This window comes from Acinetobacter sp. YH1901141 (assembly GCF_013416935.1).
In the GTDB taxonomy this organism is placed as follows: domain Bacteria; phylum Pseudomonadota; class Gammaproteobacteria; order Pseudomonadales; family Moraxellaceae; genus Acinetobacter; species Acinetobacter towneri.
Window position 1 is genome coordinate 1 of sequence record NZ_VPEY01000022.1, and the last position, 44,515, is coordinate 44,515.

Sequence of the window (44,515 nt, forward strand, 5' to 3'; positions counted from 1 at the left end):
AAAGTTGGGTGTATTTCTTCATTGTGTGCTTTCCAATTGCGAGTTGAAAAAGTCTAATGATTCTATGAATACACCTAACTTTTTCAACTAACTACAAATGTGTTGCACTTGGGATTTGAATCTGCGAAATAAAAACTGACAAGATATAATTATTAGAAAATCTTTTTATAACAAATAAGTAAATTGAAATCACAAACAATGCACTAGTAAAAAATAACCAGAAGTAATTATCTGTGATATTCAACAAAGAATATTCGATAAATTGATAACCCAACTCTATCTCTGGATTAAATTCATAGTAATGAGCAGATAATGAATTTCTAAATTTATCAGTATAGACAACTGTATCTGTCCCAACAGAAAAATTACGTATACTAAAAAAAGTAACCAACACAAATAAAGGGAAGAAAACGGCTTTTCGAGAAAAAGACACTTGTTCTATCCAAATCCAAAAAATAACCATAAATAATATAAAAAAATAAGGTAGCATACGATTATCTCAAAATCCCTTTTATTCTTTCTAAGTCTTTCAATCAGGTTCGTTTAAACGTTCTAATTTTTTAATAAAATCTTCAAGTAAAATTGATTTTGAAATATATTTTTCTGAACTATCCCGAATAACTTCTTTAGGATATGACATCATTTCATTCGCATACTGAATCATATCATTTATACATAACTCTCCAAATTTATAAAATTTAAAGTTATCCGGGAAGGTATCAATATGTCCAGAATAAACTGGTAGTCCAAGTGCTAAATATTCTCGAACTTTTAAAGTCGAACCCTCTGTTAAATTCTTACGATACAATGCAAAAGAGCCAAGAGCGATAACACAAGATTGACTAATTTTAGCGATTGAATCTGAATTTAAATGACCGTAACAAACAAATCTTGGATCATTCTGTATTGTCACTTGATCTTTTTCAGAAATCTTACCGACTAAATGTACCAGAATATTTTGGTTATGACTTTGTTTTATTGACTGTATTAACAGATCTAAACCATGCCAATCGTAGAAATAACTCGCAACAAATAGTATTTCCAATATATCTGGTTTTCGATGATCTATTATTTCGTTTTTTTCAAAAAAAATACCGTTTGAATATAGTATCGATTTCTTATCTGGATCATTAATACGCTGTTTTTCATATTCAATTAGCTCATTAGTTACCCCAACTACACCTGCACAACATTGAATTGACCGATTTCCAACTATTGTTTCAATAATACTTAGTATTTTACCTTTTAATCCAGAAGTTCTAAGCTCTTCGATTTCTTTAGTATGATGCACTAAATAGACAGGTTTCTTCACTCTTTTAAGAAAACTAAGCTGCAATGGGTCATAAAGACTATGTCTTAAAACGAAACAGTCCACTTCATCTTGTTGCGACTCTAACCAGTTAAAATAGGCTCTACGAAATTCAACCCATCGCGAGATTTTATTTTTCTTCTTTGGTCGATAAACTTCTAAAATTTTAGAATATTTTGATGCAATTGAGGTATCTTCGGTAAAGATCTTTACGTTATAATCCATACCACTATCATGCGCTGCAATAGATTCCCCATACATTTGGTTTAAGATACCTGATGATTCTGTTTTCATCATAGTTGTATGTAAAAATTTCATGATTTTCTCTTTAAAAAATTTAAACAATAGAATTTTGCTTGAGCTAGCTGCACCTTAAAAATAATAAAACCAATGAATAACAATATGATCCATAGGGAATAACGCAAAATATCCATTAAAAATAAATTTGCGATACTCACCAACAATACGAGTAATGTCGCCATATAAATTGATCTGAAGTTGAATTCAGGAATGAGCAGTTTAGAAAATTCTGATCGCGCTATATAGAAAACAAAAAATGCCAAAACCGTTGCACAGGCTGCGCCTTTAGCACCAAATGGTGCAACCAAGAAATAACATACAACAATGCTGACCGTCATGGCGATTAAAGAAGCAAACATCGTAAATACAGTTCTTCTACTCAGTGAAATTCCAATTCCCGTGACTTCTGAAATGGTATACAACATCGGCGCCATTATGCAGGCGGGCAAAAGATATTGAATATTGAAATATTGTGCTGGCAAAAAAAATGCCACAATCCAAGAAAACAGCCCTGACAACACCACAAGAAAGTAAATAATTGCAACCACATTAATTGCAATGTTATTCAGCTTATCGAACTCAATACCTTGAGTACTTTGCCATTTATAGACCAATGGTGCCCAAATCGTATTAAAGATCCCCGCAATTAAAATTGCAACCGTCGCCACACTCATAGTGACTGAGTAAACCCCGAGCTCAGACAATGTAGAATAGTTTTTTAAAAATAATCGATCCGCAGCACCTAGTCCCCACGCTGCTAAAGAACTAAATAACAAGGGGAACCCAAAAATAAAGCCTTTACGGAGCACTTCAGTATTGATACGCGATTGCAATGCACTTTTTAATTCATGTCGTGTATTCCAGATATAAACTAAACATGCAGCAATCACTGAAAGCGCGTTGGCTGTAACCAAACTATTGGTGTCTCTGACAATTTGAAACACCACAACATTGACAATAAAAATCAAAAACAGAATTTTAGGCAGAATTTGGCTCATCGAAAATTGCAATGCTTTTTCTTGCATTCGTAAAATTAAGGATAAATATCTTGAAATGACAGCTGCAATAAACGCTAAAATAGTAATTGAAGACAAATAGGTACTATTGATGTCGTATAAATGTGACGAAATAAAATTTGGGAAAAGAAACAATATACCCAACAGTACGATGATGGTCAAAATGATAATCGGGAAGCTTAAGTTTTTTAATAATTCTGCTTTATTTTGACTTTCATGATAATCACGAACATAGGCTTGATCTAGTCCCATACAAAACAACAAAATACAAAAATTAATATAAATCTGAAAAATTGAAATACGTCCAATATCTTCTACCGAATAAAACCAAGTAATTATCGGCAGACTAATAAACCCTAGAATCCCAGTACCAACAGGTCCTATAGAGTACCCTAAAATAGTTTTTTTATTCATTTGAACTGTTAGGCTCTGTATAGATTTTAGTCAATTTTTCAATTACAGCTTTTTCGCTAAAATTTTCCGAACAATATTGTCTAATTTGAAGAGAATTAAATTTATTCCAATTATGATAGAGTTTTAAAAGCGAATCTATCATTTCTTTTTCTGAATTCTTTGATATTAGATATCCGACTTCAGGTATAACTATAGATTCTGGTCCACCACATTTAGTTGCTATCACGGGTTTACCTAATGCTAAAGCCTCTACTAATACAACACCAAAAGTCTCATACTCACTAGATAAAACAAAAGCATTCGATAATGCCATTTCTTCTTTTACTTGTTGACGACTTAATTTTCCTAAAAAAACTATTTGCGACTCTACCCCCAACTCTTTAGCCAATATCTTCAATTCAGACATTAAAATACCATCACCACCGATCTTTAAACGTACTTTTTTATTACCTTTAAAAGCCTTAGCAAATGAAGAGATCAAGAGATCAACTCGTTTTTTCTTTTCTAAGAAACATACATTAATAAATGTAAAATATTCTTTTGTATCTAAAATTTGTTCAAAACTAATAAATTCATCACTAACAATATTAGGAATATAAGTCCATTTCTGTGTTTCAAATAATTTATTTAATAGCGATGAAAACTCTTCACTAACAGCAATACAAACTTTAGCATTACTCACTATTTGTTTTAGAGAACTAATTTCATCTAAAGGAATCAAACTTCTAGCGAATGCCGTTGAATGTTCTGTAACCACATAAGGGATACCGTATTTAATCTTAATAGTTTGTGCAACATACCCTGCATACAACATTGAATGGACATGAATAATGTCGGGTTTACCAAACTGCTTTACATAAGTATCAAAGAGTTTTAACGCAACTTTAATCCAATGATTTTTATTATATTTTTTACTTTTTGGAATATAATTTGCTGTATACCATCTGAATGTATTAACACCTTCATCATTTTCTAAAGTTAAGCCATAAGGTTTTTTAAGAATGCTCTTAATATTTTTTAAACTACGTATTTGTGGATAAATAACACCAACCTGATACCCAGCTTTTCTAAGTGCTATCGCTTGCTCTCTGAAAAAACTTCCGCCAATATCTCCACTAAATTGTGGATACCATGACGGAATAATTAAAATATGCTTTGTTTCTTTCATTAGTATATCCACAGCCTTAAATACATTTTACCTTAATGAGTTAACAATTTTTTCTTGCTCTTCAATAGTTAGGTAAGGATGCATCGGTAAACTCATTACTCTTTCTGCAACAGCATCCCCTACAGGTAACACTGCATTTACATCTGCAACAGCAGGCTGCTTATTTAACGGAATTGGATAATGCACAGCAGTTGGAATAGCTTGAGCTTTTAACTTCTCCTGAACTTCACTGCGGTTTTCTACCTGAATGGTATATTGCGCCCAAGCACTCATATTATGCGCTTCAACAAATGGAGTTGTTAAAATGCCTGCTTCGTTTAATAATTTGCTATAAGTATCTGCCACACGCTGACGCGCCTGCATTTCATCGTCCAAAATTGCCAGTTTTGGCAACAAAATAGCCGCTTGTAACGTATCTAAGCGACTGTTTACCCCAACACGAATGTGATGATAACGACGGTCTTGCCCATGACGTGCGATCTGACGAATCACTTTCGCTAACTCTTCATCGTTGGTAAAAATAGCACCACCATCGCCATAGCAACCTAAAGGCTTACTTGGGAAAAAGCTAGTGCATGCCACGGTACTTAAATTACAGCTTTTACGCCCTTTATAGGTTGCACCAAAACTTTGTGCAGCATCTTCAATCACGGGAATATTATATTTCGCAGCAATTGCATTAATTGCATCAAAATCAGCACATTGTCCATATAGACTTGCGGGAATAATCGCTTTAGTGCGTGGTGTAATGGCTGCTTCTAGTTTTTCTACATCTAAGTTGTAAGTTTTTGGGTTCACATCTACATATACAGGTGTCGCACCCAACACTGCCACAGTTTCTGCTGTTGCAATATAGGTAAAACCTGGGGTAATGACTTCATCACCAGGCCCTATACCAAATGCCATTTGAGCAATTTGCAAAGCATCTGTACCATTGGCACAAGTAATACAATAGTTAGCGCCCACATAAGCCGCTAACCTTTCTTCTAGTTCTGTAACTTCTGGCCCTAAAATATATTGACCATGCGTTAAAACACGCTGAATACCCACATCAATTTCAGCTTTAATACGTGACTGCTGTGCTTTTAAATCAATAAATTCAATCATGCTGCAACCTGCTCTTTTGTTACAACCTTACCATTCAGTCGGTAAATCGCCCCTGTATGCTCACATACAACTTGTGCTTCACCCTCTAGTGGTAAATCTAATTGTTCACCAAACTCACTCATCCAACCAATTTGCTTTGCAGGCACACCAACCATAAGTGCATAGGCTGGTACATCTTTATTGACCACTGCACCTGCACCCACGAATGAATATTCACCAATTGTAATACCACAAACAATGGTACAGTTTGCACCCAAAGTCGCACCTTTTTTTACAAGGGTGTTACGGTATTCATCTTTACGTTCAATTAACGAGCGTGGGTTATATACATTGGTAAAAACCATACTCGGCCCACAAAATACCCCTTCTTCAAGGGTGACATTGTCATACACCGAAACATTATTTTGTACTTTACAATGATCGCCAATTACGACCTTATTGCCCACAAAAACATTCTGACCTAAAGATACGCCTTGTCCAATTTTGGCACCACCACAAACATGCACAAAATGCCAAACACGAGAGTTCTCACCAATTTGAGCACCCTCATCTACAATTGCACTTTCATGTTGATAAAAACTCATCGCATTCTGCCTTATTATTTTACTTTTACTAATAGAGGATGCGGGTTGCTTGGATTTTCAACAACTGGAGCAACACGAATCACTTCAACCGTTTCAATTGCAGCACGGTTTTCTTCTACGCCATACCCTTTACCAGACAAAATACGTTGGTAACTTTGGGTGTGCAAGTCTGTAAAACCACCTGAAAATTCAAGTTCTTCATTTTCAATGGTAATACTACGGTAGGTTAATTTTTCACCCTGTACCGCATTTTCTGGTAAATTTTTGGCATCAATCGACAAGAACCAACGTACACGTGCACGCTCATACTCTAAATAACCCGATGCAGTTTTTTCATCACGATAATGCACTTCATTTTTCACAATTTTGCCAAAAATAAAATGCAGCATGTCATAAAAGTGCACACCAATATTGGTTGCCACGCCACCCGATTTATTATCTACTCCTTTCCATGATTTTAAATACCACTTACCACGTGAGGTTAAATAAGTTAAATCTACATCAAAAATTTTACCTGCGGGTGCAGCCTGAACTTTATCACGCAACGCGATAATAGAAGGGTGTAAACGTAGCTGTAAAATAGAGTTTACTTTTGCACCATACTGTTTTTCATATTCAGATAAAAGGTTTAAATCTTCTGAATTCAATACCAATGGCTTTTCACAAATAACATCTATGCCGTTTTTTAAAGCATATTTCATGTGTGGCGCATGTAAATAGTTTGGTGAGCAGATCGCAACATAATCTAGCTTTTCACCTTTGAGCTTTTGATCTTCTACATAGGCTTCAAATTCTTCAAATTCGGTAAAAAACTCAGCTTCAGGAAAATGGCTGTCCATAATACCAACTGAGTCGTTAACATCCATTGCGACAGCCAAAGTATTGCCTGTTTCTTTAATTGCTTTTAAGTGTCGTGGTGCGATATATCCTGCTGCACCAATCAGAGCAAATTTTTTCATATTTTTACTACAATCTATTTTGGGTGAATCTTATAAACGGAATACGGTAAAACCTTGTGCTATCATTTCATCACGGTTAAACAAGCTTTTTACATCGGTCAATACAGGTTGTTCGGCTTTCACATAGGCACGTAACTGTTCAGGACTCAAAGCACGAAACTCATGATGTCCCACAGCAACCACCAAACTGTCCACAGGGTTTTCAGCATCTACCTGAACCAAGTCAATTCCATATTCATGTTTGACTTCTGCGGCATTGGCCCAAGGGTCACACACGGCAACCTTAATTCCCCATTGATCGAACTCTTTAATTACATCTACAATTTTACTGTTACGAATATCTGGGCAGTTTTCTTTAAAAGTGATGCCCAAAATACCAACAGTAGCTTTAGTCACATCAATATTATTTTTCACCATTCTTTTAATGGTGGCACGTGCCACATAACGCGCCATATTGTCATTAATACGACGACCTGCCAAAATCACTTGTGGATGATAACCAACTTCCTCTGCTTTATGAGTTAAATAGTACGGATCCACCCCAATACAGTGCCCCCCCACCAATCCTGGACGAAACGGTAGAAAGTTCCACTTACTGCCTGCGGCTTCCAACACATCTAAAGTATCAATACCAATACGCGAGAAAATCACCGAAAGTTCATTCACCAAGGCAATATTTAAATCGCGCTGGGTATTTTCAATGACTTTGGCTGCTTCAGCCACTTTAATGCTAGATGCTTTATGTGTACCTGCAGTAATAATGCTGGCATAGACTTGGTCTACAAGGGTAGCAATTTCAGGCGTACTGCCGCTGGTAATTTTTTTAATTTTGGTTAGGGTATTGACTTTATCGCCAGGGTTAATCCGTTCTGGGCTATAGCCAGCAAAAAAATCCTGATTGAATTTTAAGCCTGACACTTGTTCTAAGACTGGAATACATACTTCTTCAGTCGCACCTGGGTAAACGGTAGACTCATAAACCACCACATCTCCTTTATTTAACACCTTACCTAATGTTTCACTGGCTTTTCTTAAAGGGGTTAAATCAGGGCGGTTCACTTCATCTACAGGGGTTGGAACAGTCACAATAAAAAAATTGCAGCTGCGTAAGTCATCTAAATTGGCTGAATAGCTTAAATGTGTCGCTTGTTTAAGTTCTTCTGGCGACACTTCTAAAGTATGATCTTGTCCACTTTGTAATTCTTGTATGCGTTTTTGCTGAATATCAAAACCCACCACTGGCAATTTTTTTCCGAATTCAACTGCCAAGGGTAAACCGACATAGCCTAAACCAATAACGGCAATTTTTAGCTCAGAGAGTTGTAGCATTTTAGCGCCTTTAATTTATATCTGTATTTTATAAAGAGAGAATCTTTCGGCAGGAATACTAGCAGAAATTTATGAAATTTCTATTATGATTTATGCTCAAACGACGTGAAAAAGATTGCAATGTATAATTTTTTTGAATAGACCTTGTGTTAGTCAAAATTTAAACAGCCTAAAGCTACATTTAATAAGGTTTTAGCCAATTCAAAAATTAGGCAAAACGATACTTTCGCAAGAGGTCTAATATTCACTTTTTCTATTTAGAATAACTTCATAATTTTTTAAGAACTCTCTTTTCTGCTTTAAGATTCTGCCAAATATGCAAAATGGTTACAAATTGCTATATACCTCTTTCACAAGTTCGGTAAAATGACGGCAATTTATCCAAAACGATTTTAAAAAAATAATGGGATCTCGCGTGCGACACTTTCAACTGGCTATTTTATTGGTATGTGGCATTGCCACTACGGGGTGCGCTGTCACCTCTGGTTTACAAACCTACGACTTACCAAATGAAGGGGTCTATACCACCGACTTGGGTACAGCGGTCAATGTGATTAAACTCACCCAAGAATCAATGCTAGCGGTGCAGCCTGCAGTTCACAATATTCAACAAGACTATGCGCATTTATTTCATACACCACAGCGTCAATACACCTTAAGTTCAGGCGATATTCTCTCTATCTATTTATGGGCATATCCTGAAATTACCCCGCCAACCAATACCATTAGTAACGAAAAAGCCGTTGAGTCAAATGGCTATCAAATTGACTCGCAGGGTTATATTCAGTTTCCGATTATCGGGCGTTATAAAGCGGCAGGTAAATCTTTAGCGCAAGTGAATCGTGAGTTGCGCAGTCAATTGGCACGTTATTTAAAAACCCCAGACGTGATTGTACGAGTCTTGTCTTACCAAGGGCAGCGATACTCGGTACAAGGCAATGTCATGAAAGGCGGGCAATTCTATTTAAATGATCAACCTGTCAGTGTGTATACCGCCTTAGGTATGGCAGGCGGGGTCAATGCCCAACAAGGTGACAATGCTTCTATGACTTTAGTGCGTCAGGGGCGTAGCTATCAACTCAATACCGTAGAACTGGAAAAAGCAGGCTTGTCATTGCATAACTTACTCATCCAGCCGAATGATACCTTGTATATCAACAACCGTGAAAACCAAAAAATTTATGTGATGGGTGAGTCGGGTAAAAATCAATCGCTTCCTATGCGTGATCAAGGCATGAGCTTAAGCGATGTATTGGGTGAGAGCCTAGGCTTAAACCCACTATCTGCCAGCCGCAGTAAAATTTATGTGGTCCGTAGCCAGCCGAATGCAGCACAGACAGAAGTCTATCACATGGATTTAACCAGCATAGCCGACTTTGGTCTGGCCAATCAGTTTAAAATGCGCAGCAATGATATTGTCTATGTCGATGCTTCAGGCTTGGCCCGCTGGCAACGTGTGGTTAATCAAATGATTCCATTCTCAAATGCTTTATATAATTTAGACCGTTTAGGGAACTAATGAAAATTAATCACATTTTGGTGGTTTGTATTGGCAATATTTGCCGTAGCCCCATGGCAGAATACTTTTTAAAACAGCAGTACCCACACTTACAGATTGAATCTGCGGGTATTTCAGGCTTGGTGGGTCATGCAGCCGATGACAAAGCTCGTTTATGTATGCAACGTCACGGCATTGACATGAGTCCACACGTGGCAAAAAAACTCAATGCAGACTTAATTAAAAAAGCCGACCTGATTTTGGTGATGAGCCAAAATCAACAAAAGCATGTGGAACAAACTTGGCCATTTGCTAAAGGCAAAACTTTTAGACTGGGGCACTGGCAAAGTAAAAACGTGGCCGACCCCTATCAGCACGATCAGGCCGTATTTGATGAAACCTGTCAGTTGATTCAAACCTATATTGCGGACTGGAAAAAATATATCTAGTTTCTTGATATTCTAGCTTTTTTAAAATTCTACTTTTTTGATATTTAAACTATGAGCCAAACCGCCAACACCGAAGATACCATTGATTTAAAGGAATTATTTTTTTCCTTAATCGCACAATGGAAAATGATTACCCTTTGCGTTCTACTCAGTATTGTCTGCGCTTTACTGTATTTAAGAACTACGCCAGACACCTATGCAGTAGATGCTTTGGTACAGGTTGAGGACAGTAAAGGGGCCTCTGCAGCGTTATTGGGTGATCTGTCCAATATGATTGAGCAGAAATCACCTGCACAAGCTGAAATTGAAATTTTAAAATCACGTTTGGTGTTGGGTAACGTGATTGATCATCTAAATTTAAATATTCGCGTTTCGGGTACAGAAGACAGTTTCTGGAATCGTTTAATTGCCAAGCATGAATATGACAGTGAATATTCATCTCAGTCAGTGCTATTTAAAGACAATCAAAAAAGTTTTGATATCCGCCAGTTCGATATCCCGCAATATTTTCAAGATAAAAACTTAATTTTAAAATTTGCACAAGGCAAATACAGCCTAACCGATGCAGCAACCGAACAGGTGGTTTTTTCTGCACCTTTAAACCAAGTCAGTCAATTACAGTCTGAATTTGGGCTGTGGAAAGTCGCAATTTTTAGTCAAGACAGCTTTAACGATGCCTATAACATCCGAAAGCAAAGCCTTCCTGCTGCCATGAAAAGCTTAACTGCCAACTATTCAGTAGCAGAAAAAGGCAAGTTAACAGGCGTGTTGGGGCTGAATTACCAAGGGTCAGACAAACAACACATTACCCAAGTACTGAATGCCATTTTAGCAGCGTATAGCCAACAAAATATTGAGCGTCATAGTGCAGAAACAGCACAGACCTTAAAGTTTTTGGAAGACCAACTCCCAGAACTGAAACAACAATTAGATGTGGCAGAACGTGAATTTAACCGTTTCCGCCAACAATTTAATACAGTCGATGTGACCAAAGAGTCTGAGTTATATTTAACCCAAAGTATTACTTTGGAAACCCAAAAAGCGCAGTTAGAGCAACAAGTGGCTGAAGCTGCGGCCAAGTACACCAACGAACACCCTGTCATGCAGCAAATGAATGCGCAACTGGGGGCAATTAACAAACGCATTGCAGAGTTAGACGGCACGCTCAAACGCTTGCCAGAATTACAACGCCAATATTTACAACTGTTCCGTGAAGTAGAAGTCAAACAACAGCTGTATACAGGCTTGCTTAACTCTTACCAACAGCTGCGGATTGCCAAAGCAGGTGAAATTGGCAATGTGCGTATTGTCGATACTGCAGTAGAGCCGATTGAGCCAATTAAACCAAAGAAATTACAAATTTTAATTTTGTCGGTTTTCTTAGGTGGTTTTCTGGGCACATTGTTGGCCTTACTGCGTAATATGTTGCGCTCAGGTATTAAAGACTCGAATCAAATTGAAAATGAACTGGATTTACCTGTTTATGCCACTGTGCCACATTCACCTGTGCAAGAAAGCCTTATTAAAATTCTGAAAAAGAAAAAGAATATTCCTATTCTTGCGGTTAAAAATAGTAATGATATTGCCATTGAAAGCCTGCGCAGCATGCGTACTGCCATTCACTTTGCCTTAAGCAGTGCCAAAAACAATATCATTATGATTTCTGGCCCTGCACCAGAATTGGGTAAATCGTTTATTTCAACTAACTTAGCGACTATTTTGGCGCAAAGTGATAAGCGCGTATTATTGATTGATGCCGATTTACGTCGTGGTTATATGCACAAATACTTTAATTACGACCCTAAGCCTGGCTTAACCGAATACCTGAATGGTCAGCAAGAGTTAGGCAGCATTGTACGCAGTACTGAAGTTGAAAATTTAAGCATCATAAGCCGCGGCAAAAGCCCTGCCAATCCTTCAGAGTTGTTGAGTACGCAAAAATTTGCAGACATGCTCACGCACTTGTCGAGCCAGTTTGACCATATTCTGATTGATACCCCGCCAGTTCTTTCCGTCACCGATGGGATTATTATTTCACAATATGCAGGTGTGAATTTAGTGGTGGCACGTTATGCCAAGACGCAAATGAAAGAGCTTGAATTGACTGTCAACCGCTTTGAACAAACTGGCGTGAAAGTCAACGGCTTTATTTTAAATGATATTCAACGTGAAGCGGGCGGTTATGGCTATGGCTATAACTATGCTTATGCCTATAAAGCCAATAAGGATGATGATTAATTTGAAATGATCGGTGGGCTGAAATCAGCCCACCACCGCAATACTCACCTATTGTTAAAGAATTTTCTTTTGAAATTTACAATAATATTCAACAACTCACATTGCAAAAATCCACTCAAAAACCTATCTTGGTTACACGGTTGCATATTCTTATACAAATGGACACCAAATGAGTTTTACTATGATCAACTACCCCAACAAAACAAGGTGGCTTAACTAGAGCGGAATATCACTTATAAATACGCTTTTAGTTGTTCAAACAAGTGGGACCACCTCTGTTTAAAATCAGACTGGCTATAACCCCCTATCAATAAAGGCAGTTTAGAAACCGTGTAGGGTGATCCCCACTGAGGCTAAACCATAACGTTTGTCTAAACGTGAAGCGGTAACACCATTATAGAGGAAGGGAATATCACCAACAAAATTGCGCTGGAACACCTGACCTTCGATAAACCCGGTGACGTGCGGGCTAAAGTCATAGCTGAATTTGGCACCCAAAGTATGATTGTCCTTAATCGGGGAGTTGCCAAAATTACTCACACGATCATCGATATCGTTACGCCACAAGCGCTGGTATTGATAAGCCAGCTGGCTTTCGAACTGACGATAGCGCCAGTTCCATGACCCCCCGAGATTGGCATAATAGGCATCGTAACTTAGGTCTTTCTCGATATCAAAACCAAATTCATTGGCATTGCCCTGTTTATACAAATCATTGACCGTAATATTTTCATTGGAACAAGGAGCAGCTAACTGGCCTGAATATTGATTATTACCATTAACTGAAATATCCATTAAACAGCCTGCGAGTGTGGCCTGGATATCAATATTACTGACTTTAACTTTACTATAACCCACACTGGCAAAAGCATTCAGCTGATTCATCGGATCCAGTTTACGCGAGAAGATGGCATCAAGTTGTAGCTGTAAGTCTTCCGGATTATGCACCTGAACCTGATTAAATACTTGTTGATTGACCTGTGTCGGGGTAGATTTCGATAGCGTATCAGCCGTGTTACCCCAGATGCTAGCACGGAAACTGAGAGCATCATTCTTTTTCAATGGGAGTGCTGGGCTATAGCGCACAGCCAATAACGCACTCTCAATTTCATTCGTATCCTGACTGTATTCAATTTCACGGTGCCAGTAAGTTCCTTCAATGGACCATTGAGGATTGAGCTCATATTGGCCAGATAGATGAAAACCCTGGTAATCACCCGCGGATTTATCGCTAATGCCTTCACTTTCACGCATATCAAAGATATCAATTCTGTCATTCACAGCATCGATGGCAAGATCGAGTTCAAGAGCAGAATTATGAGGTGAATTGAAGTTTTTCGCACTTAGATACAGGTCATTTGGGGCAGCATAGCTTACAGAGGCACTGCCTAAAAATAATCCCAGAATAGTGGATATTTTTTTCATGTTTTTTCCAGATGATAAAAAAAGCTGCTTCTCAGCAGCTCTTTTTTCTTGCTTATTGGGTTACTTTAAATTTAGCAGATACACCTGATCCATCAGTTGTACCTAAAGTGTATTTAGATGCAAGAGCAAGCTTACCATTATTAATAGCGATCACTGGTGAGGCTTTGATAACTGCAGTTACAGTGACAGTATCACCTTTTAAGCTAAAGCTGTTGAGCTGAGTTGCTAAAGATGCTGATAATGAACCTAAGGTGGTTGTATTGAGTGCAATTTTACCGTTATTCAGTACATTTTGCGCAGCATTTACAGTGAAAGTGGTATTTAGGCTATTGATTGTAGAATCAACCTTAATCTCTGTATTTGCTGGAATGCTAGCTGCAGTTAATGTACCTCCAGTAAAGTTAAGATTTAACTGATTTGCAGAGATCGTTAATGTTTTAGTGCCAGTGCTAATGTGTAATGCCGCAGCAGCAACAATTGGGCTAGCCGGTGTTGCATGGATACCTTTAGCAGAGATACCTACCAGCAGGTTATTTAAACTCGGTACTTCAATCGGGTTGGTAAGTGAAGTATTGAGTGCTGTAATCGTTTGGTCAGTACCTTGTACATTAAAGCCATTTAATTCTAAATAGTCTGTATAGAACTCATTGGCTTTTTGAACAGCATCAGTTGTTGTAGGTGGAAGAGTAACTGTTGGAACGTTAGTTTCAATCTCCGTAATTGCACTCTCAATGTCATCATTAGATGTTGGAGTTGGGTTAGCAACTGCTGTACTGATTGCCTTCAGTGATTCTTCAATTTGAGCAGGTGCCGCAGTCAGGACAGGAGCTAAAGCTGTGACAATTTTTTCTGCAGCAACAGACGCTTTCGCTTCAGTAACTGCAACTTGAGTTTCATTTTTAATACTTTCAGTACCTGCATTGAAGGTCGCAGCAGGTACAGAGGTGGTCCCACTTGTTTGAACAACTAAAAGCGAATTTATAAGTGATATTCCGCTCTAGTTAAGCCACCTTGTTTTGTTGGGGTAGCTGATCATAGTAAAACTCATTTAGTGTCATTTTGGCTATACTCGAATGAGGTCGTTTCAAATTATAAAACTCAAAATATGCACTCAATTGCTTTTTCGCATCTGTGACACTGCTATAGCTTTGAGATACACTTCTTCATATTTAACGCTCCGCCATAATCGTTCAACCATCACATTATCAATCTATGAGCAGTATACTGCGCAAATTTACCATCCATACTGATTTGAATGCTATTTGATTTCAATACATCAATAAATGCATCACTGGTGAACTGACTGCCTTGGTCTATATTAAATATTTCAGGTGATCCATATTTTTTAATCGCTTCATTTAAAGCCGAAATACAAAAATCCACCTCCATACTAATTGATACCCTATGCGCAATTACCTTGCGGCTATGCCAATCAAGGCAAAGAATTTTCCGAACACAAAAGAATTACTGATGCTGGCATAGAGACGTATTTTGCTGATCCTTACAAATCTATTCAGCGAGCTAGAAATGAAAATCGAATGGTTTAATCCGTCAATATCTGCCAAAATCATCATCGTTTGATGACGTGTCAAACGGACATATAGAGCAGATAGAATTTGCACTCAACCATTATCCTAGAAAAACACTAAGTTGGTATACACCGAGTGAAGTTATGGCTGGTTTTTATACTGTTGCACTTGCCGCTTGAATCCGCCCTTTAATTAACTCAACCATTTAACGCAAAATTTCAGGTAACGCCTTATAACTACCGCTTTTGCTTAATTCAATTTTCATTTTTTGCAGCATTTGATACGGTTGCTGCTGCACAAACATATTCACAAAACTTAAAGGAATCGAACCCTCAGGGTTAGCATAGCCATAGGTACTGACTTTGACTTTGTGATTACCCAGTTTCTGAAAGGTCCAGTCGCCTTCGTAATCCTGAATACGCACATAATCTGGGTTCAAGGGATAGCCCCCCTCAATGGCTTTATTTTGAATACTAACCATACCTTGTGCATCTTTACTCATTTTACCTTTGACCACCAAATCACGATCTTTTAGTGGAAAAGGAAAATCCAGCACCATATACAGCAAGAACTCACCTTTTTGGTCATCACGTGACAAGACTTTGACACTGCCCACATAAGGCACCCATTTCACGGCATGATCAACATCTAAAATTAAGGCAGCAGCTTTTTCTAAAGGTACATTGAAGGTGGTTTCGGCCTTATACAAAAACACAGGGCTAGACTGCTGTTGAAAGGTCCAGACTTTAATATTGTTTTTATGTATGCTCAGTTTGGCATGTTCAATATTTTGTGCAGAGGCCGCACAAATACAGGTGCTTAACCCAAGCATCAACAGAGATTTTTCCATTTTATTTTTGCATCTTATTTTAGTTTTATGTGGGGTCTGATGCGTCATCATCCATGACATCAGACCCTAGTTTTTAGCTGTAGATTGAAAATTGTTCAAGCAATTTTTATCTATTTCGGATTCCTGCGCAGTTTTTAAACCTGAATCTCGTTAAATCCAAGAACATCTTTCATATCGTATTTACGCGCTTCGCGTCCCACCACCCACGCTGCAGCTCGCACGGCACCTGCAGCAAAGTTCATGCGGTTGGTAGCTTTGTGGGTAATTTCCACACGCTCGCCATCGGCAATAAACATCGCGGTATGTTCACCCACAATGTCGCCACCACGAATGGTTTGGAAACCAATACTTTTACGTTCACGTGGCCCTGTGTGTCCTTCGCGGCAGTAAACAGCATCGTGTTTTAAATCACGACCTAAGGTTGCTGCAATGGCCTCGCCCATCATTAATGCCGTGCCTGATGGTGCATCGACTTTATGACGATGATGCGCTTCAATCACTTCAATATCTACACTATCACCAAAGACTTTGGCTGCCAATTCCAGCAGTTTAATAGATACGTTTACACCAACTGAATAGTTGGCGGCATACACCACTGGCGTCTGTTGAGCCGATTCTTCTAAGAATGCTTTTTGTTCATCATTCATGCCTGTGGTGCCAATCACAATCGCCACGCCTGCTTCACGACAAAGCTTTAAGTGTTGTGCTGTGGCGGCTGGTGCGGTAAAGTCGATTACGACATCACAGTCAGCTAATACTTGTTCTAGGCTGCCCACGACTTTCACACCGAGTGTACCCACACCTGCCAGCTCTCCTGCATCTGCCCCCAAGAGACTGCTTTCTGGGCGTTCGACTGCAGCTGCCAATTGGTAGCCTGCTTCTTGAACGGCTTGAATTAAGATGCGGCCCATACGGCCGCCTGCGCCTAATACACCAATGCGTGGAGTTGCTGACATAGCATATTCCTAAAATAGATTCTAAATTGTGCTTACTATAGCAAAACTCGCTGCCTAGACTAAGTTTGTCTGCCAAGTTTCTGGGTTTATTTTTATCGGAAAGCGACTTTGACTGGGCTGCTGATGGTCACTTTACATACCTCAGGTAAACTTTTAACGAAGCGATGCTAAAAATTTATCTGAAAATACTCATTTTTATTTTTATTTCACAAATTTGCAAACTTGTATGCGCAGACTAGCCTGCACGAATGATAACAACTGCAAAAATTAAAGGGGATTTACATGCATTCGAAGAACATTGTATTGGCATTATTGTTAGGCATGAGCACAGCATCCGTATTTGCAGAGCCTGCACTTCAAGAAGGGGATACGCTAGAAAGCCTGTCCAAAGTCCGTATTAGCGTGACACTACAAGAACCGCTTGCTGTTGAAGTCGATGCACCTGAACTAGAAGAAACAGTACCAACGGAAAATGTGGTTGTTGCAAGCGCTCAACCACAAACTACCGTTGAAACAGCAACGACTGAAATGGTGGATGTTTTAGAGATTGATGTACCTGAAGTCGAATAAGAGTACAGCAGATACAACAAAGGCGATCTTCAAGATCGCCTTTATTTTTGAGTTTAGATGAGGTCGTGCTTTAGCATACCTAACCTAGGTTTCCTTAATCAAACAAACGATCAAAGAAAGACTTTTTCTTTGGTGATGACTGACTGCCCTCACCTTCCATCGTCGTCTGCAACTCTTTTAACAATTCACGCTGACGTGCCGTTAAATTCACAGGTGTTTCCACCACAATACGGCAGAGTAAATCGCCCTGCATACTGGTACGCACAGGTTTTACCCCTTTACCACGCAAACGGAACAATTTACCCGTTTGTGTTCCCTCAGGTACTTTCAGGCTCACACGACCATCTAGAGTAGGAATTTCAATTTCCTTACCTAAAGCAGCATCGGCAATGCTAACAGGCACATCCATATACAGATCAGCACCATCACGCTGGAAGATTTCGTGCTCACGCACCACCACTTCTACATATAGGTCGCCCGATTGACCATCACGAATGGCTTCACCTTTACCTGTTAAGCGTACGCGGTCGCCATTGTCCACCCCTGCAGGAATGGTCACTTCAAGAGTTTGTTGACGGTCTGACACACCCGAACCATGACATTTTTTACATGGGTTCTTGATAATTTTGCCCTGACCACGACAAGTGCTACAGGTTTGCTGTACCGAGAAGAAACCTTGCTGCATGCGTACTTGACCCGCACCATGACAGGTTGGACAGGTTTCAACATCATTTGGATTTTCTGAGCCTTTACCATCACAAGCTTCACATGGCGCAGGTGCTGTAAAGGTGATGGTTTTCTTAACGCCTTTGACTGCTTCTTCAAGCGTCAATTCCATCACATAGCGTAAGTCTGAACCACGGCGTTGACGTTGCTGGCCACGCCCCCCCCCACCAAAGGCTCCACCGAAAATATCCCCAAACTGGCTGAAAATATCTTCCGCACTGAAACCACCGAAGCCGCCAGCACCACCGCCCATACCACCTTCAAAGGCTTGATGGCCCATACGGTCGTACATGCTGCGTTTTTCGCTGTCTGACAGAACTTCATACGCTTCTGAAGCTTCTTTAAACTTCTCTTCAGCTTCAGGATTGTCCGGGTTACGGTCTGGATGATATTTCATCGCCAACTTACGGTAGGCTTTTTTAATTTCATCATCACTAGCGGTTTTAGAGACGCCCAAAACCTCATAATAATCACGTTTAGCCATGTCTGGCGATGCTCCTCACGGAATTCTATTTAAAACTTAACTGAAGTCTGAAATTGGGGTCAAACTGAGTTTTACAAGGGAAAGCTGTTAAAAATTTTAGCTGAAGTGCTTTAGATGAAGTTCAAGCCATTAGAACACAGCTTTATTTTTCAAAAATTTGGATAGCCCTTTAATCCAAGCATTGATTAAAAATAAGAAGGCAATCACGGCAAAGACCACACCTGCTACGGTGCAGGCTTTGACCCATAAAAAGGCATCCCAAGGAAAGAAGGCCAATGGAATAAACCACAATGCAGCAAACAATGCCAATACACTGTAAATCACCACATTACGCATGATCCATAAAGCCTGTGCCTGTAACCAGACTTCAGTGCTATCGACCACAATCACTTTTCGTGCATACCAATACGCCAATGCACCACTCACCACAGTAAATAAAGCAAAAAACATAAACACGTAAGAGATCGCGACAGACCGGCGAAACTTTACCAAGTTATCTTGCTTCATAATGTGATTTAACCCCATCTGTGCCATGCTTTATTTTTTAATCTGGCGCATGCTGTAACGTATGCAAAGGCTGAAAAATATAAGGTGCTACTATATTGAAATTTTCCAAGTTTCGCACCCGTTATTATGTCACTTTTACAGATTATGTGGATTTTTTTTCACTTTAAACCACTGTGCATATAATGCAGGTAAAAAGAACAGGGTTAATAGGGTCGCGACAATTAATCCGCCCATAATCGCCACAGCCATCGGGCCAAAGAAAATACTGCGAGAAAGTGGAATCATGGCCAATACTGCCGCCAAAGCGGTCAGTACAATTGGACGACAACGGCGCACCGTAGCGTTAATAATCGCGTCCCACTGCGATTCCCCAGCCCGAATATCCTGCTCAATCTGATCAATTAAAATCAAAGAATTGCGCATGATCATGCCCGATAAGGCAATGGTGCCGAGCATCGCCACAAAACCAAAGGGTTTGTTAAACAGCAACAGGAACAATACCACGCCAATAATGCCGAGCGGTGCAGTTAAAAACACGATGAATGCACGGGACATGCTACGCAGCTGAATCATCAACAAAGTCATCACCACGGCAAGGAAAAATGGCATGCCTGCATTGACTGACTTTTGCCCACGTGCCGATTCTTCAACCGTGCCACCCACTTCAATTAAATAGCCACTTGGCAACTTTTCACGCAGGGCCGCCATCGGTTCAGACAGTTCTGCCACCACCGTTGCAGGTTGCAAATTGCTACGAATATCACCACGTACGGTAATGGTCGGCAAGCGGTTACGATGCCAAATTAAGCCTTCTTCAAAACGGTATTCAATTTGTGCAATTTGCGCCAACGGCACCGATGTTCCACGTGAAGTCGGTATAGCCAAACTGCTTAAAGATGCGACATCTAGGCGCTCGGTTTGATCACCACGTAAACGGATTTCAATCAGTTCACGTTTTTCACGATACTGGTTAATAGCCGCGCCACTGATAGAGCTATTAAGGAAGTTAGCTAAATCAAGACTCGACACCCCCATTTGACGGGCACGGTCTTGATCAATCTGCAATTGAATGACTTTGCTCGGCTCACCCCAATCTAAATGCACATTGGTACTGTTTGGATTGGCACTGATGGTGGCTGCGACTTGCTGTGCCCATTGTCGCACTTGTGCCAAGTCTTCTCCTGACACGCGGAATTGCACTGGATAACCCACTGGTGGGCCATTTTCCAATAATGACACGCGAGTACGCACCTCTGGCAATAACAAGCGAATTTGTTCAGATAAATTACGGTGAATTTCATTGCGGTCTTCTAAAGACGATGCCAATACCACAAATTGGGCAAAACTGGCCTGCGGTAATTGCTGATCTAAAGGCAAATAGAAACGCGGCGAACCTGTGCCAACATAGGCTACATAATTGTCGATGCCTTGTTGTTGCGCCAAGAACTTTTCAACTTTTTTAACGGCTGCTTCTGTGGCTGTTAAAGACGCACCTTCTTCAAGTTTTAAATCGACTAAAATTTCCGCCCGATTGGAAGGTGGGAAGAATTGTTGAGGTACCAGTTTAAACATTGCAATCGACAACACAAAAATCGCAACAGTAGCCGCAATTACAGTTTTACGATAGCGCACACAGGTATTTACCCATGACCGAAATACCTGATAGAAACGGGTTTGATACGGGTCATGCGCCTCACCAGCCTGATGTGCCACAGGCTGTGGCTCAGGTTGTTTACGCAAACGTGCCCAAAGACGTTGATACCACGGTGCGCGCTGCACATGTCGCTGAAAATCTGGCAATAATTTATCTCCCAAATACGGCACAAATAGTACTGCGGCAAACCATGACACCACCAAGGCAATGGTCACTACCTGAAAAATTGAACGGGTATATTCCCCTGTACTTGATGCTGCTGTGGCAATCGGTAAAAAGCCTGCTGCGGTAATCAATGTACCAGTCAACATTGGGAAAGCAGTGGTTCGCCACGCATGCCCTGCGGCTTGCAAACGGCTGAAACCCTGTTCCATTTTAATTGCCATCATTTCAATGGCGATGATTGCATCATCCACCAATAAACCTAGGGCTAGAATTAAGGCACCCAGTGAAATTTTGTGCAGCCCGACATCAAACAAGTGCATGCCAGCAAAGGTCATGGCCAAGACCAGTGGAATAGAAAATGCCACCACCAAGCCTGTACGAAAACCCAGTGAAAAGAAGCTGACCAGCAATACAATAATCACTGCTTCGGCCAAGACTTTCATAAACTCATTCACACTGTGTTTGACCGCAACAGGTTGATCAGACACTTTTTGCAGCTGCATCCCTAAAGGCAAAGTCTTCTGCAAACGAGCAAATTCAGCTTCCAGATTTTCACCTAAAGCCAGAATGTCACCGCCTTTACGCATAGACACGGCAATGCCGATGCCATTTTCGCCCATAAAGCGCATACGTGGCTGGGCCGGCTCGCTAAACCCACGATAGACCTCGGCAACATCGCCCAGTTGAATAGTGGTGCCATTCACCAACAATGGCATTTGTTTCAGTTCATCAACACTATGCAATGCCCCGCTGACCCGCACCTGAATACGGTCTGAATGGGTTTCAAAAAAACCTGCGCTTGCCATGCTGTTTTGTTGTTGTAAGGCTTGCTGAATCGCGGTAACAGGAATACCAAGTTGTGCGGCTTTGGTGTTAGATAACTCAATCCAAATTTTTTGATCTTGCAAACCCACCAAATTAACTTTGGCAACATCTTTGACTCGCTGTAATTGTAGCTGCAAACGGTCGGCATATTCTTTGAGGGTGGCGTAGTCATAGTCTGCGCCTGTCAGCACATAAATATTGCCAAAAGTGTCGCCAAATTCATCATTAAAAAATGGGCCTTGTACCCCTTGCGGCAATTCATGACGAATATCATTGACCTTTTTACGCACCTTGTACCAAACATCTGGAATTTGGCTAGAACGCATGGAATCTTTGGCAATAAAAGTCACCATGGACTCGCCCGGACGCGAATAAGCCATGATGCGTTCATAGTCGCCCGTGCTCATCAATTCTTTTTCGATGCGGTCGGTGACTTGTAACGAGACCTCTTTGGCGCTCGCTCCCGGCCAATAGGTTTGAATCACCATCACTTTAAAAGTAAACGGTGGATCTTCACTTTGTGCCAGTTTGGAATAGGAAAAAATCCCGACAATGCCCAACAGCAGCATCAAGTAGACCACTAGACCTTTATTTTTCAGCGCCCATTCGGATAAGTTAAAATTCATATTTTAACGCTCCGTCTGTGTAGCAGCAGGAGCTGCCTGAGCGGTTGGATTGACCGCCTGTACAGCTTGATTGTCACGGTTAATTGGGCGGATTTTTTGTCGATCACGCAGTAAATGCACCCCACCCATCACCACATAATCTTGCGGCTGTAAGCCACTCAGTACAGGCACGCTGTCACGTCCATAAGCGCCCAATGTAACAGGAATTTGGCGCACGGTTGAGTCTGGCTGTAAGACCAAAACAAAAGCTTGTTGCCCTGTTGCCGACACGCTAGATAAAGGCACATATAAACCCTGATTGGCTTGGCGAGTCAGAAATACCCGCGCACTTTGCCCCAATTGAATCTGTGCATTGCCTTCACGTAAAGCCACTTTGACTTTAAAAGTACGCGACTGATCTGCCGCAGGGGAAATTTCTCGAACCGTACCTGCAAAACGGGTATCGGGTTGTGACCATAAACTTACCGTTGCCTCTTGCCCGACTCGAATTTCACCCACCGCTTGTTCAGGCACGCCAATCACGACTTCACGCTCCCCATCAATCGCCAATTGATAAGCGACCTGCCCTGCCGCTAAAACCTGCCCAACTTCAATATTGCGTTCAGTAATCACACCATTTTTTGTGGCACGTAACTGGTTATAGTCGGTTTGATTACTGCTGACTGCATAATTGGACTGTGCCTGTTTCAACTGTGCCATAGCATGTTGATATTGGTTTTTGACTGCATCATATTGCGAGCGACTGACGGCATTCATGGGTAATAATTGCTGAAAACGCTGTAACTCATCGCTAGCAATTTTTGCAGCAGATTGCGCACTTTCCAGTTGCGCACGCGCGGCATTGAGCTGCAATGCTGCATCTTGCACATCCAGTTTTGCTAAGACTTGCCCAACTTTGACCTGATCTCCCACATCGGCAAAACGCTGTGTAACTTGCCCTGCAACCCGAAATGCCAAAGCCGTTTGCTGACGAGCTTGCACCTCGCCTGCATAGCTTTTTTGCTCAAGATGTAAACTGCTAGGCTGGGTCACCATCACCAAAGGGACTTCCTGTTCAACCTCGGTTTTTTGCTTGCTGCATCCAATTAGGGTGATACAGCACAGCAGCATCAGGCTGGCAATGAGATTCTGAGTCGTGTTCATCAGGTTTGCTCTTATTTAAACGTTTTTTTTAGGGCAGAATACGGTAGGGTTTGCTGACACTTCGTCTATGTTTGCGACAGCGCATATTTTTAGCTGATATAAGGCATGAGGCAGGAAACTTAGTCATTCTAAGTAACTGACTCATAACGTAATAGCAGTAAAAAATATGCTTGTTCCAAAGGACTGTGGCTAAAACTTTCTCAGATTGCGTTATGAAACTTGGTAATAGTCTCGCTATTCCCTGCGTTTCATGCCTGATCTGCTCAGTTTTAGCCTACAGCGCAAGCCATTTATGAAGTGCGTGCAAACCCCTATATTAAATTGATTATTTTTTAATTAATATACCACTGGGTACATTAATTAAAACTGAAGCGTCATTTTCCAGTTGTACTGATGCAAATTAGGATGAGCGTGTGCAGATTCATGTCGGACGACCAAAAGATTTAGAAAAACGCCAACGCATTTTAATGTCGGCAAAACACTTGTTTTTAAAGTTGGGCTTTCATGGTTCTAGTATGAATCAGATTGCACGTGAAGCAGGCGTGACCAAATTAACGGTGTATAACCACTTTCAAGACAAAGCCACGTTATTTTCCTGTGCCATTGAAGAAACCTGTGAAAGTCTGCTCAAAGCACAACCTTTGGACTTGACTGCACATAGCAATTTTAAGCAGGCCTTATACCAAGCCTGTAAACTGTCCTTGAACTTGGTCAATATGCCTGAAGCGATTAAATTAGAGCATTTGCTGATGGAACTGGCCTCGGAGCAAAATCCGTTGGCATTGCAGTTTTACAATGCCTCACATGCCAAACTTCGCTCGATGTGGGAAAGCTTCTTTCGCCAAGCAGTAGAATTGCAGTTTATTCAGGCAGATGAACCTAAAACGCAAACCGAATTGATCGTTTCCTTACTGCATGGTTTACGTCACCATGAAGTTTTACTCGGTGTACGTGCCGTGCCCGATGCTGCACAATCTCAAAAGATTATTGAAGATGCAATTGGTATTTTTATGCTGCGTTATGGCTGAACAAGCTAATTTCGCAGCCTCATCATGCGAGATCTAACTCTCACCTTACACATATACGAATGATCAACTGACTCATATCTCCGTCCTGTATTTCTCTCCTAAATACTGCCACTTGGCACTATAACTTCAGATGCGCAAAATCCATGCAACTTTTGTAGATAGCCCGCTTGGATTGTATCTAAATCGGGGTATAGTCTTAACAGAGTAGAAAAACACAGAACATGGAGAACAACGAATGATTCAACAAATTGATGCTCCTCTACGCGATGACGTACGCTTACTTGGCAACTTATTGGGTGAAACCCTCAAGTTACACGCAGGACAAGATTTGTTTAATCAGGTCGAACAAATTCGTGCTTTATCTAAAGGCGCGCGCGATGGACAAGCCGAAGCTGAAAAACAACTCGAACAACTGTTTTTAAGTCTGGAAGATGACGAAATCTTACCGCTCACCCGTGCCTTTACCCACTTTTTGAATTTTGCCAACATCGCTGAGCAATATCATGTGGTGCGGAGCCGTCGCCAAAGCGAATTTGATGAAAATGGCGTTTCTCCAAACCCGCTAGATCACTTATTTATCAAGTTTAAAGACAACCAAATTTCTGCAGAAACACTCTTTCAACAAGTCTGCGAGCTAAAAATTGAGTTGGTTTTAACTGCGCATCCGACTGAAGTCAGCCGTCGTACCCTCATTCAAAAATATGACGATATTAATGACTGCTTGTTTAAAATGGATCAGCAAAAACTGACACCACGTGAACGTCAGGCAGTTTTGGCAGATTTAAAACAGCTGATCAGCTCGGCTTGGCAAACCGATGAAATTCGCCAACATCGCCCAACCCCTGTCGATGAAGCCAAATGGGGCTTTACCACCATCGAACAAACCCTGTGGAATGCGGTGCCTAAATTCATGCGTGAATTAGACAGCATTGTGCAGGAACATTGTGGACAAAGCCTGCCGCTGAGCGTTGCACCTGTACGTTTCGCCTCTTGGATGGGCGGTGACCGCGATGGTAACCCGAATGTCACTCATAAAGTTACTCAAGAAGTGCTGTGGCTGTCACGCTGGAAAGCAGCAGAACTGTATTTACGTGATATTGAAAACCTGCGTTGGGAACTCTCCATTCAGCAATGCAGCCCAGAATTGGCAGATGCTTTGGGACATTTCCATGCCGAGCCGTACCGTGAATATTTACGCGACACCCGAGAACGCCTAAAAGCCACCCGCGACTGGTTAGCAGCGAAACTGCAAGGCAAAGAGGCTGATGACAGTTTGGTCATCAAAAGCAAAGACGAACTGTTACAGCCTTTATTGCTGTGTTATCGCTCGCTGACGGCTTGCCAATTATCAGACATTGCGAACGGCAAATTGTTGGATTTAATTCATCGTGTGAATTGTTTTGGTATTGAATTGCTAAAACTGGATATTCGCCAAGAGTCAGGACGTCATCGCCAAGCCATTTCTGCCATTACCGAATATTTAGGTTTGGGCAATTTTGAAACATGGACTGAACAAGCACGTCAGAACTTTTTGCTTCAAGAGCTGCAAAGCAAACGTCCGTTATTGCCAAAATTCATGCAGGAACCTGCACAAAGCCTGATTCAACATCCCGATGTGCAAGAAGTATTTGCCACCATGCGCACTCTGGCTGCACAGCCGCAGGAAAGTTTGGGTGCTTATATTATTTCCATGGCGGAATATCCAAGTGATGTGTTGGCGGTATTATTGTTGCAAAAAGAAGCAGGCATTCAGCATCCTTTACGTGTGGTGCCACTGTTTGAAACCCTGAAAGACTTGGATGGGGCTGCTCAGACCATGAATACCCTATTTAATATGCATTGGTACAAGCAGCATATTCAGGGCAAACATGAGGTGATGATTGGCTACTCAGACTCCGCCAAAGATGCAGGTTTCATGTCTGCCAACTGGGCACAGTACCGCGCGCAGGAAGAACTGACTGCGGTAGCGCAGCAACATGCTGTGCAGCTGACTTTATTCCATGGTCGTGGTGGTTCCATCAGCCGTGGCGGTGCGCCAACGCAACAAGCATTGTTCTCACAACCTCCAGGGTCTATTTCAGGTGCAATTCGCGTCACCGAACAAGGTGAAATGATTCGCTTTAAATTTGGGCTTGAAGGGGTTGCCTTACAAAATCTGGAAGTCTATACCGCTGCAACCTTAGAAGCGACGCTGATGCCACCACCTGTGCCGAAAGCAGAATGGCGCGAGCTGATGGATAACATGACCGAACTTTCGGTGCAGGTCTATCGTCAAACCGTGCGTGAAAATCCGCATTTTGTGAAATATTTACGCACTGTCACGCCAGAGCTGGAATTGCAGATGTTGCCACTCGGTTCACGTCCCGCGAAACGTAAAGTGAGCGGTGGAATTGAATCCTTACGTGCCATTCCATGGGTATTTGCATGGACACAAATCCGTTTGATGCTGCCTGCTTGGTTAGGGACAGGCGCAGCAATTAACCAAACGCTCGATCAGGGACAAAAAGCCACTTTGGATGAAATGCTCAGCGATTGGCCGTATTTCCAGACTTTGATTGATATGCTGGAAATGGTGTTGTCTAAAGCCGACAGCAATATTGCCCTGTACTACGAATCTAACCTGACCGATGACGAAGACTTAAAACAACTGGGTGAGCAACTCCGTCAACGTCTGCGTGATGCTGTGACGACCCTACTGACCCTCAAAGGTGAATCGCAATTGCTCAGCAGCAATGATGTGCTAGATCAATCGATGCGGGTGCGTAAACCTTATTTATTGCCACTGCATTTGCTACAGGCAGAATTGATGAAACGTCGTCGTTTGTATTTGGCAGAACAGCATGCCGAACATACCCCTGTCGATCATGCCCTCATGGTGAGTATTGCAGGGATTGCAGCAGGCTTACGCAATACAGGTTAAGAGCTAACGAATAGCACAACAAGCAGAGTCATGCTCTGCTTGTGGCTCATTCACTCACTTAAACATGATTTGGGACGGATGACTACATATTAGGCTAAGTAGAAAAAATCATAAAAAAACATGATAACTGGCATTTTTTATGATTTCTGTCTCAACTTATTTGAATTATGCTTAGATTAGACAATAAATAAGAGTTTGGACTTGCCTATGCCAGAAAGCTCTACAATGACGACTTTATTAAAGCTAAAAATTTTTAATTTTTTCAAGGGTATAAAAATCTCCTCAGTTTAAATAACATCCAAAAATCACGTGTCGTCAGTGGCTTGGTTTTTTTCTTTCATTTACTCTTTTTAGTGGTACTTTGGCTCAGTCAAAGCCAACCCCTGTTTACCCCATACATGCTGCCATGGGTATTGGGTTGTTTAATATTGTATTTGCTGATTGCCTTGGTCTTTATATGTCATCAGCTATCGTATTCCTGAAAATCAGACCACACTCTATTATTTTCCAATTCTGTGTTTAGGCTTTTATAGCAGCTCACTCATGAGTATTGGCTATTTTCTGGGTCAAATGACGGTACTCACAGGCGTATTTACCATTGGCTCCATTTTTACAGGCTTATTGTTGTTTAAACGCAGCATTATCTTTTGGGGCACCATTCCCTGCTTGGTGGTATTTTACGGTGGTTCTTTGCTGACCTTGCGCAATATTATCCCCTATGCGCCCGTTTTTCAGCCCTATACGTTTACCAGTGCGGAATTCCAAAATTTCATGCTCATCAAAAACTTGATTGGCAGCACCATCATTGGTGTTCTGTTGGCCATTTTATTTAATACTTTTTTGGGACGCTGGATGATTCGTGAAGAACATCAGCAACAACTAATTCTGCTTGATCCACTCACCCAAACTCTCAACCGACGCGGTTTAAGCATAAAATTCAACCAACTGGTGAATCAAAAACAATTGGCGGGGCAAAACAAAGAACACATCTGCCTTGCCCTGCTCGATTTAGACTGGTTTAAGCAAGTAAATGATCGCTATGGACACGATGGAGGGGATCAGGTACTCAAGCAAATTCCAAAAATTTTGCAAAAAAATCTACGCAGTGAAGATATTATCGGACGTTTTGGTGGCGAAGAATTTATGATTATTTTCTCCAATACCTCACCGCAAATTGCCCAAAATGTACTGGAACGCTGCAGAATTGCCATTGAACAACATCGTATTGCCTATGCAGAACATGAGATTCAAATTACCGCAAGTTTTGGTTTAAGTGCCTTATATATTTATCATGCAGATCAACATGAATTAATTCAGCGTACTGATGCTGCGCTGTATAAAGCCAAGCAAAGTGGACATAATAATGTGCAGCAAGATATTGAATCATGAATATTAATTTTGTATAAAATACAAACAAAAATCGCAGGTCATACAATTTTTTTTAAACTGCGACTATCACTAAGTGACTGCAATACATTCTTTAAATTTATAAATAAAATTACTTATTTATATTAAATGTAAATTTTATCAAATAGTAAAATTTAATCCTAAAAATAAGCAGCTGATCTGTTTTCTGGCAAAATTTTTAAAAAATTTAGGCAATACAAGAGTATGATGTGCTCAATTTAGCTTTTGAGTGCTTACTTTATGTCCAATTGGTTTCCCAAATGGCGCCCTTATGAAGGCAGCATTGATGCACGTCCTGTAGGTACCAATGAGTATCTACCGCCTGCACAAACCGTTGTATTGGGGATACAACACGCATTTGCCATGTTTGGTGCCACTGTACTTGCACCTTTTTTAATGGGCTTTGATCCGAACCTTGCCATTTTAATGTCAGGAATTTGTACCATCCTGTTCTTTTTCATGACAGGTGGGCGTGTTCCAAGTTATTTAGGCTCAAGCTTTGCCTTTATTGGGGTGGTGATTGCTGCCACAGGCTATGCAGGCGCAGCAGGCGGTTTAAATGCCAATATTGGGGTTGCGGCAGGCGGGATTATTGCCTGCGGTATTTTATATGCCCTGATTGGCTTTTTGGTGATGGCTACTGGCACCCGCTGGATTGAAAAATTAATGCCACCTGTGGTGACAGGTGCGGTGGTGATGATCATTGGTTTAAACCTTGCTCCTGTCACGGTCAAAGCGGTTGCAGGCAATCCATTTAATATGTGGATGGCCTTGGTGACTGTGCTATGTATGGGCATGATTGCCGTATTTACCAAAGGTTTACTGCAACGCCTCTTGCTCCTGATTGGCTTGCTCATATCGTATCTGATCTATTTTGTAGTCACCAATGTCATGGGTTGGGGGACGCCAATTAACTTCGCACCGATTCAGCAAGCCGCTTGGTTTGGCGTACCAGACTTTCATGCGCCTGTATTTGATGTGAATGCCATGCTGATTATTGCCCCAATTGCCTTCATTTTGGTGGCAGAGAACTTGGGACACATTAAAGCAGTAGGTGCCATGACTGGTGAAAACCTCGATCCACACATTGGTAAAGCCTTTGTAGCCGATGGTGTTGCCACAACACTCGCAGGCGGTGTCGGTGCACCAGGTATGACTACCTATGGTGAAAACATTGGGGTGATGGCTGTTACCCGCGTGTATTCCACGATTATTTTTGTGGTGGCGGGAGTCTTTGCTATTTTCCTTGGCTTATCACCAAAATTTGGGGCAATTATCCATACCATTCCTACCGCCATTTTAACGGGCGCTTCGATTGTGGTATTTGGTTTGATTACCATTGCTGGCGCAAAAATCTGGATTGAAAACAAGGTCGATTTTTCTAAAAACAAGAACCTGATGGTGGCTGCCGTGACCATTATTTTAGGAACGGGTGACTTTGCACTGCAATTGGGCAGCTTTAACTTGGGCGGGATTGGGACAGCAACTTTTGCAGCCTTGTTCCTGAACTGGTTCTTTAGTTTGCGTGATCCCTCTTAATCAGAACTTGCGGTCATTTGCTTGAACCTAAGCAAATGCCGAAACAATGCAAAAAGACCGAACAACAGTGATTGTTCGGTCTTTTTTTACCTCAAACGGTCTGTCTAGAATGAACCGTTTTTAAGAGATAATGCTTTTACTTGGCTTATTTCTGTTTTTTAAGCTCTTGCTTAAGTTGCTTCAATTTGCCTTTATGTTTTGAAATCTTTTTCAAACGTGCTTTGATTTGTTGCTTCAAAGATTTAACTTGCTTAGCCATGGTATTACTCCTTAGTAAGGCTATTCGTTGCCATTGTGTTGTTTCACAAAACTACGAATAAATTTTCTTAATTCACGAGCAGCACTAGTATCAAGTTCTTCACATAAACGAATAAATTCATCACGTTCAGTACTATTAATACGAATTAAAAGTTGTCCATCTTTCTTGCCTGTCTTTATTTTTTTGATTTGCTCGTTCATTGCTGATCTCTCCAAAATAAAGACTGCTTTGCAAAAGATGTATATACAATATATATACTTTTTAAAATAAAGCAAACTTACAATGTTAAAAAATGTAATAAAATCATATTCTTTTTTTTACCAATTCTTTTTAAAAACCCAGCAAAGCCAAGACAGGCAAGGCTTAGCGCTCAAAGCCACCTGCAGAAAAAACAAGCAAATAATTTTTAAAAATTATGCTTTGAACACCAAAATGACATATAGATACGCGGTTTTTCCGCATAAATGCAAAGTTTGGGCTGCGTTTGAAGCATCGCCCAAACTTAGGGATAGATCTGCTTAGAGATAGGCTAATTAAGGACGAAATTCTTTTAATTCACGCTGAATAAAATGCTGAATCATATCGTGATACAAACGCTCGACCATGTCTGGATCGACTGCATGCTGCACAGCCAAAGCACGGACTTTTTCAATCACTTCTTTCACGCGCTGCGGCGACTGCACATCTTCCACAGTCTGTTTATGGCGCATGGCCTGATCGACATAAAACTGACGCGATGCAATCAGTTCAATTAAAGCCACATCAATTTGGTCTATTTTGTCACGTGCTTGTTGTAATGATTTTACTTTTTCATTGTTCATGGGCTTGGGCTACACTTTCAGTTTCGGTTTCACTCTTATACTTTTCTTCTAACACATTACTGAAAATACTTTCAATCATCCACACCCGATATAAGCTGTTAAACACGTAGCTTTGCCCATCTATGCGCAATTCCAACACAGGAAAATCGGGCTGAGATTTCATTTCACACAGCATATCGTTTTCTTTGAGCAACTCGGTCACATCGGCTGTGGTCAGTTGATCTAACTCCAGTTCACGCTGCATACGCTCAAAATGCGCTTTAAAGGATAAATCCTGTCCCCTCGTCCATACCGCCTGCAAAATGCGATACATGGCATCCACACGCTGTTCTTCAGGCGCACTGTAATACAGTTGTGCCATTTGATAAGTCGCCTGCTCAGTCGGGCGGCAAAACGGCGTAAACGCAACATCAGTACGTTTAGATAAACGTGTTGCCAAACTCCAGTCAAACCAGTCGCGTCCATGATAAGACAAGGGATACACATTCAAATGGATATTGTAATAGGCAGCTAATTCTTCTTTGATATACGCCAATAACAACCAAGAAATCGGGTCTTCCAGTGCAATATACAAATCCAGTTCAGGGTCGAGTGCCTGAATTTCATTGAGTTCTTCGGCATCACTAATTAAATGTTCTCGCCATTCAATGTGATTGATCAAGAAAATAGGATTATCGGTGAGTAATTTTTGTTGTTTTAAACGGCGTGTCAAACGCAATAAATCATCGACCGCATGATATTTACGTCCACCAAACTCAAAATAACTGGCCAATACAGGTGCATCATCAAAAACCCGTTCAGGAAAATCCTGAATTTGATGATGACGGCTGGACATGGCATATAAAGTGCGTAATTTACCCGACTGCTTTTGCCACAGCATGTGGAACACATCTTCGAGTAAATACAAAAAATCCTGACCACGTAACGGCGTATGCCGCAAAATGGTTTCTGCCTGCATTAAGGCTTCTGCAGTCGGTGATTCAGGGGTATCGTGAAAACTAAACCGATGTTGTTTGGCAAGAATTTGTGCATCTTGAATACAGTAATTTTGCCATTCTGCAGCCGACATTTGATTCGGTGCATCGCCACTTTGCCGCGAAATCACCACGGTTAAAGGTTTTAATTCATCGGCCAGAATATCTTCTAATTGCGGCAACTCCTGTACCGCCAAATAGCTATATACATCATCTAGACGCAAATGCACACTCAGTCCGTGTTCCGTGGGCAACACCGCTTGCCGAGATGGTTTTTGATAAAACCAACTCGATCTGATCGGATCGAACCAACGGCGTAACAGTGACATGAGATCAGCCTCTAAAAAGAAAATCCTTGTGGTTTGGGGACAAGCCACATGCAAATCATGTGCGCTCGTCCTTCAATAGTACACAAGGATTTATATCAATTCATATAAAAATGATCAATTAGACCTCTAAATTCAGATCAGTCACTGCACCTTTTTCTGCGCCCGATGCCAATTTAGCAAATTTCGCCAATGCACCATGGGTATAGTTTGGCTTTGGTTTGACCCATGCCGCTTTACGTGCTGCCATTTCCTCTTCCGACACATGCCAAGTCATTTCACGGGTTTCGGCATTAATCGAAATTTTATCGCCATTTTTCACCAGACCAATTGGCCCGCCTTCATACGCTTCTGGGGTCACATGCCCAATCACAAAACCGTGACTGCCACCCGAAAAACGTCCATCGGTAATTAACGCGACTGAATTACCCAAACCTTTGCCAATAATTGCAGAAGTTGGTTTCAGCATTTCTGGCATACCCGGGCCACCTTTAGGGCCTTCACCACGAATCACCACCACTTCACCTTCTTGCACTTCACCATCTAAAATGCCGCGCATCGCGCCAATTTCACCTTCAAAAACGCGTGCAGGGCCTTCAAAATACAAGCCTTCTTTGCCTGTAATTTTTGCCACTGCGCCCGTAGGTGATAAGTTGCCTTTTAAAACCACCAAGTGCGAATCTTTTTTGATTGGTGCATCAAACGGTAAAATAATTTGCTGACCTTCAGGATAATCAGCAACATCGGCCAAGTTTTCTGCCAAAGTTTTACCTGTAACCGTTAAGCAAGAACCATCGAGCATGCCTGCATCTAACATACGTTTCATCAGTGGTTGAATTCCGCCAATGGCAATCAGCTCCGACATTAAATACTTGCCCGATGGACGTACATCGGCCACCACTGGAGTTTCCTGACCAATACGCACGAAATCATCTAGTGTCAGTTCAACCCCTGCAGAATGTGCCATGGCAATTAAATGCAGTACACCATTGGTCGATCCACCCAAAGCAATCAGCACTTTAATGGCATTTTCAAAGGCAGATTTGGTCATAATGTCACGTGGTTTAATATCCAGACGTAACAGATTCATGACTGCTTCGCCTGCACGTTGGCAGTCATCCATTTTATCTTGAGAAACAGCTTCTTGTGCCGAAGACCCTGGTAAACTCATGCCCAATGCTTCAATGGCCGATGCCATAGAGTTCGCGGTGTACATGCCACCACAAGAGCCTGCACCTGGCAAAGCCACTTCTTCAATTTGTTTGACCTGAATTTCGTTAATTTCACCTTTGGCATGCTGACCCACGGCTTCAAACACCGAAATAATATCGGTATGTCCTGCACCCGGTTTAATAGTGCCGCCATAAACAAACAAGCCCGGACGATTTAAACGCGCCAGTCCCATAATGCAGCCTGGCATGTTTTTATCGCAGCCACCAATTGCAATCACACCATCATAGGCTTGACAACCCACCACGGCTTCAATTGAATCGGCAATAATTTCACGTGAAACTAATGAATATTTCATGCCTTCGGTGCCGTTTGAAATACCATCTGAAATGGTGATGGTATTGAAAATAATGCCTTTACCACCCGCCTGATTCACGCCTGTTTCTGCTTCGCGCGCCAAACCATCAATATGCATATTACATGGTGTGACATTGGCCCAAGTCGATGCAATTCCAATAAATGGACGAGTAAAATCTTCATCCTTAAAACCCACCGCACGCATCATGGAACGTGCAGGTGCATTTTCAATGCCTTCATAGACTTCGGCTGAATGTTCGCGGATATTCTGTTTACTCATGGCTGATTCCTTAGCAAGATGGGTGAAATGACGTATTCATCATGACAATTTATTTTATTTTTCATTGTATCGAAAGCAGGCAGGATGTAAACGAAAATGCCTGTCTAATTTCATCGCTCAAATTTGCTGCGATACTGACATCGCTCATTGCAGACACATAAAAAAGCACCCCAATTTTGGAGTGCTTTTTTGTAGCAGCTTAAATTGCCAAGTACTGCTTAGATTTCACGTACCGCACCTTTTGCCGCACTGGTGGTATGCATGGCATAAGCTTTCAACGCTTTAGAAATTTTACGTGGACGTTCTTCTGCAGGATGCCAGCCTTTAGCTTCTTGCGCTTCACGACGTGCCGCCATAGTTGCGTCATCTACCGCCAAGTGAATGCTGCGGTTTGGAATATCAATTTCGATACGGTCACCATCTTCAACCAGACCAATCGCACCACCTTCAGCCGCTTCTGGAGAAACGTGACCAATTGAAAGACCTGAAGAACCGCCCGAGAAACGACCATCGGTCAGTAAGGCACATTCTTTGCCTAAACCTTTCGATTTCAAATAGCTGGTTGGATAGAGCATTTCTTGCATACCTGGGCCACCACGTGGGCCTTCGTAGCGAATCACCACCACATCACCCGCTGTGATTTTACCGCCCAAAATCGCGTCTACAGCAGCATCCTGACTTTCAAAAACACGTGCTGTGCCGTTGAATTTCAAAATGGAATCATCCACCCCTGCAGTTTTTACAATACAGCCATCTAAAGCAATATTGCCGTAAAGTACCGCCAAACCACCATCTTTAGAGAAAGCGTGTTCTGCATTACGAATCACACCATTGTCACGGTCACCATCTAAACGTGAATAGTAACGGTCTTGTGAGAATGCTGTTTGGGTGGGTACGCCGCCCGGTGCAGAACGGAAGAACTGGTAAACGTCTTCATTTTCGGTACGGATGATGTCCCATTTATCCAAAGCATCTTTTAAAGTCGCTTCGTGAACTGTGCCTACTGAAGTGTCCAATAAACCTGCGCGATCCAGCTCGCCTAAAATAGACATAATGCCACCCGCACGGTGTACATCTTCCATGTGAACATCTTGTTTTGCAGGCGCTACTTTACATAGTACAGGCACTTTACGTGATAAACGGTCAATGTCATCCATGGTGAAATCCACACCTGCCTCATTGGCAGCCGCCAACAAGTGCAGTACGGTGTTGGTTGAACCGCCCATGGCAATGTCCAACGTCATAGCATTTTCATAAGATGCTTTGGTTGCAATTGAACGTGGCAATACGCTGTAATCGTCTTGTTCATAATGGCGTTTGGCCAATTCCACAATCAACTGACCTGCTTTATCAAACAGTTTTTTACGGTTGGCGTGAGTTGCTACAATTGAACCGTTGCCCGGTAAAGATAAACCTAGAGCTTCTGTTAAGCAGTTCATTGAGTTTGCAGTGAACATCCCTGAGCATGAACCACAAGTTGGACATGCAGAACGCTCATATTCAGCAACTTCTTCATCCGTATAGTTGTCATCTGCCGCCACAATCATCGCGTCAATCAAGTCAATCGCGTGTTCATTGCCACGAATTTTGACTTTACCTGCTTCCATTGGGCCGCCAGACACAAACACCACTGGAATGTTCAGACGCATAGCAGCCATCAGCATCCCTGGTGTGATTTTGTCACAGTTGGATATACACACCATTGCATCGGCGCAGTGTGCGCTGACCATGTATTCTACCGAATCGGCAATCAAGTCACGTGATGGCAATGAATACAACATGCCGTCATGGCCCATGGCAATCCCGTCATCTACGGCAATGGTGTTAAATTCTTTGGCAACACCACCTGCCGCCTGAATTTGTTCTGCCACCATTTGACCGAGGTCTTTTAAATGCACATGGCCAGGTACAAATTGGGTAAATGAGTTGACCACCGCAATAATCGGCTTACCGAAATCTTCGTCTTTCATACCCGTTGCACGCCATAAGCCGCGTGCACCCGCCATATTTCTTCCGTGTGTCGATGTTTTTGAACGATAGTCAGGCATTATAAAGTTCCAACTTGGTTGTGCTGAAATGAATCTGAAATTCATTCTGGCGAAATAATACTGTTTGCAAGATCTGTATCACTGCAAAACAGTTTAAGAATCTTTCTATTTTACTACAGCTTGAGGTAGTAAGGCTGCTGCTTTACCGACTTTATGATGGATAAAAAGTGACGAAAACCCACAGCACCTTGTTGATCATACTGAATTCAATACAAAACTTTCATGAATAATTTTTAAATTTTGCATTACTAATTTTTATCATAATAATTTATAGCACAGCGACAAGGTGGATTTGTTACAACCCGTTCCGACCTTTGAGCAGCAATTTGTTATAATTGCCGCGTCATCTAAAACTATGGGTTGATTTCCATTGAAAATCGTTTTTGCAGGTACGCCTGAATTTGCTGCAAGCGCTTTGGCAGCACTCCTGAACACCGAACATGAGATTGTCGCGGTTTACACCCAGCCTGACCGTAAAGCAGGACGCGGACAAAAACTCACAGCATCTGCGGTGAAGCAATTGGCACTACAACACGATCTTCCTGTCTATCAACCTTTGCATTTTAAATCATCTACTGAAGAAGGTCTGGCGGCCCAACAAGAATTGGCTGCATTGAATGCCGATGTGATGGTGGTTGCGGCCTATGGTTTAATCTTGCCGCAAGTGGTTTTAGATACTCCTAAATATGGCTGCTTGAATATTCACGGTTCGTTATTGCCACGTTGGCGTGGTGCAGCGCCGATTCAGCGCGCGATTGCCACAGGTGATACCGAAACAGGCATCACCATTATGAAAATGGCTGCAGGCTTAGATACGGGCGATATGATGTATAAAACCCTATGCCCAATTACTGCCACAGACACCTCTGCCACTTTACATGACAAACTGGCGCAGCAAGGTGCCAAAGCAATTGTTGAAGTACTGGCTTCAGAACAAAAATTGCAAGACTATTTAGCCGCGCGTGAAGTGCAAGATGAAGCCTTGACGGTCTATGCACACAAATTGACCAAAGCCGAAGCGCAAATTAACTGGTCACAAACTGCAGCCGAAATTGACCGTAATATCCGTGCCTTTAACCCGTGGCCAGTGGCGTTTATCCCTTTAGATGAAACACAAAACTTGCGCGTTTGGGGTTCAGCATTATCGGATGAATCTGCACAAGGCAAAGCTGCAGGCACAATTTTAAAACTGGACAAACAAGGCGTACACGTCGCTTGTGGCGATCAACAAGCGGTATGCTTAAGCTCGTTGCAATGGCCAGGCGCTAAACCGCTGAATCCTGTGCAAATCATTCAAACTCAAAAACTTCAAACAGGACAAGTTCTCGCATGAGCCATTCTGAATCAGGCAACTCACATTTGAACTTGCGTGCCCAAGTCATCCGTACGCTATTGGCTGTACAACAAGGGCAATCATTGGCGAGCGTTTTACCTGCACATTTAAGTAAAGTCGCAGAACGTGACCGCGCCTTGTTTCATGAACTGGTTTTGGGCACTTTGCGTCAATGGTATGCCCTAAAAAGCATTACTTTGCCGCTGTTGGTGAAACCACTCAACAATGAAACTGTTGAAACCTGTTTATATGTCGGCTTATATCAAGTGCTTTGTACTCGTGTAGCCAGTCATGCCGCAATTTCTGAAACCGTAACTGCAGCCAAACAATTGGGCTATCAAGCACTCAGCGGTGTAGTGAATGCGATTCTGCGTCGTGTTTCACGTGAAACATCGGAATTTCAAATGGCTTTGGCACAAGCACATGGTTTGCCAAGTTGGTTGTATAAACGCCTAAAAAAAGATTGGCCTGAACAATTAGAACAACTGACGCAAACGTTAAAGCAAACTGCGCCGCTAACCTTAAGAGTCAATACACGCCAAATTAGCCGTGATGACTATTTAGAAATTTTGCACGAACAAGAGATTGCTGCAGAAGCTTGCACCGTGTCTGAAGTTGGTATTGTGATGCTGCAAAATTTGCACATTCCAGACTTGCCTGGTTTTGATGAAGGCATTTTTTCCGTTCAGGATGAACATGCCCAACTATGTGCAACGCTCTTGCCAAATTTAGATGGGAAAGTCGTGGTCGATGCCTGCGCAGCACCTGGGGGTAAAACAGCACATCTGCTTGAAAAATTTCAGCCTAAAAAATTGATTGCCTTAGATCAGGACGCCAAACGTTTGTTACGTGTCAGCGAAAACCTAGAACGTCTGCAACTGAATCAAGAAGCGCAAGTCGAAATTTTGGCTGCTGATGCAACCACATGGAATGCCAGTGAAGCGGTGGACTGTATTGTATTGGATGCGCCATGCTCTGCCATTGGGGTCTTGCGTCGTCACCCAGATATTCGTTTGCTGCGCCAATCTAATGATATTCAGCAAACGGTGGCTTTACAGCAACAGATTTTGCAGCAGATGTGGCAGCAACTCAAAGTTGGCGGCACCTTGCTTTACATTACCTGCTCGGTTTTAAAAGCCGAAAATGAACAGCAAATGCAGCAATTCTTTGCCGAGCATCAAAATGCCAAAGAAGTCAAAATAGATGCAGATTGGGGTATTCCACAATTATATGGACGCCAATTATTGCCGCAAGAAGGACGCGGTGATGGTTTTTATTATTGTCGTATTGAAAAAACCGCCTAAGCTATTTCTGTTTTAACGATTCTTCTCATTTAATAGCCTTTCCAAAAAAATAACCCTTGAATCAATCAAGGGTTATTTTAGTTAGCCAGTGCAATGCTTTACAGCATCGCACCCGTTTCAGCAAAATGCTTAGTCTTCAAGTTCATCTGGGTTTTTGATCAGGTGAATCATCGCCAAAACCAAACCACCCCAAAGTACCACTGTTGAAATAATCAACATCACCAATGCAGATGTATTCATCTTATTTCTCCGCTGCGTCGTGATCTTTTAAGCGGCTAAGCAATACCGCGCCAATAATAAAGAGCACCACGGTACCACCACCCACGGTGAGTAAAATGTGTAATGGATAACCACCATAGCCTTCTGCAAAAATAGATTTAAGGGTTAAACCTAAAGCCACGAGCAATGAAAGCGGCGTCACGATGGTTAACAGGAAATTCCAGCCCCAACCCAATTTAATGCTTGAGTATTGGTTAACGTGTTGCTGTAACTCTTTGAGCAATGGACGACGGAACCAAGTCACCAAAATGATCGACAATAAACCACCACCAACAATACCAATGTTGTTGGCAAAGTAGTCAATGATGTCGACAAAAGTAATCGCGCTGTGGGTAGAGAATAAAATGGTTGAAACAATAGCTGAACCACCCGCAATAATGGTTACTGCACGCTTACGCGACCAACCCAGCTTGTCTTGGAACGCAGCAATGGGTACTTGCAGAATACTCACCATTGAGGTCACCCCTGCAACCGTCAATGAGGCGAAGAATAAGAAACCAAATAAATCGCCACCTGCACCCAAGCTTGAAATGATTTTCGGGAATGCAATAAAAGCTAAACCAATACCGCCCGAAACCACTTCATCTACCGATGAACCTGCGCTGTACGCCATGAAACCAAGCGCAGCAAAAATACCAATACCCGCTAAAATTTCAAAAGATGAGTTTGCAAGTGCAACCACCAAGCCTGAACCAGTCAAGTTGGTTTTACGTTTTAGGTAAGATGAGTAGGTCAACATAATCCCGAACCCGACTGAAAGCGAGAAGAAGATATGACCAAAGGCAGCTAACCATACTTTATAGTTCGCCATCGCTTCCCAGTTAGGCGTAAAGAAGGCATTTAAGCCATCGACTGCACCCGGTAAACGTAACGCTTGAACCACAAGAATAGAGAATAAAATCACCAAAAGTGGCATAAAGATTTTATTTGACAGCTCAACCCCTTTTTTCACCCCGCCGTATAAAATGAACATCACCACCGTCCATACGATGACTAAACCAATAAATAAGGTTGGTACAAAACCAAAGGCTAAGCCTTCACCATTTTGTAAGTAGCTTGTGAAAAAGAATTTTTCAGTGTCTGTTCCCCATTGCTGACCAATGGAATAGAACATATAACTGCCTGCCCAAGACAATACGCTGGCATAGTAAATACCAATCAGCAAAGTCACCATCACCTGCCACCAGCCCAACGCTTCACTGTTCATGAGCTTTTTATAAGCGGTTGGTGGTGCTTTACGGTATTTATGCCCAACTGCATAGTCCAAAAACAGCAATGGCAAACCTGCGGCAAAGATCGCAATTAAATAAGGGATTAAAAATGCGCCGCCGCCATTTTCATACGCAACATAAGGGAAACGCCAAATATTGCCCAACCCGACCGCAGAACCAATGGCTGCGATAATAAAGCCTGATCGCGCGGACCAACTCTCACGAGAATCTGTCATAGAACACCTAAACTTCAGGTTATTTTTTGCTGCTTGTTTTTTAATTCTGACCTTTTATATAAATAACTTGCTTTTTCATTAGCTTAAATTTACTTTATATAACGGTACTTTAGCGCACGCAAAAAATATCCTGCAAAAAATGAAAATCTGGGTGTTTGCTTTAGAGTCACACCTTTTGAGCATCAAATTCTAAAGGTCAAACAGCGAAATATTCGGAAAATCTTGCTTAAAGTCTTTGCCCAATATTGCGCTTTTGTATGGCTTAACAATACTCATTTTTGAACAATTTTTCTGTAAATTCTGCTTAGAAAGATGCTTTTTGTATGCATTTTTTTAATCAAACGTTCAAATTCCACTCCATTTTGACTTGATTTTTTGGTTATAAGTCATATAACTATTTGGAATGTAATGTTGGTGCTATTTGAGTTGTTTTACTTTTCATCTATTATAGCAGCGCTGTAGCTTATTATTCACCAAACCACAGCGCTGTAATCAATCATCTCAAAATTCAGAGTTAACTCATCCTTTCTCTTTATTTATAATGATGCATCATTAGATCAGATACTTAACGCTTAATTACCAATAAACGCTCTTCCTGCATATCCCGAATAGCAGATTGAATCCCTTCTCGCCCTAAACCCGAATCTTTCACGCCACCATAAGGCATATTGTCCACACGGAACGATGGAATATCATTAATAATCACCCCACCAACTTGTAACTGATCCCATGCATACAGCATTTTTTCCAAGCTTTGTGTATAAATACCCGCCTGTAAACCAAAACGACTTTGGTTGATACGTGCAATCCCTTGCTCAAAAGATGAATATTTTTCCAAAATGGCAACAGGGCCAAAAACTTCATCTTTATAAACTTCCAAGTTTGGATCGACCTGTTCCAATAAAGTCGGTTCAAACATCACACCTTTCAGCTCGCCACCTGCCAATATTTTTGCGCCTTTTTTCACCGCTTTATCAATCCACTTTTTCAAGCGCTGCGCTTCAGCTTCCTTAATCATTGGCCCGACCAAAGTGCTGTCTAAATCAGGATCTGCCGCTTTAATTTTCTTGAGCTGGCTCACAAGTTTCTTTTTCAGTTCGGCATATACGTCAGCATGCACCAAAATACGTTGCACACTAATACACACCTGCCCAGCATGATTATACGCACCACCAATTAAGCGATGAATCAATGCATCATTCAATTCAGTATCGGGTTCAATCATCACTGCTGCATTGCCGCCCAACTCTAGCGTTACTTTTTTGCGTCCTGCGCGGGCTTTCATATCCCAACCCACCACATCTGAACCAGTAAAACTGAGCAGTTTAAAGCGGTCATCTGTCACTAAAACATCAGCTTGTTCACGCTCACAAGGCAATACCGAAAACGCACCTTTAGGTAAATCTGTTTCTGCCAACACTTCTGCAATTTTCAATGCTGAAATAGGCGTGGCACTGGCAGGTTTTAATACAAAAGGACAACCTGCGGCAATCGCAGGTGCAATTTTATGTGCAGTTAAATTCAACGGAAAATTAAAAGGGCTGATCAAAGACACAGCACCAATGGGTACATGCTTAACCATCCCTTGATAATTCGCAGCAGCAGCCGTCACCGCCAACGGTAAAATTCGTCCTTCATCTAGTTGAGACACTGCATCTGCAGCAATTTGGAAGGTATTAATTAAACGTTCAACTTCTGCCATCGCGGCCAAACGTGGCTTTCCACCTTCAGCAATTAAAATCTCGACCAATTCTTCACGCATGTTTTGAAAACGCTGCACACAATGCAACAGAATTTTTTGTTTTTGAAAGGGCTGTAATTTTGCCATTTCAGCTTCTGCTTTTACGGCTGCACGAATGGCCTTTTCAATACTTTTTTCATCGGCAAGTGCAACACGCGCATATACTTTTTGAGAATATTTATGCTGAACGGCTAACCATTGCCCTGTTTCTACGGCTTTATTGGCAAGATAGAGCGGGTAATCGACAGGTGGATGGGTATTTTGCATACTGAAATCCTCTATTTTTGGCGCGAATTAGGCTATATTTTTACAAGAATTTTGATTCAAGAAAATGTATGATGCGCTAAGTTGGACAATATTTCACATGATTTTTTGTCACGAGAACATCACAACACTAAACCATTCATCCCAAATGATGATGAAAAATACTAGGGTTTATATGCTTACATTACAACGTTTTGCTTTAGCATGCAGTTTAATTGGTTGTTCAGCGGTTCATGCCGATATTATTGGGGTAAAAGCCAGTGTAGATTATTGGAAATATAGCGCAGACTGGAATCAGGCTCAGTTATCACCAAACTTAGATGACGATTTTGCCTTACCCTTTACTCTGGCAGTAGAACATCCTGTTCCTTTTTTACCCAATGCCAAAATTAAGCATGCCAATTTGCAGGCCGAAAGCGAGCAAAGCGCTGCTGGTGTAAAAATCAATCAGCTGGATTTAGATTACTCAGACTTCATTTTATATTATGAAATTTTAGATAACATTGTTGCAGCAGATGTTGGATTTGGCGCCAAAGTACTTGAAGGTGACTTAAGATCTAATTTGTTTTCAACACAAGACGTCAGTGAAACTTTAGCTATGTTATATGCAGAGGCAGCAGTTAAATTACCGTTTACGGGTTTAAGTGCCAAAGCTGAAGCAAATTACGCCAAAAATAGCGACAATGAAGTTCGTGATGCTCAGGCAGAAATTAAATATAACTTTGTCGATACCGTTTTGGTCGATGTGGGTTTAAAAGCGGGCTATCGCATTTTAGATATTAAGCTCAATCAAGATTCCAATCAGGAAACTCAATTAGAGTTTAAAGGCCCATATTTAGGCTTAGAAGCACATTTCTAAATATTTGATATTTAAATAAATTTAAAACCCTTAAATTATGTTTAAGGGTTTTTTTATTCATTCTACTTTTCTTTTTTACATAAAAAAACACCCCCAACGCTAGTTGAGGGTGTTTAGAATAATGAGCTGGCGATGACTTACTCTCACATGGGTAACCCCACACTACCATCAGCGCGAAGAGGTTTCACTTCTGAGTTCGGTAAGGGATCAGGTGGTTCACTCTTGCTATGGTCGCCAGCACAACTGTTTACGGAGACTTGCATTGGTCTTATTCACGATGGTGATGCACTGCGTTTTCCGAATCTGTAACAGATTGGGCTGTATTGGG

The 44,515-nt window shown here is 41.5% G+C and carries 35 protein-coding genes, 1 rRNA gene and 2 pseudogenes; 13 read left to right on the forward strand and 25 right to left on the reverse strand.

The annotated features are described in order from the left end of the window. Positions 1-91: 91 nt before the first annotated feature. From FTV52_RS14845 to tviB, 8 genes are read right to left on the reverse strand one after another with little or no spacing between them, the layout of a single operon-like run. The gene (locus tag FTV52_RS14845) at positions 92-490 is read right to left on the reverse strand and encodes an EpsG family protein (RefSeq protein WP_373683425.1); all 399 of its coding nucleotides are present in this window, start codon (positions 488-490) and stop codon (positions 92-94) included. 39 nt (positions 491-529) lie between these two features. After that, positions 530-1,627, reverse strand: a complete 1,098-nt coding sequence (locus FTV52_RS11275; RefSeq protein ID WP_179990820.1) for a glycosyltransferase — start codon at positions 1,625-1,627, stop codon at positions 530-532. Further along, positions 1,624-3,039, reverse strand: a complete 1,416-nt coding sequence (locus FTV52_RS11280; RefSeq protein WP_179990821.1) for a lipopolysaccharide biosynthesis protein — start codon at positions 3,037-3,039, stop codon at positions 1,624-1,626. Before FTV52_RS11280 ends, FTV52_RS11275 begins: the two co-directional genes overlap by 4 nt. Further along, positions 3,032-4,207: a glycosyltransferase gene (locus FTV52_RS11285; RefSeq protein WP_179990822.1), complete on the reverse strand. Its 1,176-nt coding sequence runs from the start codon at positions 4,205-4,207 to the stop codon at positions 3,032-3,034. The genes FTV52_RS11280 and FTV52_RS11285 overlap by 8 nt, the downstream gene beginning before the upstream one ends. 27 nt (positions 4,208-4,234) lie before the next feature. Then, positions 4,235-5,314, reverse strand: coding sequence for a DegT/DnrJ/EryC1/StrS aminotransferase family protein (locus FTV52_RS11290; RefSeq protein WP_179990823.1), 1,080 nt, complete (start codon positions 5,312-5,314; stop codon positions 4,235-4,237). Then, the gene (gene wbpD / locus FTV52_RS11295) at positions 5,311-5,898 is read right to left on the reverse strand and encodes a UDP-2-acetamido-3-amino-2,3-dideoxy-D-glucuronate N-acetyltransferase (protein ID WP_178904567.1); all 588 of its coding nucleotides are present in this window, start codon (positions 5,896-5,898) and stop codon (positions 5,311-5,313) included. Before wbpD ends, FTV52_RS11290 begins: the two co-directional genes overlap by 4 nt. 14 nt (positions 5,899-5,912) lie before the next feature. Further along, entirely contained in the window at positions 5,913-6,857 is a 945-nt protein-coding gene (locus FTV52_RS11300; RefSeq protein WP_179990824.1) for a Gfo/Idh/MocA family protein, read from the reverse strand. Between the two features lie 30 nt (positions 6,858-6,887). Then, positions 6,888-8,186, reverse strand: a complete 1,299-nt coding sequence (tviB, locus tag FTV52_RS11305) for a Vi polysaccharide biosynthesis UDP-N-acetylglucosamine C-6 dehydrogenase TviB (protein ID WP_179990825.1) — start codon at positions 8,184-8,186, stop codon at positions 6,888-6,890. Positions 8,187-8,601: 415 nt separating this feature from the next. On the opposite strand from tviB, the gene FTV52_RS11310 reads away from it, so the two are divergent. Genes FTV52_RS11310 through FTV52_RS11320 form a run of 3 tightly spaced genes read left to right on the forward strand, consistent with a single transcriptional unit; the run spans position 8,602 to position 12,371 of the window. Beyond that, positions 8,602-9,705 (forward strand): polysaccharide biosynthesis/export family protein, encoded by a 1,104-nt coding sequence (locus tag FTV52_RS11310; RefSeq protein WP_179990826.1) that lies wholly within the window; start codon positions 8,602-8,604, stop codon positions 9,703-9,705. Then, complete coding sequence (locus tag FTV52_RS11315) at positions 9,705-10,133, forward strand: low molecular weight protein-tyrosine-phosphatase (protein WP_178904563.1); 429 nt, start codon at positions 9,705-9,707, stop codon at positions 10,131-10,133. The genes FTV52_RS11310 and FTV52_RS11315 overlap by 1 nt, the downstream gene beginning before the upstream one ends. Positions 10,134-10,184: 51 nt before the next feature. Further along, positions 10,185-12,371 (forward strand): polysaccharide biosynthesis tyrosine autokinase, encoded by a 2,187-nt coding sequence (locus tag FTV52_RS11320; protein ID WP_179990827.1) that lies wholly within the window; start codon positions 10,185-10,187, stop codon positions 12,369-12,371. A gap of 321 nt (positions 12,372-12,692) precedes the next feature. Here FTV52_RS11320 and FTV52_RS11325 read toward each other — a convergent pair whose 3' ends face one another. After that, complete coding sequence (locus tag FTV52_RS11325; RefSeq protein WP_179990828.1) at positions 12,693-13,796, reverse strand: hypothetical protein; 1,104 nt, start codon at positions 13,794-13,796, stop codon at positions 12,693-12,695. A gap of 11 nt (positions 13,797-13,807) precedes the next feature. Between FTV52_RS11325 and FTV52_RS11330 the strand changes: the two genes are divergently transcribed. After that, positions 13,808-14,017, forward strand: a complete 210-nt coding sequence (locus FTV52_RS11330; RefSeq protein ID WP_179990829.1) for a hypothetical protein — start codon at positions 13,808-13,810, stop codon at positions 14,015-14,017. A gap of 780 nt (positions 14,018-14,797) precedes the next feature. Here FTV52_RS11330 and FTV52_RS11335 read toward each other — a convergent pair. Beyond that, positions 14,798-15,233, reverse strand: a pseudogene (locus FTV52_RS11335) (transposase); the annotation flags it as partial. On the opposite strand from FTV52_RS11335, the pseudogene FTV52_RS11340 reads away from it, so the two are divergent. Continuing rightward, positions 15,227-15,504: pseudogene (locus tag FTV52_RS11340) on the forward strand (IS30 family transposase); the annotation flags it as partial. The pseudogenes FTV52_RS11335 and FTV52_RS11340 sit on opposite strands and share 7 nt — an antisense overlap. A 26-nt stretch (positions 15,505-15,530) precedes the next feature. Here FTV52_RS11340 and FTV52_RS11345 read toward each other — a convergent pair. Beyond that, complete coding sequence (locus tag FTV52_RS11345; RefSeq protein ID WP_257221730.1) at positions 15,531-16,157, reverse strand: START domain-containing protein; 627 nt, start codon at positions 16,155-16,157, stop codon at positions 15,531-15,533. 152 nt (positions 16,158-16,309) lie between these two features. Beyond that, positions 16,310-17,131: a 4-hydroxy-tetrahydrodipicolinate reductase gene (dapB, locus tag FTV52_RS11350; RefSeq protein ID WP_179990831.1), complete on the reverse strand. Its 822-nt coding sequence runs from the start codon at positions 17,129-17,131 to the stop codon at positions 16,310-16,312. Positions 17,132-17,413: 282 nt separating this feature from the next. On the opposite strand from dapB, the gene FTV52_RS11355 reads away from it, so the two are divergent. Beyond that, entirely contained in the window at positions 17,414-17,701 is a 288-nt protein-coding gene (locus FTV52_RS11355) for a hypothetical protein (protein WP_179990832.1), read from the forward strand. A gap of 94 nt (positions 17,702-17,795) precedes the next feature. Here the strand turns inward: FTV52_RS11355 and dnaJ are convergent, their stop codons facing one another. From dnaJ to FTV52_RS11375, 4 genes are all read right to left on the reverse strand, one after another. After that, positions 17,796-18,911 (reverse strand): molecular chaperone DnaJ, encoded by a 1,116-nt coding sequence (gene dnaJ / locus FTV52_RS11360; protein ID WP_004970338.1) that lies wholly within the window; start codon positions 18,909-18,911, stop codon positions 17,796-17,798. A gap of 129 nt (positions 18,912-19,040) precedes the next feature. Next, positions 19,041-19,418: a hypothetical protein gene (locus tag FTV52_RS11365; RefSeq protein ID WP_026438412.1), complete on the reverse strand. Its 378-nt coding sequence runs from the start codon at positions 19,416-19,418 to the stop codon at positions 19,041-19,043. Positions 19,419-19,553: 135 nt separating this feature from the next. After that, positions 19,554-22,688, reverse strand: coding sequence for an efflux RND transporter permease subunit (locus tag FTV52_RS11370; protein WP_179990833.1), 3,135 nt, complete (start codon positions 22,686-22,688; stop codon positions 19,554-19,556). A 3-nt stretch (positions 22,689-22,691) separates the two neighbouring features. After that, on the reverse strand, positions 22,692-23,831 hold the full coding sequence (locus FTV52_RS11375) for an efflux RND transporter periplasmic adaptor subunit (protein WP_179990834.1): 1,140 nt from the start codon (positions 23,829-23,831) through the stop codon (positions 22,692-22,694). Positions 23,832-24,244: 413 nt separating this feature from the next. On the opposite strand from FTV52_RS11375, the gene FTV52_RS11380 reads away from it, so the two are divergent. The 4 genes from FTV52_RS11380 to FTV52_RS11395 all read left to right on the forward strand — a co-directional run bounded on the left by FTV52_RS11380 (position 24,245) and on the right by FTV52_RS11395 (position 30,725). Beyond that, on the forward strand, positions 24,245-24,859 hold the full coding sequence (locus FTV52_RS11380) for a TetR/AcrR family transcriptional regulator (protein WP_179990835.1): 615 nt from the start codon (positions 24,245-24,247) through the stop codon (positions 24,857-24,859). A 235-nt stretch (positions 24,860-25,094) separates the two neighbouring features. Continuing rightward, positions 25,095-27,779 carry a phosphoenolpyruvate carboxylase gene (ppc, locus tag FTV52_RS11385; RefSeq protein ID WP_131261313.1) on the forward strand — a complete coding sequence of 895 codons (2,685 nt, stop codon included), beginning with the start codon at positions 25,095-25,097 and terminating at the stop codon, positions 27,777-27,779. 441 nt (positions 27,780-28,220) lie between these two features. Continuing rightward, positions 28,221-29,168, forward strand: coding sequence for a GGDEF domain-containing protein (locus tag FTV52_RS11390; RefSeq protein ID WP_179990836.1), 948 nt, complete (start codon positions 28,221-28,223; stop codon positions 29,166-29,168). 258 nt (positions 29,169-29,426) lie between these two features. Continuing rightward, positions 29,427-30,725 (forward strand): solute carrier family 23 protein, encoded by a 1,299-nt coding sequence (locus tag FTV52_RS11395; RefSeq protein ID WP_004970352.1) that lies wholly within the window; start codon positions 29,427-29,429, stop codon positions 30,723-30,725. A gap of 279 nt (positions 30,726-31,004) precedes the next feature. Here the strand turns inward: FTV52_RS11395 and FTV52_RS11400 are convergent, their stop codons facing one another. The 5 genes from FTV52_RS11400 to ilvD (FTV52_RS11420) all read right to left on the reverse strand — a co-directional run bounded on the left by FTV52_RS11400 (position 31,005) and on the right by ilvD (FTV52_RS11420) (position 36,960). Further along, the gene (locus FTV52_RS11400; RefSeq protein WP_004970356.1) at positions 31,005-31,184 is read right to left on the reverse strand and encodes a hypothetical protein; all 180 of its coding nucleotides are present in this window, start codon (positions 31,182-31,184) and stop codon (positions 31,005-31,007) included. A gap of 333 nt (positions 31,185-31,517) precedes the next feature. Further along, positions 31,518-31,805, reverse strand: coding sequence for a chorismate mutase (locus FTV52_RS11405; protein WP_179990837.1), 288 nt, complete (start codon positions 31,803-31,805; stop codon positions 31,518-31,520). Next, positions 31,795-33,108: a hypothetical protein gene (locus FTV52_RS11410; protein ID WP_179990838.1), complete on the reverse strand. Its 1,314-nt coding sequence runs from the start codon at positions 33,106-33,108 to the stop codon at positions 31,795-31,797. Before FTV52_RS11410 ends, FTV52_RS11405 begins: the two co-directional genes overlap by 11 nt. Before the next feature lie 118 nt (positions 33,109-33,226). Next, positions 33,227-34,912, reverse strand: coding sequence for a dihydroxy-acid dehydratase (ilvD, locus tag FTV52_RS11415; protein ID WP_004970362.1), 1,686 nt, complete (start codon positions 34,910-34,912; stop codon positions 33,227-33,229). A 218-nt stretch (positions 34,913-35,130) separates the two neighbouring features. After that, positions 35,131-36,960, reverse strand: coding sequence for a dihydroxy-acid dehydratase (ilvD, locus tag FTV52_RS11420; RefSeq protein WP_019837334.1), 1,830 nt, complete (start codon positions 36,958-36,960; stop codon positions 35,131-35,133). A 370-nt stretch (positions 36,961-37,330) separates the two neighbouring features. Between ilvD (FTV52_RS11420) and fmt the strand changes: the two genes are divergently transcribed. Further along, a complete protein-coding gene (gene fmt / locus FTV52_RS11425) occupies positions 37,331-38,293 on the forward strand; it encodes a methionyl-tRNA formyltransferase (RefSeq protein WP_179990839.1) in 963 nt (320 codons plus the stop codon). Next, complete coding sequence (gene rsmB / locus FTV52_RS11430; RefSeq protein ID WP_179990840.1) at positions 38,290-39,597, forward strand: 16S rRNA (cytosine(967)-C(5))-methyltransferase RsmB; 1,308 nt, start codon at positions 38,290-38,292, stop codon at positions 39,595-39,597. The genes fmt and rsmB overlap by 4 nt, the downstream gene beginning before the upstream one ends. 129 nt (positions 39,598-39,726) lie before the next feature. On the opposite strand, the gene FTV52_RS11435 is transcribed toward rsmB, so the two are convergent. The 3 genes from FTV52_RS11435 to FTV52_RS11445 all read right to left on the reverse strand — a co-directional run bounded on the left by FTV52_RS11435 (position 39,727) and on the right by FTV52_RS11445 (position 43,331). After that, on the reverse strand, positions 39,727-39,837 hold the full coding sequence (locus FTV52_RS11435; RefSeq protein WP_004970370.1) for a methionine/alanine import family NSS transporter small subunit: 111 nt from the start codon (positions 39,835-39,837) through the stop codon (positions 39,727-39,729). A gap of 1 nt (position 39,838) precedes the next feature. Beyond that, positions 39,839-41,323 (reverse strand): sodium-dependent transporter, encoded by a 1,485-nt coding sequence (locus FTV52_RS11440; RefSeq protein WP_179990360.1) that lies wholly within the window; start codon positions 41,321-41,323, stop codon positions 39,839-39,841. 565 nt (positions 41,324-41,888) lie between these two features. After that, positions 41,889-43,331, reverse strand: coding sequence for an aldehyde dehydrogenase family protein (locus tag FTV52_RS11445; RefSeq protein WP_179990841.1), 1,443 nt, complete (start codon positions 43,329-43,331; stop codon positions 41,889-41,891). Between the two features lie 172 nt (positions 43,332-43,503). Between FTV52_RS11445 and FTV52_RS11450 the strand changes: the two genes are divergently transcribed. Further along, positions 43,504-44,187, forward strand: coding sequence for a TIGR04219 family outer membrane beta-barrel protein (locus tag FTV52_RS11450; protein WP_154321225.1), 684 nt, complete (start codon positions 43,504-43,506; stop codon positions 44,185-44,187). A 124-nt stretch (positions 44,188-44,311) separates the two neighbouring features. On the opposite strand, the gene rrf is transcribed toward FTV52_RS11450, so the two are convergent. Further along, positions 44,312-44,426 (reverse strand): 5S ribosomal RNA (gene rrf / locus FTV52_RS11455). Positions 44,427-44,515: the final 89 nt, after the last annotated feature.

Bases quoted from the DNA above. Each gene is read 5' to 3' on its own strand.
- FTV52_RS11400 (WP_004970356.1), bottom strand. From the start codon at position 31,184: ATGAACGAGCAAATCAAAAAAATAAAGACAGGCAAGAAAGATGGACAA.
- ilvD (WP_004970362.1), bottom strand. From the start codon at position 34,912: ATGAGTAAACAGAATATCCGCGAACATTCAGCCGAAGTCTATGAAGGC.
- ppc (WP_131261313.1), top strand. From the start codon at position 25,095: ATGATTCAACAAATTGATGCTCCTCTACGCGATGACGTACGCTTACTT.
- FTV52_RS14845 (WP_373683425.1), bottom strand. From the start codon at position 490: ATGCTACCTTATTTTTTTATATTATTTATGGTTATTTTTTGGATTTGG.
- FTV52_RS11405 (WP_179990837.1), bottom strand. From the start codon at position 31,805: ATGAACAATGAAAAAGTAAAATCATTACAACAAGCACGTGACAAAATA.
- FTV52_RS11330 (WP_179990829.1), top strand. From the start codon at position 13,808: ATGATAAAAAAAGCTGCTTCTCAGCAGCTCTTTTTTCTTGCTTATTGG.
- FTV52_RS11320 (WP_179990827.1), top strand. From the start codon at position 10,185: ATGAGCCAAACCGCCAACACCGAAGATACCATTGATTTAAAGGAATTA.
- FTV52_RS11365 (WP_026438412.1), bottom strand. From the start codon at position 19,418: ATGAAGCAAGATAACTTGGTAAAGTTTCGCCGGTCTGTCGCGATCTCT.
- wbpD (WP_178904567.1), bottom strand. From the start codon at position 5,898: ATGAGTTTTTATCAACATGAAAGTGCAATTGTAGATGAGGGTGCTCAA.
- FTV52_RS11290 (WP_179990823.1), bottom strand. From the start codon at position 5,314: ATGATTGAATTTATTGATTTAAAAGCACAGCAGTCACGTATTAAAGCT.
- tviB (WP_179990825.1), bottom strand. From the start codon at position 8,186: ATGCTACAACTCTCTGAGCTAAAAATTGCCGTTATTGGTTTAGGCTAT.
- FTV52_RS11445 (WP_179990841.1), bottom strand. From the start codon at position 43,331: ATGCAAAATACCCATCCACCTGTCGATTACCCGCTCTATCTTGCCAAT.
- FTV52_RS11345 (WP_257221730.1), bottom strand. From the start codon at position 16,157: ATGCTTGGGTTAAGCACCTGTATTTGTGCGGCCTCTGCACAAAATATT.
- FTV52_RS11410 (WP_179990838.1), bottom strand. From the start codon at position 33,108: ATGTCACTGTTACGCCGTTGGTTCGATCCGATCAGATCGAGTTGGTTT.
- ilvD (WP_019837334.1), bottom strand. From the start codon at position 36,960: ATGCCTGACTATCGTTCAAAAACATCGACACACGGAAGAAATATGGCG.
- FTV52_RS11275 (WP_179990820.1), bottom strand. From the start codon at position 1,627: ATGAAATTTTTACATACAACTATGATGAAAACAGAATCATCAGGTATC.
- FTV52_RS11375 (WP_179990834.1), bottom strand. From the start codon at position 23,831: ATGAACACGACTCAGAATCTCATTGCCAGCCTGATGCTGCTGTGCTGT.
- FTV52_RS11370 (WP_179990833.1), bottom strand. From the start codon at position 22,688: ATGAATTTTAACTTATCCGAATGGGCGCTGAAAAATAAAGGTCTAGTG.
- FTV52_RS11315 (WP_178904563.1), top strand. From the start codon at position 9,705: ATGAAAATTAATCACATTTTGGTGGTTTGTATTGGCAATATTTGCCGT.
- dapB (WP_179990831.1), bottom strand. From the start codon at position 17,131: ATGTCAGCAACTCCACGCATTGGTGTATTAGGCGCAGGCGGCCGTATG.
- FTV52_RS11355 (WP_179990832.1), top strand. From the start codon at position 17,414: ATGCATTCGAAGAACATTGTATTGGCATTATTGTTAGGCATGAGCACA.
- FTV52_RS11285 (WP_179990822.1), bottom strand. From the start codon at position 4,207: ATGAAAGAAACAAAGCATATTTTAATTATTCCGTCATGGTATCCACAA.
- FTV52_RS11325 (WP_179990828.1), bottom strand. From the start codon at position 13,796: ATGAAAAAAATATCCACTATTCTGGGATTATTTTTAGGCAGTGCCTCT.
- FTV52_RS11435 (WP_004970370.1), bottom strand. From the start codon at position 39,837: ATGAATACATCTGCATTGGTGATGTTGATTATTTCAACAGTGGTACTT.
- FTV52_RS11395 (WP_004970352.1), top strand. From the start codon at position 29,427: ATGTCCAATTGGTTTCCCAAATGGCGCCCTTATGAAGGCAGCATTGAT.
- rsmB (WP_179990840.1), top strand. From the start codon at position 38,290: ATGAGCCATTCTGAATCAGGCAACTCACATTTGAACTTGCGTGCCCAA.
- FTV52_RS11280 (WP_179990821.1), bottom strand. From the start codon at position 3,039: ATGAATAAAAAAACTATTTTAGGGTACTCTATAGGACCTGTTGGTACT.
- dnaJ (WP_004970338.1), bottom strand. From the start codon at position 18,911: ATGGCTAAACGTGATTATTATGAGGTTTTGGGCGTCTCTAAAACCGCT.
- FTV52_RS11450 (WP_154321225.1), top strand. From the start codon at position 43,504: ATGCTTACATTACAACGTTTTGCTTTAGCATGCAGTTTAATTGGTTGT.
- FTV52_RS11300 (WP_179990824.1), bottom strand. From the start codon at position 6,857: ATGAAAAAATTTGCTCTGATTGGTGCAGCAGGATATATCGCACCACGA.
- FTV52_RS11440 (WP_179990360.1), bottom strand. From the start codon at position 41,323: ATGACAGATTCTCGTGAGAGTTGGTCCGCGCGATCAGGCTTTATTATC.